The organism is Staphylococcus sp. GDB9P120P (assembly GCF_017893435.1).
GTDB lineage: Bacteria > Bacillota > Bacilli > Staphylococcales > Staphylococcaceae > Staphylococcus > Staphylococcus cohnii.
The window spans coordinates 57,672-107,651 of record NZ_JAESNB010000007.1 but is presented as its reverse complement, the minus strand read 5'-3'; the positions used below and the strand labels follow the sequence as shown (position 1 = coordinate 107,651).

At 34.8% G+C, this 49,980-nt stretch carries 37 protein-coding genes, 1 tRNA gene, 1 other RNA gene and 2 pseudogenes (1 of these 41 cut by a window edge); 11 read left to right on the top strand and 30 right to left on the bottom strand.

The genetic code is table 11. The features are described from left to right. Positions 1-368 precede the first annotated feature (368 nt). From recR to gltB, 11 genes are all read right to left on the bottom strand, one after another. A complete protein-coding gene (gene recR, locus KA856_RS05125) occupies positions 369-965 on the bottom strand; it encodes a recombination mediator RecR (protein ID WP_046206986.1) in 597 nt (198 codons plus the stop codon). Positions 966-969: 4 nt separating this feature from the next. Beyond that, the gene (locus KA856_RS05120) at positions 970-1,287 is read right to left on the bottom strand and encodes a YbaB/EbfC family nucleoid-associated protein (RefSeq protein WP_026034724.1); all 318 of its coding nucleotides are present in this window, start codon (positions 1,285-1,287) and stop codon (positions 970-972) included. 89 nt (positions 1,288-1,376) lie between these two features. After that, positions 1,377-3,086, bottom strand: coding sequence for a DNA polymerase III subunit gamma/tau (gene dnaX, locus KA856_RS05115; RefSeq protein ID WP_107385691.1), 1,710 nt, complete (start codon positions 3,084-3,086; stop codon positions 1,377-1,379). A gap of 59 nt (positions 3,087-3,145) precedes the next feature. Continuing rightward, positions 3,146-3,676, bottom strand: coding sequence for a GNAT family N-acetyltransferase (locus KA856_RS05110; RefSeq protein WP_181187397.1), 531 nt, complete (start codon positions 3,674-3,676; stop codon positions 3,146-3,148). A gap of 182 nt (positions 3,677-3,858) precedes the next feature. Continuing rightward, an RNA gene (gene ffs, locus KA856_RS05105) (signal recognition particle sRNA large type) lies at positions 3,859-4,127 on the bottom strand. Positions 4,128-4,198: 71 nt separating this feature from the next. Then, positions 4,199-4,924 carry a trehalose operon repressor gene (treR, locus tag KA856_RS05100; protein WP_107383739.1) on the bottom strand — a complete coding sequence of 242 codons (726 nt, stop codon included), beginning with the start codon at positions 4,922-4,924 and terminating at the stop codon, positions 4,199-4,201. Between the two features lie 30 nt (positions 4,925-4,954). Then, a complete protein-coding gene (treC, locus tag KA856_RS05095; protein WP_107385688.1) occupies positions 4,955-6,589 on the bottom strand; it encodes an alpha,alpha-phosphotrehalase in 1,635 nt (544 codons plus the stop codon). A gap of 88 nt (positions 6,590-6,677) precedes the next feature. Then, a complete protein-coding gene (gene treP, locus KA856_RS05090; RefSeq protein WP_107383741.1) occupies positions 6,678-8,105 on the bottom strand; it encodes a PTS system trehalose-specific EIIBC component in 1,428 nt (475 codons plus the stop codon). Between the two features lie 340 nt (positions 8,106-8,445). Then, a tRNA-Ser gene (locus KA856_RS05085) sits at positions 8,446-8,538 on the bottom strand. Positions 8,539-8,598: 60 nt separating this feature from the next. Then, on the bottom strand, positions 8,599-10,062 hold the full coding sequence (locus KA856_RS05080) for a glutamate synthase subunit beta (protein ID WP_107385687.1): 1,464 nt from the start codon (positions 10,060-10,062) through the stop codon (positions 8,599-8,601). Positions 10,063-10,080: 18 nt separating this feature from the next. Further along, positions 10,081-14,580 carry a glutamate synthase large subunit gene (gltB, locus tag KA856_RS05075; protein ID WP_107517848.1) on the bottom strand — a complete coding sequence of 1,500 codons (4,500 nt, stop codon included), beginning with the start codon at positions 14,578-14,580 and terminating at the stop codon, positions 10,081-10,083. Between the two features lie 141 nt (positions 14,581-14,721). On the opposite strand from gltB, the gene gltC reads away from it, so the two are divergent. From gltC to KA856_RS05060, 3 genes are all read left to right on the top strand, one after another. Beyond that, positions 14,722-15,609 (top strand): glutamate biosynthesis transcriptional regulator GltC, encoded by an 888-nt coding sequence (gene gltC, locus KA856_RS05070; protein ID WP_107385686.1) that lies wholly within the window; start codon positions 14,722-14,724, stop codon positions 15,607-15,609. A gap of 81 nt (positions 15,610-15,690) precedes the next feature. Further along, positions 15,691-16,803 carry a YibE/F family protein gene (locus KA856_RS05065; protein WP_107383744.1) on the top strand — a complete coding sequence of 371 codons (1,113 nt, stop codon included), beginning with the start codon at positions 15,691-15,693 and terminating at the stop codon, positions 16,801-16,803. Between the two features lie 38 nt (positions 16,804-16,841). Further along, the gene (locus tag KA856_RS05060; RefSeq protein ID WP_154409622.1) at positions 16,842-17,588 is read left to right on the top strand and encodes a YibE/F family protein; all 747 of its coding nucleotides are present in this window, start codon (positions 16,842-16,844) and stop codon (positions 17,586-17,588) included. A 290-nt stretch (positions 17,589-17,878) separates the two neighbouring features. Here the strand turns inward: KA856_RS05060 and KA856_RS05055 are convergent, their stop codons facing one another. After that, a complete protein-coding gene (locus tag KA856_RS05055) occupies positions 17,879-18,382 on the bottom strand; it encodes a hypothetical protein (RefSeq protein WP_233432393.1) in 504 nt (167 codons plus the stop codon). An 858-nt stretch (positions 18,383-19,240) separates the two neighbouring features. Further along, complete coding sequence (locus tag KA856_RS05050; protein ID WP_107505264.1) at positions 19,241-20,110, bottom strand: GNAT family N-acetyltransferase; 870 nt, start codon at positions 20,108-20,110, stop codon at positions 19,241-19,243. 167 nt (positions 20,111-20,277) lie between these two features. Between KA856_RS05050 and KA856_RS05045 the strand changes: the two genes are divergently transcribed. Beyond that, positions 20,278-20,547 carry a hypothetical protein gene (locus tag KA856_RS05045; RefSeq protein WP_107385683.1) on the top strand — a complete coding sequence of 90 codons (270 nt, stop codon included), beginning with the start codon at positions 20,278-20,280 and terminating at the stop codon, positions 20,545-20,547. A 123-nt stretch (positions 20,548-20,670) separates the two neighbouring features. On the opposite strand, the gene KA856_RS05040 is transcribed toward KA856_RS05045, so the two are convergent. Both KA856_RS05040 and KA856_RS05035 read right to left on the bottom strand, forming a co-directional pair. Beyond that, positions 20,671-21,636: a LysM peptidoglycan-binding domain-containing protein gene (locus KA856_RS05040; protein WP_107385682.1), complete on the bottom strand. Its 966-nt coding sequence runs from the start codon at positions 21,634-21,636 to the stop codon at positions 20,671-20,673. Positions 21,637-21,797: 161 nt separating this feature from the next. Beyond that, positions 21,798-22,577, bottom strand: coding sequence for an arylamine N-acetyltransferase family protein (locus KA856_RS05035; RefSeq protein ID WP_107383749.1), 780 nt, complete (start codon positions 22,575-22,577; stop codon positions 21,798-21,800). Between the two features lie 416 nt (positions 22,578-22,993). Between KA856_RS05035 and ilvD the strand changes: the two genes are divergently transcribed. Continuing rightward, positions 22,994-24,694 (top strand): dihydroxy-acid dehydratase, encoded by a 1,701-nt coding sequence (ilvD, locus tag KA856_RS05030; protein ID WP_107385681.1) that lies wholly within the window; start codon positions 22,994-22,996, stop codon positions 24,692-24,694. A 961-nt stretch (positions 24,695-25,655) separates the two neighbouring features. On the opposite strand, the pseudogene lip reads toward ilvD, so the two are convergent. Both lip and KA856_RS05020 read right to left on the bottom strand, forming a co-directional pair. Continuing rightward, positions 25,656-27,905, bottom strand: a pseudogene (lip, locus tag KA856_RS14005) (YSIRK-targeted triacylglycerol lipase). 377 nt (positions 27,906-28,282) lie between these two features. After that, the gene (locus tag KA856_RS05020) at positions 28,283-29,611 is read right to left on the bottom strand and encodes a sodium-dependent transporter (protein ID WP_210138539.1); all 1,329 of its coding nucleotides are present in this window, start codon (positions 29,609-29,611) and stop codon (positions 28,283-28,285) included. A gap of 279 nt (positions 29,612-29,890) precedes the next feature. Here KA856_RS05020 and brnQ point away from each other — a divergent pair, with 279 nt between their 5' ends. Together brnQ and KA856_RS05010 are read left to right on the top strand one after the other, a co-directional pair. Next, positions 29,891-31,195, top strand: coding sequence for a branched-chain amino acid transport system II carrier protein (brnQ, locus tag KA856_RS05015; protein WP_107385679.1), 1,305 nt, complete (start codon positions 29,891-29,893; stop codon positions 31,193-31,195). A gap of 263 nt (positions 31,196-31,458) precedes the next feature. Continuing rightward, complete coding sequence (locus KA856_RS05010) at positions 31,459-31,830, top strand: iron chaperone (protein ID WP_107385678.1); 372 nt, start codon at positions 31,459-31,461, stop codon at positions 31,828-31,830. 77 nt (positions 31,831-31,907) lie between these two features. On the opposite strand, the gene KA856_RS05005 is transcribed toward KA856_RS05010, so the two are convergent. Continuing rightward, positions 31,908-32,648 carry an alpha/beta hydrolase gene (locus KA856_RS05005; RefSeq protein WP_107383755.1) on the bottom strand — a complete coding sequence of 247 codons (741 nt, stop codon included), beginning with the start codon at positions 32,646-32,648 and terminating at the stop codon, positions 31,908-31,910. A 454-nt stretch (positions 32,649-33,102) separates the two neighbouring features. Between KA856_RS05005 and KA856_RS05000 the strand changes: the two genes are divergently transcribed. Then, on the top strand, positions 33,103-34,332 hold the full coding sequence (locus KA856_RS05000; RefSeq protein ID WP_107383756.1) for a pyridoxal-phosphate-dependent aminotransferase family protein: 1,230 nt from the start codon (positions 33,103-33,105) through the stop codon (positions 34,330-34,332). A 110-nt stretch (positions 34,333-34,442) separates the two neighbouring features. Here the strand turns inward: KA856_RS05000 and KA856_RS04995 are convergent, their stop codons facing one another. From KA856_RS04995 to allC, 9 genes are all read right to left on the bottom strand, one after another. Beyond that, the gene (locus tag KA856_RS04995; protein ID WP_107385677.1) at positions 34,443-35,651 is read right to left on the bottom strand and encodes a CynX/NimT family MFS transporter; all 1,209 of its coding nucleotides are present in this window, start codon (positions 35,649-35,651) and stop codon (positions 34,443-34,445) included. A 104-nt stretch (positions 35,652-35,755) separates the two neighbouring features. After that, positions 35,756-36,706, bottom strand: a complete 951-nt coding sequence (gene arcC, locus KA856_RS04990; protein ID WP_210138538.1) for a carbamate kinase — start codon at positions 36,704-36,706, stop codon at positions 35,756-35,758. 13 nt (positions 36,707-36,719) lie between these two features. Further along, the gene (locus KA856_RS14045; protein WP_107383759.1) at positions 36,720-37,490 is read right to left on the bottom strand and encodes an oxamate carbamoyltransferase subunit AllH family protein; all 771 of its coding nucleotides are present in this window, start codon (positions 37,488-37,490) and stop codon (positions 36,720-36,722) included. Further along, on the bottom strand, positions 37,487-38,752 hold the full coding sequence (locus tag KA856_RS04980) for a YlbE family protein (protein WP_107385675.1): 1,266 nt from the start codon (positions 38,750-38,752) through the stop codon (positions 37,487-37,489). Before KA856_RS04980 ends, KA856_RS14045 begins: the two co-directional genes overlap by 4 nt. A gap of 1 nt (position 38,753) precedes the next feature. Then, positions 38,754-40,514 (bottom strand): acyl-CoA synthetase FdrA, encoded by a 1,761-nt coding sequence (locus KA856_RS04975; RefSeq protein WP_107385674.1) that lies wholly within the window; start codon positions 40,512-40,514, stop codon positions 38,754-38,756. Between the two features lie 15 nt (positions 40,515-40,529). Next, complete coding sequence (gene allD, locus KA856_RS04970) at positions 40,530-41,579, bottom strand: ureidoglycolate dehydrogenase (RefSeq protein ID WP_107385673.1); 1,050 nt, start codon at positions 41,577-41,579, stop codon at positions 40,530-40,532. Positions 41,580-41,735: 156 nt separating this feature from the next. Next, the gene (allD, locus tag KA856_RS04965; RefSeq protein WP_107385672.1) at positions 41,736-42,767 is read right to left on the bottom strand and encodes an ureidoglycolate dehydrogenase; all 1,032 of its coding nucleotides are present in this window, start codon (positions 42,765-42,767) and stop codon (positions 41,736-41,738) included. 15 nt (positions 42,768-42,782) lie between these two features. Further along, a complete protein-coding gene (gene allE / locus KA856_RS04960) occupies positions 42,783-43,571 on the bottom strand; it encodes a (S)-ureidoglycine aminohydrolase (RefSeq protein WP_107383764.1) in 789 nt (262 codons plus the stop codon). A gap of 125 nt (positions 43,572-43,696) precedes the next feature. Next, entirely contained in the window at positions 43,697-44,929 is a 1,233-nt protein-coding gene (gene allC, locus KA856_RS04955; protein WP_210138537.1) for an allantoate deiminase, read from the bottom strand. Between the two features lie 174 nt (positions 44,930-45,103). Here allC and KA856_RS04950 point away from each other — a divergent pair, with 174 nt between their 5' ends. From KA856_RS04950 to KA856_RS04940, 3 genes are all read left to right on the top strand, one after another. Further along, positions 45,104-45,946, top strand: a complete 843-nt coding sequence (locus KA856_RS04950; RefSeq protein WP_107385669.1) for an alpha/beta hydrolase — start codon at positions 45,104-45,106, stop codon at positions 45,944-45,946. Next, the gene (locus KA856_RS04945; RefSeq protein ID WP_107385668.1) at positions 45,946-47,196 is read left to right on the top strand and encodes a M20 family metallo-hydrolase; all 1,251 of its coding nucleotides are present in this window, start codon (positions 45,946-45,948) and stop codon (positions 47,194-47,196) included. Before KA856_RS04950 ends, KA856_RS04945 begins: the two co-directional genes overlap by 1 nt. A 272-nt stretch (positions 47,197-47,468) precedes the next feature. Continuing rightward, positions 47,469-48,056, top strand: coding sequence for a histidine phosphatase family protein (locus KA856_RS04940; protein ID WP_107383768.1), 588 nt, complete (start codon positions 47,469-47,471; stop codon positions 48,054-48,056). 125 nt (positions 48,057-48,181) lie between these two features. On the opposite strand, the gene KA856_RS04935 is transcribed toward KA856_RS04940, so the two are convergent. The 3 genes and pseudogenes from KA856_RS04935 to KA856_RS13865 form a co-directional block, all read right to left on the bottom strand. Continuing rightward, positions 48,182-49,528 (bottom strand): alanine/glycine:cation symporter family protein, encoded by a 1,347-nt coding sequence (locus tag KA856_RS04935; RefSeq protein ID WP_107383769.1) that lies wholly within the window; start codon positions 49,526-49,528, stop codon positions 48,182-48,184. Between the two features lie 254 nt (positions 49,529-49,782). Further along, a pseudogene (locus KA856_RS13870) lies at positions 49,783-49,899 on the bottom strand (transposase); the annotation flags it as partial. An 18-nt stretch (positions 49,900-49,917) separates the two neighbouring features. Then, on the bottom strand, positions 49,918-49,980 hold the 3' portion of the coding sequence (locus tag KA856_RS13865) for a hypothetical protein (protein WP_226952041.1). It continues 81 nt past the right edge of the window; the window shows 63 of its 144 coding nt (coding positions 82-144); the start codon falls outside the window, past its right edge — the gene reads right to left on this strand; its stop codon occupies positions 49,918-49,920.

Here is a 49,980-nt window from a genome sequence, read left to right as displayed (position 1 = left end):
GGTTTTAACTTTGAAAGTCAAGAACTTTTTAAAATTAATTTGAAAGCTTGTTTTGAAATATCATTATGTGTGTCGTTTTGTTTCGTCCGACAAGTAAATACTATACACGCTTAAAACGCTTTGAACAACAGTAAAATTTACACTTTTCTTCATGATCAAATGTGATCTTTCTTCATTTTACATACTTTTTATTTCCAATGGTTCGTATCGTTCGTTTTTATCTTCATCTCGTGATTTTTGACATTGATAAATAGTTTGAATAACTCTATAAAACAAACTTTACTGTTTATTAAATTTCTTTTCAAAAATTTAAAGCTACCTTAAAAAAAAGGTAGCTTGGTTTCATTTTATTTATAATTGAACACTTATTACATCTCTGTTCTGCCCATAATCGCTTTTGATAATGTCACTTCATCCGCGTATTCTAAATCTCCACCAACAGAAAGTCCTTGCGCTAATCGAGTTACTGTTAAACCTATTGGTTTAACTAGTCTCGATATATACATCGCCGTTGACTCGCCTTCCAAATTAGGGTTCATTGCTAAGATGAGCTCTTTTACTTCATCATTTTTCAAGCGATTGATTAAACTTGGAATATTAATATCTTCTGGTCCTATGCCATCCATCGGAGATATAGAACCATGTAATACATGGTACAAGCCTTTATATTCACGCATTTTTTCCATAGCGATAACATCTTTATCGTCCTCAACCACACAAATAATTGAACGATCTCTCTGTTTATCTTGGCAAATATAGCATGGATCTTGCTCAGTAATATGCCCACACTCACTACAATAGGTAAGTTCTCGTTTTACATCTACTAAAGCTTTAGCAAATTGAACGACATCGTCTTCTTTCATATCTAATACATGAAACGCCAGACGTTGAGCTGTCTTCGGCCCAATGCCTGGCAGTTTCATGAAACTGTCGATAAGTTTGGATATTGGTTCTGGATAGTGCATACAATCACATTCCAGGGATATTTAAGCCTTGTGTATGCTTACCTAAACGTTCTTGAGTAAGTTCATCAGCTTTATTCATCGCTTCGTTAGTAGCAGCAATAACTAAGTCTTGTAACATTTCAATGTCATCTGGATCAACTGCTTCTTCTTTGATTTCTACATCGAGAACTTCTTTATGACCTGATACTGTGACAGTTACCATGCCACCACCAGCTGTACCTTGTACTTTTTCTTCTTTTAATTTTTCTTGTTCTTCATTCATTTTCTTTTGCATTTTCTGCATTTGTTTCATCATTTGTTGCATATTTCCGCCACCGCGCATATATTTATCCTCCTTAAAAACTTCAATCTCATCTGATTGTAATTCATCTTTTGTCTCATTATACATGCCTTTTAATTCATTGTCATGTATCACTCTTCATCAATTACATTTACTGTGTTTTCTCCAAATAGGTCTTTAGCCTTTTGAACGACGTCGACTTCTTCAGGAGACGCTGTTGTCGCTGTTCTGTTTTCTTCCGCACTCGTACTTTGTTTGCGGTTTTGAAGATATTCTGTTCTTACTCTCATCCACTGATCTGCTGGCACGCCCACTACTTTAACTGTTTTATCTATAATATTACATACTACGTTCTCAATATTCTCTCTTTTTTCATCATCTTTATTTACAATCTCACAGTGTATTTCTTCTTCGAATTTAATCAGTACATGTGTTTCACTAGCTGCCACTGGTTCTGAATTTTGAAGTAAGCTTACTAATGATTTCATATCATTACTTTTAGCGTGATCTATAACCTCTTGCCAGTGGTCTTTAAGCTGTTTAATATCTTCTTTGTTAGCTTTATCTAATACTTTGGCAATTTGTTGCATTGAAAACGCATTTTTCGATTGCGTGCCTTTACTAGCTGTTTTTTTAGCTTGCGGTTTTGCATTATTAGTTACGACACCTTGTGATTTTAATGTTTTCAGTTCATTTTCTAACTGTTCCATTCGCTGTAACAATACTTCATTATTAGGTTCACTGGCTACGCTCGTTGTAGCAACAGTTTGCACATTTTCTGATTCGCCTTTAATCATTTCTGCTATTTTAACTAATAATACTTCAAAATGCACACTTTGATTGACACTAAATCTGATTGAAACAAGCGTATCATTAATCACATCAATCATTTTATACAAAGTTTCTAAGTCAAAATGCATCAGTGCATCATATTCAGATTCTATATTAGATGTCTTATTCATAATGGTATCTCTCACAAAATAAATCATATCATTAATCAGACGATTTACTTCTTTACCTTGTGCAATAAATTGGTGATAAGTTGAAAATGCAGTTTTTACATCTCCTTCAACTATCTCTTTTAGTAAATCATTCAATGCTTGAGCATCTACGCTACCAGTTACATTCAACGCGTCTTGCAATGTAAGATGATCATCACCAAAAGCAATTGCTTGGTCCATGATACTTAACGCGTCTCGCATACCACCTTCAGATGCTTTGGCAATAAAATCTAAGGCAGCATTATCATATTCTATATCTTGAGCGTCTGCTACGAATTGCAAACGTTCTACAATTTCATCGTGACTAATTGCTTTGAAATCAAATCTTTGCGCTCTTGAAATAATTGTCGGAGGTATTTTATGTGGTTCTGTAGTCGCCAATATAAAAATTGCATGTGCTGGTGGTTCTTCTAAAGTTTTCAACAATGCATTGAAAGCACCTGTTGTTAACATATGAACTTCATCTATAATGTATACTTTGAATTTTGATTCACTTGGTGCGTATTTAACTTTATCTCTGATATTTCTAATTTCATCCACACCATTATTACTAGCAGCATCTATTTCAATCACATCTGAATTCGTTCCTCGCGTAATCCCTGTACAAATAGCACATTCATTACAAGGTTCTCCATTGGAACGTTCGAGACAATTAATAGCTTTCGCGAATACTTTTGCGATACTTGTTTTGCCTGTCCCTCTCGGCCCGCTAAAAATATACGCATGTGATTGTTTGCCTTTTGAAATTGCATTGCGCAATGTTTTAGTTACATGTTCCTGGCCTACTACATCTTCAAAACTCTGTGGCCGGAACATTCTATATAAAGCTTGATAATTCACCTTCACACCTCCAATTACATTCAACAACTATTATATCACTGTGCTTTATATTTTGAATATTAATTAAATGCCTCTGGATAAACTACATTACCATTTGGTTGCTCTGCAAGTTGTTCCCACAAGAATTTAACCATAAAATATTTCGATGGTACATCAAACGGGCTATAAATTTGATAGTGGCTTGCCTCTTCATAACCTAACATACCATAATATTCAGGATCTCCAAGTACAATAATAGTCGTATAATCTTGCGCTTTTGCGCGTTCTTCCACAGCTTGAACAAGCGCTTTACCTATACCTTTACTTCTATATTCTGGCAATACAGATAAAGGTGCTAACGCTAACGCCATATAGCGTGTTTCATCGTTAATAATCTCTATTTCTGAAAGCATTGCATGGCCAATGACATCACCTTCATCTGTCTTCGCAACAACTTCCAATTCGGAATTATATTCTGTAGATGCTCTAATTTTCAAAACTAAATCTTGTTCATCATGGTTGGACTCTGCGACGTTTTCAAAAGCAGTTTTTATTTCGTCTAAACTTGCGTCATAGTCATTTTCAGTTAATGTACTTAAATAAATTTGCATATGTCGTTCCTCCAAATTCACTAAATTCAATTTTGGGCAGTTACAATCAGAATGCTATCGTTACAGTTCAATCAATTAAATTAATGTATCGCTATTATTTTAATATAAAAAAAGAGTGACTGCTATCAAAAGATAAGTCACTCATAATATATGGTTAATTGTATTTATTTTAAAAATTAAAACCGTGCACCTTCGCTTCGAATACGTATCATAAACGTAACCAAAGTCGACAGCTAAATCTCGGCAATCCTACGGCACATACGATGATCCACTTAATGCTGCTTCCGTCAGGACCTGACATGGTTCATGGGTTCATATTGCATAGGACCGAAATCTTCAAACACTACGTGCTTTGGGCAGACTTCACAAAAACGTAGCCTTAGCGAAGGAATTAAGTCTCGCATAAGCGGATTTCGAGTACAGGGAACCGCTACCTCCCCACCTAGCACGGCAAGATATATCATACTATAAGGTAATGACTGATTGCAAGTCATACAATTCATTATTTTATAACTTATTTCATTAAATTTTGTGACGTCTCGAAAAATCATTAAACTTAAACTCCGTGGCTAAATGTTTGGAAATGTTATATTGAAATTTTGTCGTATCCTTTAAATGGACGATACCTCGAACCGTTGCAGTGTATGGTGGTGTTACATCTCCAAATATTTCACATTCTAAATTACCAAATGCTTCAAAGGTGATAGATTTATTAGAGTAGCTAATTTCTAACTTCAGCGTTTGTTCTATATAATGATACAGCGAATCTTTAGCAATGTTCATTGTTATATCAGGAACAATTTTTTCTACTAAATAATCTTCATCAATAATTTTTACGCGACGATCAATTTTTCGCGTTCGGATAATGTGCCACAATGTTTCACTCTGGCGCAAGCCCAAAGCGTTTTTTACTTCCGGTACTTCGCTGGCAGGTATGCGTTCTAATAATCTAACTTCAGTCTCATGACTCAGACCTAATCCTTGTTGAACTTCCCTGAAACTCGTTAAATTCGCAAATGGGAATTCTGTAACACCTTGATAGATTACAACTGATCCTTTACCTTTAATTTTCTGAATCATACCGTCTCTAACAAGTAGATTAAGCGCTTTGCGCACGGTTTCACGAGAGGCATTGTAGTCGAATACCAATTCGTTTTCTGATGGCAATTGAGCACCATATGGTAGCTTTGATTCGATGATATCTGTGCGTAAATTTTCATAAATCGCAATAAATTTTTTCTGTTTCATGTGATTTCACTCACTGCCTTTTAATTTAAATTATTGTCTAACTACGATAGCACCAAATCCGTCTATTAAACCATTTACAATCGAGCCATTTTGTAACATTACTTCTCCTTCAACTTTTAAGTCTTGTGGTATTTCAACTTTTTCTTTTGAAAAGTTAGCAATCACTAACCATGTTTCATCCTTATAATGACGCTTATAAACAAATAATTCATCGTGGTCCATGTAAAGTGGCTCAATATTCCCATAAGTTATAATATCATGTTCGTGACGTAGCTTTATCAATTTTCTATATGTTTGCAAAATGGATTGATCGTCTTCTATGGCTGCTTCAACATTGATTTCCTTATAGTTGTTAGGAATATCAATCCAAGGTGTGCCTGAAGTAAAACCTGCATTTTCACCGCTTGTCCACTGTACAGGTGTACGAGAGTTATCACGAGATTTTTGTCCTAATATCGTTAAAATCTCTGTTTCTGGATAACCTTCAGCTTTTAACTTTTTATATGCATTTAGAGATTCTATATCTCTATACTGGTCGATATCATTGAAGTGAGGGTCTGTCATACCAATTTCTTCACCTTGGTAAATATATGGTGTGCCTTGAAGCATGTGCAAAGCGATGGCTAGCATTTTAGCACTACTTTGACGTAAAACCTCCGTCGAATCATCACCGAATCGTGTTACTACACGTGGTTGATCATGATTACACCAAAAAATAGCATTCCATCCGCCACCGTTATAAATACCTATTTGCCATTCCATTAATATTTCTTTTAATTTATGAAAGTCTAACTTTGCGTTTGTCCACTTTTCTCCATTAATATAATCTACTTTTAAATGATGAAAATTAAACACACTACTTAGTTCTTGACGTTCGGGATCCGTATATTGAATACAATTTTCAATCGTTGTCGAAGACATTTCGCCCACTGTCATCATATCTTTAACTCCAAATGTCTGTTGATTCATTTCGTGTAAGTATTCATGCACACGTGGTCCATCAGTGTAAAATTCTTTTCCTATCTTTTCTGAATTTTTAAATTCACCTTTTGATATTAAATTAATTACATCGAATCTAAAACCGTCTACACCAAAATCAATCCAATAATTAATCACTTTATAGAGTTCACGACGCACTTCAGGGTTATCCCAATTCAAATCTGCCTGTGTTACGTCAAATAAGTGAAGATAATATTCATCTGTTTTGTCATCGTATTTCCAAGCATTACCACCAAACTTTGATTCCCAATTTGTCGGTGGTTGATTATCTGCTGACCTCCTAAAGAAATAGTAGTCTCTATATGGGTTGCTTTTATCTGAATATGCTTGTTTAAACCATTCATGTTCTGTAGATGTATGATTAATGACGATATCCATCATTATTTTTAAATCACGTTGATGTGCTTCAGCAATCAATGTTTTTAAATCTTCAATCGTGCCAAATTGTTCATTCACTTTATAATAATCGCTAATGTCATAACCATTATCATTCATAGGTGATTCATAAATAGGTGTTAACCAAATATAATCCACACCTAGATATTGTAGATAGTCTAACTTTTCAATTATGCCATTTAAATCACCTTCACCATTACCCGTCGTATCATTGAATGACTTAGGATAAATTTGATAAACTACCGATTTTCTCCAATCATTGACTACCATATTATTACCACCTTATCTTTGTATTTTAAATTAAGAAACTCGCTAATCAAACTTAGCGAGTTTAGTTGTACTTATCTATTCGAATTAACTATTCTTCTACTATTTCTTTTGCTTCTTCTTTACTGAACTTCGAGAAGATAACAGTTAATATCGCTGGTACTACCATTGCTAGAACGGTACCTATTCCGTAAATTAACCAAAAATCTTTTTTAATAGAAATGATGGCTGGCACACCGCCAACGCCAACATTACCTAAGACACCAATTGCACCTATGATAGCGCCTATAACACCCGAAGTTAAAATCGCTGCAACAAAAGGATATTTCAACGGTAAGTTTACACCAAACAATGCTGGTTCAGTAACCCCTAAGAATCCTGATACACCAGAAGTCATTGCCAAGCCTTGTTCTTTGGCCATTTTGCGTCGTTTATAGACGAACCATGCACCAAATGCAGCTGAACCTTGACAGATATTTGAAATTGCTAAGATTGGCCACAAGTACGTCCCTTCAAGACTGCTTCCCATCAGTTGGAAATCAACCGCTAAGAACATATGGTGTAAGCCTGTAATAACTAGAGGTGCGTAAAAGAAACCATAAATTGCGCCACCTAACCAGCCGATATGTTCAAAGACAAATGTCACACCATTTGTAATCCCTGTTCCTAACCATAAGGCAATTGGACCTATAACGATAAACGCTAAGAAACCAGTGATTAATAAGGCAACTGGACCAACGACTAACATTTTGATTGAATCATGCACATATTTACTTAAGAACTTTTCAATTTGTGCTAATACATATGATGCTAATAAGATTGGTAATACTTGACCTTGATAGTTCAGTTGTTTAATTTCTAAACCAAAGATATGCCATGCTGGAATATTACCTTTCCCAATATCATATTGTGAAGCGAGTTGTGGGTTCATTAAAATTAGACCTAATACCAAACCGAGTATTTGACTCCCACCAAACACACGCATACTACTCCAACCAATTAAAGCTGGCAAGAAAATAAAGGCAGTGTTTGCAATAACATTAATAATATCTGCAAAGTCCCCTAATTGTGGATATTGTGCCACCAATGCTTGCTTCCCAAACAAGTCTTCCATTGTTAATACATTATAAATCCCTAATAGTAAACCAGCAGTTACGATAGCCGGTAAAATTGGTATAAAGATATCTCCCAATAACTTAACCAATCTTTGTATAGGATTCCCTTTTTTAGCTGCCGCTGCTTTCGCATCATCTTTAGAGGCACTTTCAGCCCCGGTTTCCTCAATAAATTGTTTATAAACTTCATCTACAGTACCTGGTCCAATAACAATTTGATATTGATTATCAGCTTTGAATTGTCCCTTAACTAAATCATTGTTACTCAGTCGATCTTTATCGACCTTATCATCATCTTTCAAAACAAGTCGCAAACGCGTCACACAGTGTGTTGCTGTGTCCAAGTTTTCTCTGCCCCCAATAGCTTCGACTATATCTTGAACATCTTTCTTTTTAACAGCCATGATGATTCACTCCCTTAAACTTTAATATTATCCAGATTATAACTTGTATAGACAAGTTTTGTAAAGGCTTTCACTCAGTTTCTTAAAAAAGGTCATCAAGTAGACATTAATTTCCTATCTCTACTTGATGACCTTCTTCAATAAAAATATATATTATTTTGTGTTTGGCGTAATCACAGCAATAAGTTTAATGATAAATGCCACAAACAATAACAAAAACTATGTAAAGCACTCGTCTTTTTTCTATCATTGATCGTAAACAACAAAAAAAGACAAACACTTTATATTAAATAAACGTTTGCCTACTATATTATTTATTAGTCTTGGTATTTAATGATAATGGCGGAGGAAGAGGGATTCGAACCCCCGCGGGCCGTTAAGCCCCTGTCGGTTTTCAAGACCGATCCCTTCAGCCGGACTTGGGTATTCCTCCAAATGAACACAATAATTATAATATTATAGCCCATTAAAAAAGTCAATTATAATTAAAATGTTACACCAATGTTTTTTCAGTTAGGTATTCGTCAACAGCATTAGCGACTGCTCTACCTTCTTGAATTGCCCAAACAACAAGACTTTGACCTCTTCTTGCGTCGCCTGCCGCAAAAATATTTGATTGATTCGTTTTGAAATTTTTGTTATCTGCGACAATTTTATTTCTCTCAGTTTGTATATTAAACGCATGTGGCACAGTGGTTTCAGTACCAATAAATCCTATTGATAACAATACCAAGTCAGCTGGCCAATGACGTTCTGTACCATCGACAACAACCATACCATCCTCTGTTTCTTCAAGTATTTGTGTATAAACACCTGTTACATTACCAATACGATCAACTTCGTAACGCATTGTTTGAACACCATATGCACGTGGTTCAAAACCAAAACGCGCCTCATATTCATTATGAGCATAATCCATTTTGAATACAGGCATGGCTAATGGCCAATACGTATTTTCGTCAAATTCGATAGCTTCAGGTTGTTTTGTGTATTTGTTAAATTGAACGATAGATTTACATTTTTCTCTCAGTGCAGTCGCTACACAGTCTGCACCTGTGTCACCAGCACCAATGACAATTACGTTTTTCCCTTCTGCAGATATTGACGGCTTTTCAATTTCACCATTTAAATACTCGCCCTGTTCTGTTAAGTAATCCATAGCAAAGTGAATACCCATGCCCATTCGACCTTCTAATGGTAAATCACGTGCGTTTTGCGAACCTGTACAAATAATAATGGCATCGAATTGTTCCTCTAAACTTTCTTTACTGACATCTATCCCTATTTCCGTATCAGTGATAAAGGTGATACCAGATTGTTCCATTAGTTTGATTCTACGTCGCACTACGTCTTTATCTAATTTCATATTAGGTATACCATACATTAATAATCCACCTGCTTCATGTGCACGTTCATATACAGTTATGCGATAACCTAATTTGTTTAATTCATCTGCAGCCGTTAAACCAGCTGGGCCGCTTCCTACTATAGCTACTGATGCTGCTTTACGCTCATTGGGAATCGTTGGTTTAACCCAGCCATTTTCAAAAGCTTCATCAATAATAGTACGTTCAATACCTTTAATCGCAACAGATTCTCTATTTATCTTCATCACACACGATTGTTCACACGGAGCCGGACATACACGTCCAGTAAATTCCGGGAAGTTATTCGTTTCATTCAAGCGTTTATATGCCGTTTCGAAGTCTTTTTGGTACACTAAATCATTCCATTCTGGAATATAGTTCCCAATGGGACAACCAATTGTTTCTCTACCATATGGTTCACCTGTTTGACAAAAAGGTGTGCCACAATCCATGCATCTCGCACCTTGTTCCGAGGCTTCTTCTTTTGTAAACCTTTGCTGAAAGGGTGCGTGTCCTTTCAAACGTTCTACTAAAGACAATTCATGCAAAGGTTGTTTATCATAATTCATAAATCCTTTGAATTCTCCCATACTTAGTCCCCCTTCAAATTAATACACAGCCGTTAATTGTTGCGCTGGTTCTAGATGTGTTCTCTTGTCATTAAAAGCATTCAGTAACGCTTCATCTTGCTGGTTAGATTCACGCTTTTGTAATTCAATTTTTTGCATCATCAATTTATAATCTTTCGGAATGACTTTCACTACTTTATTAGCCATTTCTTCAAAATTATCTAATATATTTTTTGCTTTAGTACTATTTGTATAAAGTAAATGGGCTTCTAGCATCTCTCTCACAACATTTTTTTCTGCTGCAACAGTGATTTCGTCGAAGTCTAAACTGTCTAATTGATGTTCTTCTTTAAATTTTTCAATATCAGATGGGAAGATATAAGCAACACCACCACTCATGCCTTGACCAAAGTTCTTTCCGACATCTCCAAGCACAATGACGCGACCGCCTGTCATATACTCAAGACCATGATCACCAATACCTTCAACAACAACTTGTACACCACTATTTCTAATACAGAATCTTTCACCAGCTTTACCATTAATAAAAGCTTTACCATAAGACGCACCATAGAAACAGACATTACCAACTATGATTTCTGATTCTCGCTGTTGCGTCGGTGCCTTCACAATTACTTTACCGCCAGAAAGCCCTTTACCTACATAATCGTTAGCATCACCTGTGTGATGTACTGTTAATCCTTGAGGTATATAAGCAGCTAAACTTTGACCAGCATGACCTACTGTATTGACATTGATACTATCTTCAGGCAAACCTTCAGCACCGTAGATATCAGTAATCATACTACCAGTAATGACGCCCACATCTCGTTGCTCATTTTTCACTACATAATTGCCAGTAAATGACTTCTGTTGTTCAATTGCTACTTGAGCATCAGGTAATAGTTGTGTTAAATCGAATCCTTCATCAAGATGGTGATTTTGCGCTATTTTTTTATATCTTTCACCTTCGTGCTGATATAATAATGCTTCAACATTCATAGATGCAGCTTTAGGTCTTCGTTGAGATAAATTATCTTTTCGTTTTAATAAGTCTGTACGCCCCACCAAATCATCTACAGTGCGCAAACCAAGTTCGGCTAGTATCTCTCTTAATTCCTCAGCAACAAAATGCATAAAATTGACCACATGATCAGCTCTACCATTAAATAGTGCGCGTAAATCTTGATTTTGTGTAGCAATACCTACAGGGCATGTATCTTTATGGCAAACCCGCATCATTACACATCCAAGGACGACTAATGGCGCTGTTGCAAAACCAAATTCTTCCGCTCCTAATGCACATGCATATGCCACATCTTTACCTGTGAGTAATTTGCCGTCTGTTTCTACAATCACTCTCGATCTTAAATTATTCATCATAAGTGTTTGATGTGTCTCCGCTAATCCAATTTCCCAAGGTACACCTGCGTGTTGGATACTTGTTTTGGGAGAAGCACCCGTACCGCCATCATATCCACTAATCACAATTTTATCAGCATAAGCTTTAGCTACACCTGCTGCGATTGTACCGACGCCAGTTTTAGATACAAGCTTCACTGTGATATTTGCGTTTTTATTAGCATTTTTCAAATCATGAATTAATTGTGCTAGGTCTTCAATTGAATAAATATCATGATGTGGTGGTGGAGAAATCAAACCAATACCTGGTGTAGAGCCTCTGACTTCAGCAATCCATGGATAAACTTTAGAACCAGGAAGCTGACCGCCTTCCCCAGGTTTAGCACCCTGTGCTACCTTAATTTGTATTTCTTTAGCATGTTGTAAGTAATGACTCGTCACTCCAAATCTTCCAGAAGCAACTTGTTTGATTGCACTAGAACGATTACGACCTTCGTCATCCACTACAAATCGTTCAGGATTTTCTCCACCTTCACCACTATTACTTTTACCACCCATTTGATTCATTGCTTCAGCAAGTGTTTGATGGGCTTCTTCAGAAATAGAACCATAACTCATTGCACCTGTATTAAAACGTTTTACGATTTCACTCGTTGGTTCTACTTCATTGATATCAATTGAATCTTGGTTTTTAAATTCCATTAAGTGACGAATATGATCTGTACGTTGGTGATTGACTTCATTTGAAAACGTTTTGAACTGTTCATAATCATTTAAACGACACGCATGTTGTAGTAAGTGAATTGACGTCGGGTTAAATGCGTGATGTTGGCCTTGTTTACGCCATTGAAACGTACTACCAGATTCAAGGTACTCGCTCTCAGATGACTGTCTCGCTTTATTTTCTTTATCTATCAAGTTTATATCGATACCAGATAGTTTTGTTTGTGTCCCTGTAAAATACCGGTCAACAACTTCTTGTGACAAACCTACCGCTTCAAAAATTTGAGCCCCTTGGTAGCTTTGAACGGTAGAAATCCCCATTTTAGCCATAACTTTTATGACACCTTCTGATAATGTATCCGTATATGTTTGAACGTTTTCGGCAATATTTCCGTTTAAGCGTCCTTTCTCCACTAAGTTTTCTATTGTATGCTGCGCTAAATATGGTACGACTGCATTAGCACCATACCCTAATAAACACGCTACATGGTGCACCTCTCTCGTTTCACCAGAAAGTGCGATGATACTTGTACGCATGCGCAAACCTTCTCTAATTAATAATTGATGTACATGACTTACCGCAAGCAATATTGGCAATGCATAGCCTTGCGCTTCAACTAGTACTCGATCATCTAATACAATAATTTCATAGCCATCTTTTACGGATTGAATTGCTTGTTCCCCTAAATTGTCTAACGCCGTTTCTAAGTTTTCGTGATATAGCGTTGATAAATGCTTAACTTTGAACCTACTATCGTCAATCGCTTTTAATTGTGCCTCAGTTAACACCGGTCTTTTCAATTGAATTCTATTCAATACATCTTCGTTAGGTTTTAATAAATTACCTTCTGAACCTAAATAAGACAATTCACTTGTCACTATTTTTTCTCTATATGCATCAATCGGTGGATTAGTGACTTGTGCAAAAAGTTGTTTAAAATAATTGAATAACGATTCATCTTTTTCATTTAAAACAGCAATCGGAACATCATACCCCATAGCGCCAATTGGGTCTTTCTTACTTTCAATTAATTCTGTCATATATTTGTCGATTTCTTCATTCGTATAAACAAATTGCTTTTGTAATCTAGCTAAAGTTGCTTCATCCCAATTGGATGGGACCACTTTTACATTGTCTAAATCTAAGTCTACTTTAAATTGATTTAGCCAATTCTCATATGGTAATTCATCAGCGATACGTGATTTTAATTCATTATTATCAACTACTTTTTGCTGTTGAAAATCAACTAATAGTAATTTCCCTGGATTTAGTTGACCTTTAAAAGCAACTTGTTCCTCAGGTACATCTACAACACCCACTTCTGATGAAAAAACAATGTAATTATCTTTAGTGATTGTATAACGTCCTGGTCGCAAGCCATTTCTATCAGTTAGCGCGCCAATTTTTTCTCCATTACAAAATGAAATCATTGTTGGACCATCCCACGGTTCCATCAAGTAACTATAGTATTCATAAAAAGCACGAACGTTACTGTCATTCGCCGTATTATAAAGCCAAGGTTCTGGTATCATTAACATTGCTGCTCTCTCTGGTTCCATAGCTAAAGATAAAAATTCTAAAGCGTTGTCTACAATAGCTGAGTCACTACCGTCTTCATCAATAATTTCCTCTACTTTATGTTTGTCTTCACCAAAAATAGTTTCAATCAAATCATTTTGTCTTGCACGCATCCAATTAACGTTACCCTTAATAGTATTAATCTCTCCATTATGCATTAATAATCTATTAGGGTGTGCGCGCTTCCAGCTCGGAAATGTATTTGTACTAAAACGAGAATGCACGAGTCCTAGCTTTGATATATAGCGTTCATCATTTAAATCTTGAAAGAGCTTCTTAATTTGATCAGAACGCAACCATCCTTTATAGACGATTGTTTTATGAGATAAACTTGTGAAATATAAATCTACTTGCTGCTTTTTAGCATATAATTCAATTTGTTTACGTGCTAAAAATAACGCTTTTTCTATGTGAACATCATCATTTAATGCGATGAATACTTGTTGTATATATGGCATCGTTTGGGCTACATGTTCGGCAATGGCATTGACATCTACTGGCACATCTCTATAACCAATAACATTTAATCCTTCGCTTTCAAAATAACGATTGAACGTTGCTTCATGCTCTGAATTTTTTATCTTCACGTTCGAAAAAAACATACCTACTGCATAATGACCCTCTTTCGGTAATTCAAAATCTGTTTGTTTAGAAAAATAATCAAAAGGAATTTCTGTCATAATACCGGCACCATCACCTGTCATGCCATCTGCACCAATTCCTCCACGGTGATCTAACCTACGTAGCATTTCCAGTGATTTTTCAACGATATCGTGTGATCTCCCATTATTCATATTGGCATAAAATCCAATACCACATGCATCATGCTCTTCACGACTATCATATAATCCTAATTGCTTACCATATTCGAACATAACCCTCACCTCTTTTTCGAAAATTCTGAATATTAAATAAGTATAGTAAACTATATAGTAATACATTAATCTATTCAATATATAAAATAGATGATATTATTCTAATAATTCGAATAATATTAATATGTTGGGAATGATCATATGGAAATTAAACAATTGAAATATTTTATAGAAGTTGCAAAAAGAGAACATTTATCAGACGCTGCTCTAGAACTTAACATTGCTCAATCTGCTATAAGTAGGCAAATCACACTATTGGAAAAGGAATTACAAGTGACGTTGTTTAACAGAGAAGGGCGCAACATACACATTACTGAAGAAGGGCAACAATTATTTTCTGAAGCAACAAAGATTATCGAACAGCTTGATAACACAGTACGTTTATTTCATAACCAATCTGAAACAGAGCATTATATTATACGTGTTGGTTATGTTGAAAGTTATATAACACAGGCACTTACATTATTAATGCAATCCTTTGAAAACGAAAGCACATCCATCATTCAACCCATTTTAATGGAAGAAGAAGACATTTTTTCAGCTTTGCTCACAGATAAAATTGATATTGCTTTCACTGCTATGTCAGATGAACTCAAACAGCACCGTTCTTTAAAGGTAAGCCCTTTATTTGAAGAAACATTCCATGTCTATGCACCTAAAGATGATCCGATCACAATGGCTACGAATCCACCTTTAGTACAATTTTCGAATAAATCTATTTACGAATTATATCCATTACCAACCAAGATTAGACAAACATTAGTAAAAACAACCAAAACACCTATACAAACGATTACACATCCTCAACTGGCTGAATATATCTTAAGCAAAGGGCGTGGCTACATCGTCACACCTTCTTATCATTTGCTTTCAAAAAATCCGCAAAAATGGCGAGAAGTATCATTAGAACATACAGCATTGAAAAGAACCATTTGCCAAGTTGTTCGGCTAGACAATCGAAAACATGATTTACAATTTTTATTAGAAATTATCGATAAATTATTAAGTAGAAGCACGACTTATCATTAATCACATGCATAAAACTTTTGAATTCAAATCGCTAGGAGCGTATAATCGCATTGTCTATATAGGGAGGACTGAAACAAAACAATGCCTTTTAAAACGTTATTTAAACGCCCTTTTGATTGGGTCATCTTGATATTTATCATCTTATTTGTGGCTGTATTTATTTTCACATTTTTCAATGCCAGATTTTACGATACACCAATCGGCCAAATTACAAAGATCGAAAATAAATCTACATCACACATTACAGATGATAACCATAATAAAGATACTAAATACAATCAAACCCTAACACTTAAAATTTTGAACGGAAAATTCGAGGGACAAACGACGAAGATTCCTCATCATTACATAGCATCACAAGCTGATAGTGAAGCATTCTCAAAACATAACAAAGTTTTGTTACACATCGGCAAACATCTAGATGATGCTTATATCATAGAAAAGAAGCGAGATAGCCTCGTCGTTATGATAACTGGAATATTTTTATTAACTGTTTTACTAGTAGGACGTAAAATCGGTTTACAATCGATTCTTTCTTTAGTTTTCAATACAATCGTTGTGCTTTTAGCTATCTATTTACATAATAAATTTCCTGATTTAAATTTATTTGCACTTATGAGTATCGGCGTCATTTTTACTACGGTATTTACTTTGCTCTTAGTTACCGGTTGGCGATGGCGAACGTCAATTACGATAGCAAGCACACTATTAGGCACTTTTATTTGTGTTGGCGCCACCCAATTAGTGATTACGTTAACAGACGGTGCGGGCTTAAAATTTGAAACAATGAGTTTCTTAACTTTGCCTCCTAAGGATGTTTTCCTTGCTTCTGTTATGATTGGAACACTTGGTGCTGTCATGGATGTAGCTATCACAATAGCAAGTGGTATGGCAGAAATATTGCGCAGAACACCTAATATAAGTATGACTCGATGGGCGCTCGCAGGGCGTCATATTGGTCAAGATATTATGGGGACAATGACGAACATCTTATTATTTTCATATTTATCTGGTAGTCTTCCGATGTTTCTTATTTACCTTAAAAATGCAAATACAGTAACCTATACCATTTCCATGAATTGGTCATTAGAAATTTCCCGGGCAATTACTGGTGGTATTGGTATTGTTTTAACGATTCCAATCACTATTTTATTAATGCAATTATGGTTTAAAATGCGAGGTGTTAATCAGTGAGCGTCATAACAATCTTAGGTCTTCTACTTTTCCTATTAATGGCCATTTTTGGAGGAAAAAAAGGTATCATCTCATATTTAACACTGTTTTTGAATTTTGTCATATTATTAATCACTGTCATTATAATTATGCTCGGCGCACCTATTTATCTCGTAACACTTATATTTTGTATCGTTATTGCAGCATGTAATTTATTTGTTTTAAATAGTTACAATACAAAAACAAAAGCAGCATTCTGTGCAACGGTCATTACTACTTTGTGCTTGATTATTGGTATTTATTTATCAGTATCCATCGGACATTTACAAGGTTTCACAACCGAACAACAAGATGAAACGTATATTTTTTCTATGAATATCGGCATTGATATGGTGAAATTCATGGTGTTTACAGTAGTACTTGCAGTCATAGCTGCGGTTATTGATTTAGCAATCACAATCAGTTCACCAATGTATGAGTTATACGAAACCAATTCGAACTTAACAAGCAAAGCATTATTTCAATCTGGCATGCGTGTAGGACGTGAAATTTTAGCTACTTCGGCAAACACAATTTATCTAGCCTATTTCGGAGGACAATTGACATTATTCTTTTGGTTTTTTAGGTTGAATTATTCTTTTGGACATATCATCAATTCTAAAATCTTTGCACAAGAATTTATATCTATCCTGCTAGGAGGCATCGCTGTTGCCATTAGCATCCCGATTACTGCATGGATAACAGCACTATTAATTAAACATCAAAAAGAGCGTCACTCAAAACACACGCATCAATCTTCACATTAAAAAATCAAAGTCCCACATCTCAATTTATTGAGATAGTGGGACTTATGCATGAGCTACTGCTCAGGTAACCATTTTACATTTTTACAATCTTTGTCAGGACGGGACGACGAAATCTTGTTAATAAAATTAGATTTCTGTCCTACTCTCTTTGTGAATCTGTATGATTATATGATGCATACATACCTAATTTTTAATCAAAATTTTTAACATCTCACAATAACAGAAATATGATTCGCTATTTTAAGAGAGTGTTCAAAATTTCCAAACGTTTTTCAACTAAGCTAAATCATTTAAAGTTCTTTCAGTTTTTCATTTAATAATTGCATTTTACGTTCTCGTAACTTTGTATAATATGCGATATCCTCTGCTCGCGTTTCTAGTGGAAATATATAGTAAACATCTTGATAAAAATCAATATTAGCTTTCGTGCGCCTACCCTCCAACACGATTCTCGAACTACTAGGTTGTGCTAAGGATAATTTGTATTTAGGCATCACACTATGATACACATTTACGATTTCCCCATCTTTAATTAAATCTGAGGTATTTATAAATTTAATCTCTATATGGTTTTCATTCGCTAAACTTCTCGTTAATAGCGCTAACATTATGTCACAAAACATAATCGTCATAATACCTTTATTTTCGAAAGGAGGTGCAACTTCTAATCTTTCAATACACACCTTTTCAGTTTCACCAAAATGATCAAATCTAGATTTAAATGTATGGTGATCTTCATTTTCATATCTAGTAATAACACTTGTTGAAACATAGTCTAATGATGTACCTCTCAAATAATAATAACATTCCCAAAATCTACTAATCTTTGATATGTAAAAGGTTTTATTTCCTCATAAAAACTTTTACAAATAATATTAAACGGACTCATACTGTTACGCTTTGTAAGCATGGAATAACCTCCTATTAAATTGTTATTCATCATAATATTTAGCTATCGCAATTGTTGCTTCCGACACACATAGAAAAACACCCCACATCAAATGTGAAGTGCCAAAGCTGATATTTATTTTTCAACTTAAGATTAATGATTATTAAAAATGAAATAATTCTACTATTTATGGCATGCTAAAGTTTCAAAAATTAAACTTTTACAAAGTATCATCCAAACTCATTACAGCAGATAACATTAATAAAATACTTTCAACCATAATATCTATTAAGCTCTACGTACAATCTCATATGCGAAGTACCTGCAAAAGCCATTCTTAACGATTCAAAAATTATTTTCATAAACCAAACTGCACATCAATGGTTCAAATAAAAATTTTCTATCCTCATTGCCTATTCAATCCAATCAATGCATCAACAACTCAGTTTAATAACTTATACATTCAAAATAATCATATCCTTAATTTTTTTATTATTTATATATTTAACATTTAATATCCAACCATAACAGATTTTCATATTTAAACAAACATAATTGATTCATTTGAATTTAAATAATTCTAATATATTTTTGATTTTCTTTTAAAATCATAGACTTTCATTATATTTATTTTATTTATGCTTATATGTATTTTCAGCTGATACTTCTATTGCACAACCACTTTCATCAAGTTCACTTCACGCAAAAAAAGCGCCATTAAAGCTAACAAACTTTGTTAGCTTTAACGACGCAATCATTGATTTCAACAACTTTGCTTCATTATGTATACAGGTTTATTTTCTAATAACGTTTCGCCTACAATTTCATAATCACTTTGACTATAAAGTTTCATTGCCAAATGGTTGTCTGTATTTACCGCTAAATAAATTTCATTGATTGTGGGATAATACTGTTTGACATATTGAGGTAAAATACACATCACTTTTTTACCATAACCGAAGCCTCTATAGTGACTATCTACACTAAAGGATCTGAAAAATATTGCGTTTGCATTTGCAGAATAAGGTTTGACTCCTTCACCTTCATGTAACGTAAAAAAGCCAACACACTGCCCCTTGCCATCATACACTAATGTAGGGTGACGTTCTTGATCTCGATTGGCCAAATCAATATTTTCTAAAGGGGTTTTGGTGAATTTCCGGTCTTCTGTCGACAGCGTAAAATTCACTAAATCAGCATATAACGATGCGTGATACGGGCTTAATTTCACTGGTTTAGATGACTCACTTTGTTGTTTAGCATATTTAATCCATGTAAGCACAGCGGGCGCAATTTTTTCCGTTTCATTTTTTGTGATCCATTTTATATCAGTAATTTCTTGTGCTGGTTTAACCGATGACCAATCAATATCTAAAGATGTTGAAAAACAATTCAACTCCGTCTTAGTATTTTTTTGAGGATAAGCATCTCCAACAACAGTACCTAAATATTTAAAAGTTTGTTCCGAAATATCCAACTGTAATTCTTCTTGTAATTCTCTTCGCAAAGCTTGTTTTAGAGACTCTCCTTGATCTATTTTTCCACCAGGAAAATAGTATTTTTTTCTGTTTCTAGCCTGCACCAATAATAATTTGTCGTCTAATTCAACTACCAAGCATACACATCTAATCATAACTATCATCTCCACTCCCCAAAGCAAACTATTTTTATACTTTCAACGCTTATGTTATCATAATCCATCCCTTGAACACATTTTGTTTTTTTCTCTCTCACAATAGAGTTTAATCTAATTAATGTTATAATAATAAAGCGGATTTTATAAAATGGAGGATTTCATTCATGGCTAAAAAAACAAAAATTAATCGCATTTCAAATACAATTAACTTCATAGGCATTGCCATAGAAGGTTTTAATTGGTATGCATATCAATCAAAAAATAAAAAATTACTTTACACAAGTATGGCTATTACAAGTGTAGGTGCAGTCTTAGATTTCTATACTGCCTTAAAATCACCAAAAAAGTTTGCTAAAATATTTTCAACATTCACTTTGGCAAGTACGTTATTCTCAACTGCCAAGCGTATAAAATCATTACGTCAGGAACCATAAACATGAAACGTCTAGCAACGAGCTATAAAATTTCATAAAAGCAAAATAAACGTCAATTTCTATATGATTTAATAGAAATTGACGTTTATGCGTTAGTCAAAGATATTTTTGCCTTAGGCACGCTTAATGGATATATTTATATGAACTCACTTGCGATGCTGGAATCGTTCTATATGTCGCGATTCCAGGCGAAGCACTGTAGTTCATTTCAGAAACAGTAATGCTACCATTTGAATTGACAGACTCCACAAATGCTACGTGTCCATAATATCCAAGATCACTTTGTAAGATTGACCCTACAGTAGCTCTATGATCTACTGTGTATCCATCTCCTGGTGCGGCATTGTCCCAATTATTAGCATTCCACCAATAAGTACTAATACCTTTCCCAATTTGAGCACGCTTATTAAAGACATGCCATGTACACTGACCCCAGTCATACAAATTTGAATGGTTAAATACTGGCGTTTTATAACCAGTTGAACCTGTTGAACCTGTTGAGCCACCTGATGATGCTGAACCAGATACTTTTAATTTTTGCCCTGGATAAATATTGAAATTTTTAAGACCATTCAAGCTCATGATTTTTTGATATGTCGTCCCATATTTAGCAGCAATCGCAGATAATGAATCGCCTGATTTCACTGTATATGTTGTCGTTTTACCAGATGTAGTTGAACCACCTGTTGAAGTTGAGCCAGATACTTTTAATTTCTGTCCTGGATAAATTGTAAAATTAGAGAGTCCATTTAAACTCATAATTTTTTGGTATGTCGTCCCATGCTTAGCTGCAATTGATGACAATGAATCACCCGATTTCACTGTATACGTTGTCGCACTTGAGCTGCTTGTTGAAGTTCTTGAACTTGTAGTCCCTGATACTTTCAATGTTTGATTTGGAAAAATCACATTCGATGTTAAATTGTTTAATGATTTCAATTTTGCTATTGAAATATTATATTTATTCGCTATTGACCAAAGAGAATCGCCACTTTTGACTTTGTAAGTTGTAGCTGCATCTGCATTTGCAGAATTAATAGCTGCTAGCGCACTTGTCCCAATTACAGTTGCTATTATTTTTTTATGCACTTATGTAAACCTCCCAATATAAATCCGATACATTTCGTTTCCATCACGTTTACTATTATACAATTTAATTTAATACTTTTGTATATAATTTATATGACATTATTATTACAAAGTAAACCTTTTGTTATTTCAATGAAACATAACGTTGAATACTGTATATTTCAGTCAAAAGTTTTTATATTTATATCTTTAATACCAAAATAGCGATGCAAAAAATATTTATAGTTTTCAGATGTTATATTTTTCTTTTCTTTTTGACCATGATCAGTAATTGTTAAATGATTGTTCGACATCGTTACTCTACCGAAAGTCGTTGCTTTACTAATTAAAAGTTGTTGAACAAAAATGGATGCTTCATTATTTTGATTAAACGCTATGCCTTGTTCAAAATCTGACAACACCTTAGGTTCATCCCTATATTGATATTGCGTCTGCCATTTATGATCAACTTTCTTCTTCATTTCAAATGTATTGTCACTTATTTTACTTACTTTAAACTCACCGTTTACATCATAAACAATTTCCTCATCATGTGTGATTGGCATGGCTGCTTTAGGTATATCCGCATAACCGACATCAACTAAGTATTTTTTCTGATTTAATGTAACGATTAATGCCATATGCGACCCTTCCATGGCCCAACCTGAGCCATTATAAATTGTCGCAGATACCATATACACGTTATACCCTTTACTTGTTAAATATGCGCAAAACAATCTGTTTTGTTCATAACAATAGCCCCCTCTATGTTCGTTTACAATTTTATCTATCATTGATGGATTATCTAAAGCAATAGGTTGTCCATTCTGCACATTAATATTTTCAAATGGAACGTTCAATACATACTTTTCAATATAATAGTTCAATGTTTCTAAATGATTGTCATGATATGTATGTGTATCTATCGCTAAATAATTTTCTAATATTTCAAAATCAGTCATATAACTCCTCCATTTCTCTATAGCTGTAAAATAAGTCCTATACGCATCACGATGCATTAGCGCAATTGTCAGTGACAACTTATAACTGATCAACCTCGTTCATTCACTTTAAACAATAAAAATATAACTATTTTAAGTTATGCAAGAATTTCTTAAACATGTTCTGTTAATTTATATGATAAAGGGTAATAATGATTATAGACAATCTTTTGATATTGACATCAATTAAATAAATAGATATTGTGTATACCTATACATTTGTATAGCTAATTTACTATATTTCAAAAGTATCGAAGTCACTTTACGATTCAGTGAAATGTACGAACACTTAGGTGTCATGACATCAGGTACTTATTATTTTAAAATTTTCAGATTATTCTTAATATAATGTGATTTTTTATTTTGGAGGGGATTATTTGAGCAAGGAACAGTCGCAAAATCAAAAACCAAACGATTTACGAATCCGCAGCAAAGTGATTAGTGAAGGTGTAAGCCGTACACCTAACCGATCTTATTTACGTGCACTTGGTTTTGAAGACGAAGATTTTGAAAAACCTATGATTGGCGTTGCTAGTACATGGAGTGAAGTTACACCATGTAATATGCACATCGACGGTCTCGCTCGTGCATCTAAACGCGGTATAAGCGAAGCTGGAGGTTCACCATTGATTTTTAATACGATTACAGTTTCAGATGGTATTTCCATGGGCACTGACGGTATGCGCTTCTCACTACCAAGCCGTGAAATCATTGCTGATTCAATTGAGTCCGTAGTCAGTGCTGAAAATTTAGATGGTGTTGTAGCAATCGGTGGCTGTGACAAAAACATGCCAGGTTGTATGATTGGTATCGCTCGTCTTAATTTACCAGCTGTCTTTGTATATGGCGGGACTATATTACCTGGGAAATTGAATGGCAAAGATTTGGATGCTGTATCTGCTTTTGAAGGTGTTGGACAATACAACAATGGAGAAATAGATAAAGAAGCATTACATAAAGTAGAGTGCTCTGCTTGCCCCGGTGCCGGAGCTTGTGGTGGGATGTTTACTGCTAATACAATGTCCTCTGCTATTGAAGCTATGGGAATGAGTTTGCCTGGAAGCGCTTCCCACCCAGCTGTATCAACAAACAAATCAAAAGATAGTCGCGCAGCGGGCAAAGCTGTTTATCATTTATTAGAGCAAGGTATATATCCTAAAGATATCATGACCAAAGAAGCATTTGAAAATGCGATTACTGTTGTCATGGCGTTAGGCGGCTCTACAAATGCAATCTTACATTTACTAGCTATTGCGCATACAATTGATGTAGATTTAACACTTGATGATTTTGAAAAAATACGTAAACGCGTACCGCATATTGCAGATTTAAGACCTAGCGGCAAATACGTAATGGCACATCTTGATGAAGTCGGTGGCGTGCCAGGCGTAATGAAACTATTACATGAAAAAGGATTAATCCATGGTGACTGTTTAACAGTTACTGGTAAAACCGTTGCAGAAAACTTAGCTCAACAACCAAGTCTTTCTGATGATAAAACAATCATTAATTTTGATCAGCCTAAACATCCTACAGGTCCACTTGTTATTTTAAAAGGTAATCTAGCACCTGAGGGCGCAGTAGCAAAAATTTCAGGCTTAAGTGTTACTTATATTAAAGGACCTGCGAAAGTTTTTGATTCAGAACCTGCAGCGACAAAAGCAATACTCAATGACGATATTCAACCTGGAGATGTCGTGGTGATTCGCTATGCTGGACCAAAAGGAGCGCCTGGTATGCCAGAAATGCTATCAGCTTCTTCTATTTTGGTAGGAAAAGGATTAGGTGAATCTGTTGCATTGTTAACAGATGGACGTTTTTCAGGTGGTTCACATGGTCTAGTAGTAGGTCATGCCGCTCCAGAATCTCAAGCAGGTGGACCAATGGCATTACTTCAAGAAGACGACATCATTACTATTGATGCTGAAAATTTAGAAATTAGTTTTGATATTTCTGATGAAGAGTTAGAACGTCGTCGTAATGCATGGCAAGCCCCGCCATTAAAAGAAACACGTGGTACATTAGCAAAATATGCCAAACTCGTATCATCTGCTTCAAAAGGCGCAATCACTGACTAATGAGTAACATTCGTTTAAGTTGTTTAATATAAAATCTATTTGAATTCATTCACTTTGCCACTTTTATACAACTATTTAGATTTTTAAAATTTACCAGTCTCAAACAAATTTTATGGAGTAATACTTTAAAATATGTGTATCTATAACAACAATAGCTTTAATTAATGAATAAACGTCAGTTTCTATAGAATTTTATAGAAATTGACGTTTGCTTTGTTTCTACGGAAATTTTGTATTAATGAAACTGTTACTTTTCTTTGAAAGCAAAATTCTATAATTTAAATGATTATGTAACCACTTTTCATACACTTTTGAATGCGCTATTGTTATATTTTTTTATTAATTTCCATTTTGGAATAATTTATTACTATTTAGGGAATTTTAAACAAAATTTAGCACAATTCTTTTATAGTGAAGTTAACAAATTAAAGCGAGGTGAAGGACATGGACTTTATCATTGATATCATCAAAAAAATCGTTGGTTTATTCACAGGCAAATAATTTCTAACCTCTTTAAAGAGACTGATACAACATGTATCAGTCTCTTTTTGACATACAACATAATCAATAGCTGCACATTACGATTCATTGATATTATTCCCATCCAAATTTAGCATCTTGTTTCACTTTCTTCGCCTTTTCAATCATATCATTCACATTTCATCCTTCTTCGTTAGACAAATATTGTTTTCAAGAAAATAGAACACACTGCATTTTACTCAACTAAAAATGAGCGAAGATAAAATCAAAGTGTAACTTTTGATTAATTATCCTCGCTCTGAATTGGCTTAAACCATACTCAGTATATATTAATAGTTAAACGTTATTGTCTTGTTTATCAATTTCTGATTACTTACGAAAATAAAGTTTTCAATATATTGAATAATGAACCTACTAAATCAAAAAAGTCTCCACTCATCATTTTCCCTCACCTTCATAAAATATAATCGTAGCGTTTTAACTATGCTTCAGCACTTTCAGTTCTTACTAAATCCGAGGCAATGCCTTCATAAAATTGGCTTAACTCTGCTTGTGAACGCTTCGTATCATTACTATCTTGGCCAACAAAATCTGCATGATCCCAATCGTGCATAATTGGTGTTACTTGCCAAACACCTTTTTGAACCTGATTCGATGCTGCTACATATGCTTGATTAAATGGATGTAATGCTGAAATTGTTGAAACAAGTCCATCATTGACACGCCACTCTTTTTCCGGAGCTTTTCCAATCACATTACCTGTTATTCCCATAGGTAAATACATGTTAATATCTGATTTTTGTCTACCAAATAAACCATCTCTTGTAGATTCTCCAGTATATGTTTTATAAACTATATTTGGATTTAACGATGTTTTTTTATTTAATTCAGTTGCGCCTGCTCTTGTTAAATCGTAAAATCCATTATCATCTGTCGTCCATAATTTACTATCTTTCAATCGTTCAACATATTGATTATATGTTTCATCGTCTTTTTGTTTTAAACCCCATTGCTCCAAGCCAAAGCTAACTTTAGAATTTTTATTACCTTTTAGTTTCGCATAATCAAATGCAACTTGTCTGATAAGCGTTTCATTACCTAGTTGATCAGCTGCATGTGTACCATTATGAGGTGTTGCTAAGGTAGTAATTGAACTAATCATATTATCGTTATTACCTTGAAATACTGGAGATATATCGCCACCATGTTGTTTTTGATATTCTATTTCTTCTGGATCACCATTACGTAAATATTCTTCTAGTTGTCTAATGGTTTGTCCACCCATGCTATGACCAACTAAATGAACTTTTTGACCTGGTTGCCAATCTTTATATACACCTTCATATGTCTTACCATAACGGTCATGTCCATATTTTTCAGCATGTGCAGCACCGTAATCTACTGTGCCGCCTTTAATGTAATAATATAATTCAACTGCTCTATCATGATTACTACTTAATGCACCAATACTTGCTTCATATGCATTGTAACCCTTTTGTTCTAAGTCTTGTTGAATATTTAATTTGTCTCCACCCCAATAATGAGGTAAAACAGATGGTTTAATATCATCTGTAAAACCATTAAAACCATGCACTAAGATAATGGGATCTTGGTTTTTATATTGACTTTGTTTCGCTTTTTTTGTAGGTTGTGTTTGAGTTTTCTCAACGTTCTGTTGATTCACTTTATTATTTGTTGTAGCAACAGCATTTTTCTTAAGTAAAGCTAAACTTTTATCTTGATCGTTGTTCTTTTGATTGCTTTGACGATCTTCATTAACTAAATCATCATTTTTCAATTGTCCAAATTCAACATCATTTTGAACTTCTGATTGCGATGAATCTGCATTTACTTTCATCTCTTTTGCTTTATCTTGCTCATTGTATTCCGGATCTACTTCTTCTGATGTCTCATTTTTCGCTTTGTCTTGCTCGTTGTATTCTGGATCTACTTCTTTTGATGTCTCATTTTTCGCTTTATCTTGTTCATTGTATTCCGGATCTACTTCTTCTGATGTCTCATTTTTCGCTTTGTCTTGCTCGTTGTATTCTGGATCTACTTCTTTTGATGTCTCATTTTTCGCTTTATCTTGTTCATTGTATTCTGGATCTACTTCTTCTGATGTTTCATCCTTTGTTTTGTCTTGCTCATTGTATTCTGGGTCTACTTCTTCTGATGTCTCATTTTTCGCTTTGTCTTGCTCGTTGTATTCTGGATTTACTTCTTCTGATGTCTCATTTTTCGCTTTGTCTTGCTCGTTGTATTCTGGATCTACTTCTTCTGATGTCTCATTTTTCGCTTTGTCTTGCTCGTTGTATTCTGGATCTACTTCTTTTGATGTTTCATCTTTTGTTTTGTCTTGCTCGTTGTATTCTGGATCTACTTCTTCTGATCCCTCGTTTTTTGTTTGGTTATTATTATTTTCTACGTCTAATTTTTAATTATTTTCGTTTTCTGCTTCAGTCGTAAATCTATCATTATGTAAGCTTTGATTATCTGAAGTTTGTTTATCATTCTTATTAACCGGTACACCACTATCCCCAGTAGCGTTATCACTATTTGTTTCCCCAACTTTTTCCCCAATGTCTTGATAGTTCATTTCACTTGTTTGTTTTTCTGTTTCTGCAGCTTGCGCACTGTCTACACCTATAAATAGTAAAGAGCCAATCAATATAGATGATGCGCCAAAAGTGAATTTACGAATACTATATTTGTTTTTTTTCTGTTCCATACTAGACACCTCTTGGTTAATAGAATTTAATAAATAACAAACTTTCTTTTGCTAAATGAATAAATTTAAAATAAAACGTGGCACTAATTCGAAAAATTTACCAAAAATCTCTTTCATAAACTACCACTCCTTTCAGAAAACGTTTTCAAATAATTATAAAAATTAAATTATCTATTTAAAACAATTGATACAACACAACAATTTTTTTAAATAAATAATTTAATTTGACTTTACTAAACAAATAAAAAATAGTCAACAATATAAATAAAAATATAATAACTTAATTTATACTTTACAAATTATTTAAAAAACCCCTTATCAACAACCAATTTTTACATTGATATGATAAGGGGTGAATGATTAATGTTATTTAATTTCTATAAAAATTGGACGACAAATATTAATATAATAACGATTGGCAAGATAAATTTGATGAGATAATACCAAGGTATAAACAATCTTAATTTATCTTTTCCAAAATGTTCTTTTAATGCTTGTTTATCGAGCAATTGTCCTACAACAAGTGTTGTTCCTAACGCACCTAACGGCATTAAAATATTAGAAACTAAAAAATCCATATTATCAAAAATAGTTCCTGCTGCAAATTTTATATGACTTAAGCTTCCAAAAGACAGTGTTGCGGGAATACTTATGATAAAAACAAGGATACTTATATAAAACGATACAGATTTACGTTTCGAATTATCATTTTTAGTAAAGTTGGACACATTGAGTTCAAGTAACGAAATTGAAGAAGTAAGTGCTGCAAATAAAAATAATATTAAGAAAATAAAATAGAAACCTGGACCATATGCCATTTGATCAAATACTTTTGGTAACACTTTAAATAGTAAACCTGGACCTTCAGTCGGACTATAGCCAAAAGCTGAAATCGCAGGGAATATTGCTAAACCTGCCAACACAGATACTAGAATATTCATCGCTACAATCGAAACAGCCGAAGTTTTAATCGTCATTTCTTTAGGTGCATAACTAGCATATGTAATCATACCTGTTGTTCCTAATGAAAGTGTGAAAAATGATTGGCCTAGGGCAAATAAAATACCCTCTATTGAAATATCTTCTATTCGTGGTTGTAATATATATTTCAAACCTTCAAATGATCCATCTAAAGATAACGATTTAAAAACAATAATAATAAGGAAGATAAATAGTAACGGCATCATAAATTTAGATGCTTTTTCTAATCCTTTTTCAACCCCCATCATTACGATGAACATCGTTAACAAGATGAATATTCCTTGACCTGTAATGGTCAACCATGGATTACTAATAATTGATTCAAATACTATGTGGCCTAATTTATCACCATTAAGCGAGAATATTTGAAGTAATACATTGAATATATATATGATAATCCAACCACCGATAACACTATAAAATCCAAATAAGATAAATACAGCTAAATTACCATTCCAACCTATAATATTTAACCATTTTTTATTTGTTAATTTTTCATATATTTTAGTAGTATACGTTTTGCCCATTTTACCTACTGTAAATTCCATCATTAATAATGGCAATCCTACAAGCAGTGTGAATATTAAAAACATTAATAAGAAAGCACCACCACCATATATACCTGCCATATATGGGAATTTCCACATTGCGCCTAGTCCTATTGCGGATCCAGCACTTGCCAATATGAAACCGAGCGAGGACTTCCATTGTGATTCATTGTGCATCGTTCATACATCCTTTACACCCTATTATTCTTCATTACGTTAAAGCGTTCATGTAACATAGAAAACTACTATAACATTTTTTTGAATTGAGCTCAATAGTTAATTGTTTAAAACACTTGATATTACAGTTTTCTTTACTATTATGACATTAATAAATCAATTTAATTAAACATCTTACATGGTTTAATTTTCTGAAATTTCATTGAATTCATATAACTTTTGTGTTATATTAATGTATGTTTTGCAACAAATAACTTTAAAAATAATAGAGGTATTAAAATGAATAGACTCATACTGATTTCCGGTCTTATGTTATTCTCATTTTTCTTTGGAGCCGGAAATCTAATATTTCCACCTATGTTAGGATATACAGCTCAAGAAAATATGTGGGTTTCAATGATAGGATTTTCAATCACCGGTATTTTATTGCCATATTTAACAGTCATCGTAGTAGCTTATATGAATGGTGGCGTTGAAAGTATTGGTAACAAAGTCCATCCAGTATTCGGTACGATTTTTGCAATCTGTATTTACGCGTCTATTGGCGCATTATACGGGATTCCACGTGCTGCAAATGTCGCTTATGAAATTGGTACAAAAAATGTTTTACCTGTACATAATCAATTAACTTTAATTATATTTTCAGCAGTCTTTTTCTTAGTTGTTTACTTGATTGCACTTTATCCAAATCGAATCATAGATAATTTAGGTAAATACCTAACACCTATTTTAATATGCATTATCGCTATTTTATGTATTTTAGTGATTATCAATCCTGAAGGTTCAATTGGTAAAGCTGGTGGCGACTTTGCGCAAACTCCACTTGTGTCAGGTATCTTAGAAGGTTATTTCACAATGGATCTCGTTGCTGCACTCGCTTTTTCAGTAGTAATTGTACAAAGTTTTAAATTACATGGTGTTAATGATCCAAAATTATTAGTTAAAAATGTTGTGAAAGCTGGTTTTATTTCGGCTGTACTGTTATTTATCATTTATTTTGCTTTAGCCTATGTTGGCGCAACAACCGATCAGACAGGCTTTAAAGATGGCACAGATATTTTAACTTTTAACTCATTACGTGTGTTTGGTGCTTTAGGAAACTTAATTTTTGGGATAATTGTGATATTAGCTTGTTTAACAACATGTATTGGACTTGTGAATGCTTGCTCAGCATTTGCAATGAAAAAATTACCAAAAATTTCTTATAAATTATTTGTACTTATCTTTTCAATATTAGGTTTTATTGTTTCTACATTAGGATTAGAGCTTATTTTGGAAATTGCTGTACCATTACTTACATTTATTTATCCAACATCTATCGTATTAGTGCTTATTTCGTTATTGAGTATATTTATCTCATTTGAAATGAAATATAGCTTTATCATACCAACGATTGCAACATTGATTATTTCTTTATTACAAATATTAAATGATTTTAATTTAATTAAAGTACTTAATGTTGTATATGCGCATTTCCCATTAGCGAATATCCAACTAGCATGGTTGATACCATTTATGGTATGTCTGCTAATCGGTATCATTATCGATTTCTTTTACGCTAAATCGCAAACTGAAATGACTTAAGTTAGTGCGTACTGTTAATCAAACGATATGCCAACACATATCTATTCTCATCAATACATCCCTTCAAATATGGGGTGTATTTTTTATATGTAAAATAGCAAAATGCCAAAAGGGATTTCTGAAATTATCATAAACTGTTTATACACTCAAATTGGAAATTTAGATTAAATTCACTCGCCTATAAAGTGATATATTTGCATGTAATTGATATAATACGCTTACGCTATATAATAAAATTCACACTTTAAGGATGGAGATATTGTATGACTGAATTTAATGACTTTTTACAGTCACTGGAAAATGACAAACAAACAGCCACGATGGAAGCTATCTTTAATTGGATTTCTGAAACTTTTCCTGAACTCGAAACAACTGTAAAATGGAATCAACCGATGTACACGCATCACGGTACGTTTATAATCGCCTTTAGTAAGTCCAAACAGCATTTCTCAGTAGCACCCGAAGCTAAAGGAATGGCTGAATTTACGGAACAAATTGAAGCAGCTGGATATTCGCAAACCAATAATTTATTTCGTATTAAATGGACTCAAGACGTTAACTATGCATTATTGAAGTCCATTATTCAATTCAATATCGAAGACAAAGCGGATTGTACAACATTTTGGAGAACTTAATTTTAAATATATTGAAACAAAAAAGGATGACTTCTACTCCATTTAGTAGAAACCATCCTTTTTAATATTTTCATGGCTTATGTATAATCTTCAAAAAACGCGATAATATCTTGTTCTACTTCTAAATGACCTTCACCATACGTCATTAAATGTTTACAGGTAGCATAACCTTGAATTTCTTTATCCTCATGTGCAATTTGATCATAAATATAATTTGCACTAACTTCATAAGCTTTTTCATCCTGTTCGCCAAATTTTATAGCGATAGGAGCAGAAATCCGGTTTAAATTCGCCATCACATTATCAACAAGTTGTTTGAATTTATCAAACCCAGTGGTATAGGTTTCAATTTGGTCAATTTGTTGTTGAATTGTTTCTTGAGACAAACCTACTAAATTACCCATGCGTCCGCCATAAAATTCCAGCCTGCTCGCAAGTCCTGCATCATCTTTACTAAATGGTGTCGACATGACTGCAACAGAACTAACTTGTTTTTCTTCTGCCAATTTTAAAGACAAAATACCACCTAAAGATATGCCACATACACTTATATTCGAATAGCCCTTATCTTCTAAAAATTGATACCCTTCTAACGCATCTTGCCACCAATCCTCTGCGTCATAAGCCATCAATGATTCGAGTAATAAACCATGTCCTTTATAAGCAGGAACATAACAGGTAAAACCCGCTTTATTTAATTTTGTTGCTAATAATTTCACATCTCTGATCGTCCCTGTAAACGAATGTAATAACAATACAGCACGTTCAGAAGATTCATTTTCCAAAAATATTGGATTAGGTTCTTTTACATTTATCATCCATTGTCACTCCAACTTTTAACATCCATAAACATTGTAATAGAAAATCGTTACGATACAAAGAGATATGATTAATAAAAAACCAAGACCGTTCAAGTGATTATCGTAAAAAAATACAAGCCACTTCCTTAAAGGAAGTAGCTTGCTTCTATGAGGAAGTCTGGAAACATGCCTAAGCGCATGCTCACAGCGACCCATAGTGTGTGCATGCCCTTGGCATGCTTATATAGTGTACAATTTTATGTATCTTCTTTCAAACATTTATAAATAATGAAGTTATGGAAATTCATTTTATCTACATGCAAGTATATAAGATAATTTCTATTAAATTTCTTTATTTTTGTAATATTCAGATAAATTATCGTTAAATAATTATCGATTTTGACGAATATATATCAGCTTTAATAAAGTATAATATATAATGAAGGAATTTAAAGAAAACGAGGTAATAAATATGGATGATTTAAAAATCAACAAAAGATTAATTATGACACCCGGCCCTGTTAGCGTAGACCCCCGCGTTTCACAAGCAATGTCAAACTCTATCTTAGGTCAATTTGACTATGAATTTGTAGACATTATGAATCAAACGATGGAGCTAATTCGCAAATCATTTTTAACAAAAAACCAGTGGTCATTTCCTATTGATGGCACAAGTCGTGCTGGCTTAGAAGCTGTAATATCTAGTATTGTTAAGCCTGGTGATGATGTTTTAGTTCCAGTCATTGGACGTTTTGGCTATTTATTCGCTGAACTGGTTACGCGTGCTGGTGGTATCGTCCACAGCATTTATAAGCCAATGGGAGAGGTGTTTGAACAGTCAGAAATCATTGAAGCCCTAGATCAATATCAACCGAAAGTACTTGCTATTGTCCACGGTGAAACGTCGACTGGTAGATTGCAACCAATTGATCAACTTGGTCGTGCATGTAAAGAAAGAGGGATATATTCTGTTGTAGATGCTGTTGCCACATACCAAGGGATGGTTATCCCAGTAGATGAATGGGAATTAGACGCAGTCATTGGTGGCGCTCAAAAATGTTTATCTATTCCTTCAGGTATTACCCCAATCACTTTCAATGATAGATTTAGTGATGCCATCAATGCGCGCAAACGTGTAGAACTTGGTATTCGTTCTACTGAAACAACGGAACAAAATCATTTTATCAGAAGCAATTATTTAGATTTAACACAGTTACAAGACTATTGGAGTCCAAAACGTTTAAATCATCACACTGAAGCAACAACTTCAATATATGCGCTTCATACTGGTCTAAGGTTAGCACTATCTGAAGGTCTAAAAGCACGTGCTCAACGTCATACATTCCATCAAGAAGGTTTAAAATCAGCCTTGAAAGCACTAGGGCTAGAAATTTATGGCGATGAATCAAACGAAATGAAAATGGTGATATGCGTTAATATCCCTGATGGTATAGATGATATAGCATTCAGAGATGGTTTATTAAAAAATTATGGCATAGAAATTGCAGGTTCCTTTGGAGAGTTAAAAGGTAAAATATGGAGAATCGGAATCATGGGTTATGCTGTCCAAAAACAAAACATCTTAACGTTTTTAGCTGCATTTGCAACTCACCTTATTTCCCAAGGTCACATAAAAAACCTTGATCTAGAAACTGCGATTAAAACACTTGTGGATCACTATGATAACAATGAAATATCATAAACTTTTTAACACATCTTTTAATTAGATAAATCAAAAAGGTACAACTCCAAACCTAAACCGTTGGTGTCGTACCTTTTTTAATTTTACTTTTTAAATTTAAGTCTTTTCTACTATTCATCTTCTACAACTCTATTTTTAGCTGCTGGGTAACCAAAAATAAAGAATAGTAATGACATTAACAATAATGCAATAATACCTGATATCCAATTTCCCGTGTAATCATGTAAGTATCCAATTAAAAATGGTCCAATTGCTGCGATTAAATAGCCTACTGATTGGCCAAACCCTGATAACGAAATACTACCATCACTTGTCCGTGCGCGAATGGAAAAGAATGTCATACATAAACTAAAACATGCGCCCATTGCTAAACCAGCAATGACCATACCGATAACAAGTAATACTAATGACTGTGTAAAGAACAAGCCAAAACCAGTCAAGAATAAGATTGTGATAATAACGACCAATATTCGTTGGTCTTTCAATTTAGATGCTATTATTGGAAATGAAAATGTCATAGGTACTTGAGAAAATTGATTGAGCATTAATAAATAGCCTGCTGTAGATGGATCCACACCTCTATCCACTAATATCGATGGTACCCATGCTACAACGGTATAGAACACCATGGATTGGAAGCCCATCGTCAAAGCCACCATCCAAGCTAATTTAGATTTGACAATATTAACTTTCTTGTGATGTTTGACTTGTGTTTCATCAATTGTTTGTTTTTCTAATTTTGCACCTTTACGTGCTTTCGGTATCCATAAAATAATTGCGATAATCCCTAGAATAATCCAAAATGACAATGACAACCTAAAACCAAGCGGCGTTTGAGATAATGGGAAACTCAACCCACCACCTAAGCCTGCTGTAAAGTTCATAGTCCCGCTATAAATACCAGTAGCTATACCAATTTGCATCGGGAAATACCATTTCACATAACTTGGTAATACAACGTTACCAAATGCAATTGCTATCCCTAATACTAATGTACCTATAATGAATAAACTAAAATCTCCAGCTACACGCAAGTACAATCCAATAATCAGTAATATTGTGGAGTACAAAATTGTACGAGACATTGTTATACGTGATGTTACTCTCGATACTAATGGAGAAACAATCGCAAAAATAATGAGCGGTATAGTAGTTAAGATGCCAGCAACACTGTTATTAATTTCCATTACATGCTTAATCTCATCAACTACAGGCCCTACTGATGTGAGTGGTGCACGTAAGGTAGAAGCAATAAACACAATTGCCAAAATTACGCCCCAATTTTCTTTGATTCTATGTATGCGATAGGGTTCAGTCATCTTATACCACCTTTCTTCCAAGTCTTTTAATATAATAATACAACGAATCGAACAAATGAAAGCCATTTGAACGATTCGCAAATAATTGATTCTAAGGAACTCATCTATGATTGATCAACATTTAATAAAATACGTGTACCTGCTTTACCCTCTAATGCTTCGACTGCATCATCTAATGAACAGATAATCGCTTCTTTACCCATTTCAGCAAATTGAATCGCAGCTTCAATCTTAGGTAACATACTTCCTGCAGGGAATTGTCCTTCTGCAACATAAGCTTTTGCTTGGTCAACTGAAATCGTTGCTAATTTCTCTTCGTTCGGTTTACCAAAGTTCACACAAACATTTGAGACGTCTGTTAACATCATGAATGTATCTGCTTCAACTTGTTGAGCAAGTTTCAAACCAGAGCGGTCTTTATCAATAACCGCTTCAACACCTTGAATACTTCCATTTTCATCACGGTAAACTCGTATACCACCGCCACCAGACGAAATAACGATTGCTTGGTCAATCAATGCTTTGATTTGATTTACGCCGTGAATCACGAGTGGTTCTGGTGAAGGAACAACACGACGGTAACCTCTACCTGCATCTTCTACCATCACAAAACCATGCGTTTCTTCTAGGCGTTTTGCTTCAATTTCGTCAAAAAATACGCCAATCGGTTTTGTTGGATTATCAAATGCTTTATCATCTTTATCCACTTCTACCATTGTTAATAATGTTACCACATCACTTTGGATGTCTAACGCATGCAAATGGTTTTTCAAAGATTCTTCCATCATATAACCGATGAAACCTTGCGATTCAGCATTACAAGCGTTAATTGGAAGTGGATCAACAACGTCTTTTGCTGCTTCATTTTGTGCAATAATATTTCCGACTTGTGGTCCATTACCATGTGTAATGACAACGTTATGTCCAATTTTTTTCAACTCTGCCATTTTACGTGTAGCAGCAAACACATTTTTATATTGATTGTCGTATGACGCTTCTTGTTTAGGTTGTAAAATAGCGTTACCACCTAAAGCAAGTACAACACGCTTACTCATACGTTTCACTCCTTCAAGTTAATGCTACAAACATGCCATATACTGTGTCTCTTCCTGATGACGAACCTACTTTAAGCAGTCGATCAATGTTTGCCAGTGACGGTTCATGTTGTAACTCTGATATTTTCGAACTAAACAACCCTTGTTGTGCGCATTTTAAAAAGGTTTCTCCTACTAGTGTTGTTAATGGTTCATTAAGTAGGTATTTTAATTTTTCTAAATTTGGTTTTCTAATATATGGATCAGTAAAATGAATAAACAACATACCAGTTAGAATGTCATCACCAGAAGGCGTAAGCCCTTGTCCTCTACCAATTAGGTAGCGGTAATATTGTTCTACGGTTTCAACATCTTCATATTTAAGTGCATGTATAATTCGGCTCATTGTTTGGCGGTCAAAGTCACCTTCATCGTACATCGTAAAGTCATATGTCGATATATTTTGCTTTAGTTCATTATTATTTACCTTTTCAGCGAAGTCTTTAAATGGCAATGATGCAACATGCCACACAAGTTGGCATGTTTTACTCATATAAATAGTGTTAGGACCTATAGTGATTTGTTGGTTTAAGGAAATCTCATTTAACAAACTACGTTTCGTCTGTTGGTCTATTAATATACCAAATGGAAACATGCCATTTTCATCGGTACCTATAAATATAAGTTCTTGCGCATCGTTAACAATATTGAATCCTTTATTAAATATGCTATGCACATAAAAAGTTTGATGATTTGCTAATATTTCCTTGGCAATATTGCCTATAGCTGTTGCGTGGAAAATCACGCTTTAAAGCCTAATTTCTCTGCATATGCAGTAATTGCTTTTTCGAAACATTCAATCGGTGGGTGAACTGTACCTGCACCAATTTGACCATAACCAGCAATTTTATGTGCAATACCTGTATTAATAACTGGAGTAATACCTGTTTCAACGACTTTACGTGCATCAATGCCTAAGCAAGCACCTTTGAAGTTCCACGTAGGAATAGCAAAGTTTGGATTCTCACCGATACAAATTTCAGTCATTTCATTACTGATATCTAATGCATCATCAAAGCCACCAGTACCAACGAATCTAGTTACTGCTGGCGCAGCGATCATTGCCATACCACCAACACCGATTGTTTCAGTGATGGCAGAGTCACCGATATCAGTATTAGCATCTTCAGCAGAATAGCCTGTGAAGAATAAGCCATGAGGCGTATTGACTGGTGCAGTAAACCATTCATCACCCATACCAGCGATGCGAATACCGAAGTTTTCACCGTTACGACACATAGCTGTTACAACTGTACCGTGTTCGATTGTACGTGCGGCATCCATCATCGCTTTACCTGTAGCCATCGCTACGTTTAAGAAGAATTGATCTGTATCAGCTAAGAATTGTAACACCTCAGTACGTTTTTCTGCTTCAACATCGTCTAATGAGGAGATGATAGGCGTAACTTCTTTTAAGAAAGCTAATGAAGCTGCAATATTACGTTGGTGGAATTCATCACCCATTGCAATTGCTTTAGCGATTAATACATTAACATTTAAGCCATCGTTCATTTTGTGTAATGCTTTGCTTAATACTGGTCCTAAAACATCTTTCATCCAGTGTAAACGATTAACTACTGTATCATTATAAGCACCGAAACGTAATACTGCGCCGATACCTTCGTTCATTTGGCAATATGCTTCGTTACCTGTCTCTCTGTTTTCCACAACAAGTACAGGCATGTTAGCTGAAGTAATACCACCCATTGGACCAACTGCATTAACATGGTGACAAGGGATGAAAGTAATTTGACCTTCTTCTAACAATTTACGTGCATCTTGTTCATTATCTGCCCATCCTTCAAAAAGGATCGCACCGACACAAGATCCTTGCATAGGATCTGTCATATTTTCATATTTAATTGGTGGACCAGCATGTAATAATACATTTTCTTTGAGTTCAGGAATTTTAGATTTGGCTGGCACTACATCTACTAAAAATGGTGCTGCTGCAATCATCTTATCAATGACTGCTTGGTTAGCTTCATCTATTGTTTTATAAGCCATTTTATACCGTCTCTCCTTCATAATTGTTTAAGAATTGCAGTACTTTCATTAATTTTTCATCTCCACCTGCAATTGGGCGCCAGTTGAATTGAACGACTGGTGCATCACTTGCTTGAATTGCTTCAGTAAAGCTCTTCAATCCAATGTTAATCACACTTGGCTTCATATTTATTAAATTCATTACTTTTTCATCGACAGTTAAATCAACCGGTTCTGAATCAAATGATTTCGTTGCTAATTTTGGTTGAGCTACATTGCTACCAACTAAGTTAAGTGCAGTACGCACCATTTGATCGTTTGTTTCACAAACAATTGCGCCAGCTTCTGTTAACGTTTTAACTTGGCTATCATATCCCTGGTGGTCATGTTGCGTACCAACAACTGTAGCAAGAACCGCTAATGAACGACCGTTAGCTTTAACTTTTTCTAAAATCGTTTTGATTGTTGGTGCAAGTTCGCTAGCCATATCATCATGACTACCATAACCTATGACATTATCTAACATAATTACAGCAGTTGACGGATCATCAGAAGAAGTTTCTAACATTTCAATACGTTTGGATGGATCAATCATTGGATGCGGTCTACCTTGTGTATAAATGTCATCGCCCAAGTCGATGATTTCATGGTTTCCACCTTTATATGAGAAACCTTCTGGTGTTACTTCGCCTGAAGCGTCACCTAAAGTATCTTTAACTAACATAGCTGCTTCTGAAGCTAAAGTACCACCTGAATAATATCCTTTGATGCCATCTTGATTGTCAGCAAATTCAATACCAAGATTTTCTTTAAATGTTGGTTTTAATTGTGGCGTTTCATCATTAGACAATTGAACAGATACGCGTGCCGCTTCTTCTAATGTATATGCATGGTAAATATTTTCTTCAGTGTAAGTTGGTTTAGAACCTAAGAATAAGGTAACCACAGGTTTTTCAATATTACGTAGAAGATTTAATACTGTTTCTTCGACTTCTTTAGCTGGTGGTTTAGAAATAACAGTAATGACTTTAACCTTAGGATCTGCATTTAACGCTTTAATACTATCTAACATCGTGATTGCACCAACTTCAGTTGATAGGTCACGTCCACCAGTACCGATTGCGTTAGTCACGCCTTTGCCTTCACGGTCAATGATTGTTGTCACTTCTTGAATACCTGTACCAGAAGCACCAATAACACCAATGTCACCTTCGTTCACTGTGTTAGTGAAAGCAAGTGGTAAGCTATGGATAATACCTGTACCACAGTCAGGTCCCATCACTAATAATCCTTTTTCATGCGCCATTTGTTTTAAACGCACTTCGTCTGATTTAGCAACGTTATCACTAAACATAAATACGTTTAAATTATTTTTTAAAGCAGTTTCAGCTTCCATTGCCGCATATTGACCAGGGATTGAAATTAATGCCAAGTTTGGATTGTTTGCTAACTCTAAAGCACGATTCCAGTTTGAAGCTTCGTCTTGTTTTTTAGACTTGTCATCCTCTTCACCTTTACCTTTAAGTTCTGCATCTACTTGTTCATTAACTTCATCAACTTTTGATTCATCATCTGTATCTATGATGACTACAATATCGTTAGGTTTAGCGTTGTCTAATTCTGCAGTATCAAATCCTGATGATTTGAAAATATCTTTATTGGCAGGCGTCCCCATCATAATAGATACTTGGTTCACACCATCAATAGCAGATAATTTATTCGATAATAACATTAAGACAATCGAATCTTGGTACGTGTTTTCTTTAATTATTGTGTATAACATACTATTCCTCCGTTATTATTCTGCAAATCTATTTTTTCCGTGATAACGATCAAAGTGTACGTCTTCTGACACTAAGTAATCGTAAATTTCATCAACAATTTCAATGCCTTTTTCATCGTATTTTTCACTACGTAAGCGTCCACGTTCACCTGGATAGAATATCTCTCCATATCCTTCAGCAGCTGGTTGAGCTTTCAATTCATCCAACATCGTTGAAATACGTGATTTAAATTGATCTAAGTCTGTAAAGAATGCAGGGTTAATGACAATGTGTAATTGTCCAAGATCACGGCCTTTGGTTAAATCTTTGTACATAGATGAAACATGCACACCATGTGGCACACCTAGCAGACTTCCTGACAAGATATCTACCATCATCATCAAACCGTAACCTTTCGGCCCCGCCACTGGAACAAGTGCATGAACATCTCTAGCATTTGTTGTTGGCTCACCATTTGCATCTACTGCCCATGTATCTGGAATAGATTGATGTTTAGCTCTAGCATCAAGTACTTTCCCCCACGCTTGTACTGTTGTAGCCATATCAAATGTAATGATACGCTCATCATTTGACGGTGCACTAAATGCAATTGGGTTTGTACCGAAATAAGGCTCTGTACCACCAAAAGGTACAACCATTGGATCAGATTGACACATACTTAAACCAACCATATTTGCTTTAGATGCCATTTCCACGAAATAACCTAAGGCACCACTATGAGAAATATGTTTCACACCTACAACCGCCACGCCATTTTTTTTGGCCATTTCAATAGCTTTTTCCATTGCTTGTTTTGCAGCTTGATGTCCAGGGCCATTATCCCCTTCAAAAACACCTGTCGAAGGACCCGTTTGCTCAAATTGATACTCAGGGTTAGCAGTAATACCTCCCTTAGCAATACGTTCCGCATAATATTCTACTCTGACTGCACCATGAGAATGAATACCGCGATGGTCTGCAAAAGTCAAAACATCAGCGACATCCTTTGCAGCATCTTCATTTAATCCAGCTTTAACAAGTTTATTTTTCATTAAATCAAACAAATCATTTTTAGAAACGCGCATATTACAACCTCCTTATTACTATTATTGTGTTTTATTTCACTAAAAAATGTGTTTTCAAGCAGTAAAAAAAGAAGTTACTAAAGACGCACCATGCTAAATGTCGTAAGTCACCATTTATTACATTAAATTATCTCGTTCACTTCTTTTTATTACTTCCTAATATATGTCATTAGATATTAAATAATCATAAATTTCTTGAGCAACTGGAATACCATGCTCTGCATATTGTTTTTTAACTTCTTCTTGAATCTCACCTGGGTAATACACTTGATCAAAACCTTTGGTTGGTTTAACACCGTGTAACTCATCTACCATGTCAGAAACTTGTGTTAAAAACTGTGTTTCATCACCAAAATATGCTGGATTAATCACGATATGAAATTGTCCTAATCTACGATATTGACTTAAATCTTCATACATCGAAGTGACATGCTTACCAAATGGCAAACCTAATAAGCTGCCTGCTAATATATCTACCATCATCATCAAGCCGTAACCTTTTGGTCCGGCTACAGGTAATAAAGCAGCTACTTCAAAAGGATTTGTAGTAGGTTCACCCTGTTTGTCCACTGCCCATGTATTAGATATCGATTTGTGTTTTGAGCGTGCATCTAATATTTTCCCCCACGCTTGTACCGTTGTTGCCATATCAAACAATATGGGCTCACCATTTTTTTGTGGTGATGCAAAGGCGATTGGATTCGTACCAAAATAAGGCTCTGTACCACCAAATGGTACGACCATTGGGTCAGATTGGCATACTGTTAATGCAACCATGCCTTGTTTTGCAGCTTGTTCTGCAAAATAACCAATGGCACCACTATGACCCATCTCTTGAATACCTACCATGCCGATACCACTGGATTTTGCTAAATTAATCGCTTCTTCCATCGCTTGATATGCAACATAATGGCCAACAGCATTATCGCCGAAATATGTGCCTGCTGAAGGACCAGTCTTCGTAAATTTCAAATCTGGTTCCAAATTAAAGCCTTTTTTAGCAATTCGTTCTGCATAATACTGCATTCGAACTGAGCCATGTGAATGAATGCCTCGCTCGTCAGCAAATGTCATGAGATCTGCTGTTTTTTCAGCTTGCGCGTCAGGTAAACCTGCATGTGTTAATTTCTCTTTAAATAATTGGCGTAGTTTACCTCGTTCGACGTATATTAATGCTCCCTCTTCCATGACTAACAACCTTCCTTAAATTTCTATATCTCTATTTGCATCCTTGGAATAGATGTAAGCGAATGGTTCGTCTAAACCAACAGCATAAGTTGCTTGTGGTGCATAAGCACCCATAAAGATGTAATCACCTTTATCAACTGGTTGCCATTCGTTGTCTAAGTTGTACATGCCACGTCCACTTAATACATAAGCCCCATGTTCTTGAACGTGTGTTTCAATATAACCGTGTGAAGCACCTGGTTTAAATGACAAGATGTGAATGTTCATATCATATGCTAATTCTTTTGGTAGCAAATCAAGAATTTTCACTTCTTCCATGCCTTCGTATGGTTCTTGTACCATATCATTAACATTTCCAGTTACAACTTCTGGCGTATAACCTTCTAAAGGTTGGTAACGTTTTTTATATAAGAACACGCGACTGTCATTATTTTGGTTGTTATTTTCAAATGTCATTACTTGATGAGATGGTACATATAAATAACCACCTGCGCTCAATTCATATTTTTTATCATCTGCATACGCATTGATGTTTCCGTATTCAACATAGATGAATGTCTGAACACCATCTCCACCAAATCCTTGTCTATTACCACCTTGATTTTTCAATGTTACAAGGTAGTCTACAAAGCGTGCACCAAGTCTCGGTGAACCTAGAATCGTTACGTCACAATCTTCAAAACCAGGTACAACGTTATTTACTAAACCGTCTGGTGTGATGACTGCGTAATTATCTTTTTTAATTACTGAACGTGTTTCTAATAAACCTTCTCTATATCCTTGATTATGATTAATATAACCCATAAATAAAATGCTCCTTTTCTTTATCTGTATTTAAAATCTTTTATGCTTTTCTCTATAAAAAGTTTGTTGAACCATGTTTATTTATATGGCTCAATGATGTTGTTCTAGTTGTCTATGTCCAAGTATTATTCTTTATAAGCAAGTTTATATAATACTTGTTTTAACACTTCTATACCTTTAACTAAATCTTCTACATTTGTCTCTTCTTCAACGTTGTGACTCACACCGTTAATGGATGGTACAAACAACATTGATGTTGGTACATATTTAGCAAAAATTTGAGAATCGTGACCTGCACCAGAAGGCATTAATTTCCACTCTGATTCACCCACTACAGTTTCAGCAGCATTCTGGACTTCTTTAACCAAGCGTTCATCCATCAATGTTGGTGCTTCATCCATCCATAGATCGATGTCACATTGAACGCCTTCTTCTTCAGATACACGTTTAATACATGCATCAATTTCTTCTGCGAATTGATTTAACTCTTCTTGATTAATATGACGACAATCAATAGAGAACGTAACTTCTCCTGGAACCACATTAACTGTATTTGGCACTGGATCTACGCGGCCAAATGTAATGACTAATGGATCCCCTATTTCTCGCGCACGATCTGTTAATTGGTTAGCAATTTTGCTGAAAGCTACAACTGCATCATTTCTCAAGCCCATCGGTGTTGTACCTGCATGGTTTGCTTCACCTTTTAAGTTGATTGTATAACGCTTTTGACCCACGATACCGTTAACGACACCAATTGATTTGTTTTCAGTTTCTAATACTTTACCCTGTTCAATATGCACTTCGATAAATGATTTTATGTAGCTATAATCATTATCTGCTGTTCGATAATCAAAACCACATTCACGCATTGCTTCTTTAAAAGCAACACTCTCACCATCAGCTATTGAATCTACATCAGCTTTATCGGCTAAGTTGAAGAAGTTTTTGCTTCCCCAGAAAGCAAATGGGAAACGGCTACCTTCCTCTTCCGCTAAAGCTAAAATTTCTAATGAACGCAATGGTTGACCATATTCAGCCTTAAGTGACTGCATCGCAACGACAGCTGCTAACACACCAAATTGACCATCTAAATGACCACCTTCAACAACTGTGTCAATATGAGAACCGGACATAATTGTTTCTTCAGGGTATTTGCTACCTTCAATACGTCCTTTCAAGTTGCCGATGCTATCGAATTCTGTTTCAAATCCATCTTTTTCTAGTGTTTCTTTCAACGCTTGAACAGCATTTGACCATTCTTTAGAATAAAGTAGACGCGTAATGCCCCCACCTGCCAAACCGCCAAACGCAGTGAATTTTTTGTCTAGAGCCTCAAAAGAAGATCGGATGTCCATGTAATTCAACTCCTTTTTCATTTCACATACAATTATAAGCGTTTACATATTACTTATCATTCACAATTCTAACAATAATGCACTTTACTTTTATTCGATTTATACAAATACGCGGTATTTTTTATTTGAGATACTATATTTAGCAAAATATATCTAACAGGAGGCTAGATCATTTTGACTCAACAAAAAGCTACTTGTCTATCAAAGGATGGATTTCCATTACCTTATTCAATGATAAAAGCTAAAAATCAAAACCCCAAAGGCATCATTATATATTTTCATGGTGGTGGGCTAATTTTTGGTCAGCCAAACGATTTACCACAAGATTATATTGATATTTTATCGGAATCATATCATTTAATAATGGTTTCCTATCGACTTGCTCCAGAAAGTCATATTGATACGATTATTGAGGATGCACTTAGTAATTATGATCATTTAAAATCGCTTTATCCTTCGTTACCTTTGATTACTTTTGGACGCTCAGCCGGTTCATTTTTAGCGATGCTTGTCGCACGTCATCGTAAAGTTGATGGTATCATTGATTTCTATGGTTATTACCGTGTACATGTACCTTCATTTTTGAAACCAAATAAGCAATATCAAGCATTATCTACACAAATCACGCCGAAGATATTAAATCAACTTATTCAACCTAAACCACTAACATTTGGGCCATTGCAAACAAGATATCCTATTTACCTATATGCTCGTGGCCAAGCGCATTGGCTATCATATTTAGGCATTGAATCATCAACACAAAGTGCTTATAATATTTCGCCAAAAGAATTGAAATGTTTCCCTCCTATGTTCATTGTACACTGTACAGGAGACCCTGATGTACCTTATAGTGAAAGTGAATATATTGATAGATTAGTTGAAACGAGTCACTTTGAATGTCTAGACCAGAACAGCCATGATTTTGATCGTGAGGTTAGCCCCACTAGTAAAGCAATATATGAACAAGCTATTCAATTCTTGAATCAAATTACACTAAATATTGAAGGGGATAAATGATGAACTTACAAAATGTAATAGAAAATTTTCAAACGTTTAATAATTTTGCCCGAAATCCTAAGAATGGCGGTATTAACCGTATTGCTTTTAGTCATCCAGAACGTGTCGCGGCTTTAAAATTTTCAATGTTATGTCAAAAGGCAGGTCTAGATGTTTACTTTGATTTCTTTGGTAACGTTATCGCACGTAGAGAGGGAAAGCAGCCTTCTTTAAAGCCAATTGTGTTGGGGTCACATATCGATACAGTAAAAGATGGTGGACAATATGATGGTCTTTTAGGTGTCCTTGGTGCACTTGAAGTTGTCGAACATTTAAACGCACATCAAATAGAAACAGATCATCCAATTATTATTATTGCTTTTGCTTGTGAAGAATCTACACGTTTCAACGAAGCAACTTTAGGTAGTAAATATCTTACTGGCAAAATGACAAAAGACGATATGAAATTCATCAAAGATAATGATGGCAACGTACTTTATGATATCGTTGCACCTTTAGCTCAAGATATGAACGGTAAAACAGCATTATTTGAAAGAAACAAAATCAAAGCATTTTTAGAGTTACATATTGAACAGGGGCCTATTCTTGAAAATAATCAAAAGGATATTGGCATCGTCACAGACATTGCTGCACCACACCGCTTCAAGTTACAAATAGCTGGCGTTACAAGTCACTCAGGGTCAACACCTATGCCGATGCGCACAGATGCATTGACTACTGCTGCTGAAATCATTTTAAAAATCGAAGCCTTAGGCCAGGCTTACCATGATAAGGGGATAGTAACGACTGTGGGTTATGCCAACGTTTATCCTAATACAATGAATGCAATCCCTGGTGAGGTCACACTACTCATCGATATTCGAGGTAAAGATGAAGCTATTCGTGAAAAAGTAGTCGAAGAGATAAAAGCACACATCGAAACTATTACAACAAATCGTCAAGCAGATTATGAATTAGAAGATTTAGGTCAGGATCAACCACGTAAATTCAATCAAACAATTGCTGAGATTTCTGAACACAGTTGTAAGACACTAGCATACCAATATCGCTATATGTATAGTGGTGCTGGTCATGATGCTATGAATTTCGCACCCATTTGCCCTACGAGTATGATTTTTATCCCGTGTAAAAATGGCATTAGTCACTCCCCAAAAGAATCTGTAACTGAAAGCCAAATCGAAAAAGGTATTAATGTGATGATAGCAACGACGATTGAATTAGCAAAAGTTGACACAGTATTGGACACATAATGCACATTGGCTTTTGACCAATCAATTGCTATTATGAAGGTAAAACTTTTAGCATAGTCACATCCATTATTATCATTTCATAAGCACTTGCTTTCGGGACCAATGCTTAATGATATGCGTTTTATTATTTAACACCAACATGTGTGTAACTTTCATCTTTAGATAGATGCCAAGTCAAATTATGCAATACCATATGAATCGAAAATTGTTAGCGATATAATAGAGATGTTACTGAATACACATCACTACATCACTGTAAAGGTTGATATATAATGACAAAAATATGCTTTATTAGACATGGAGAAACAGACTGGAATATTGCTGGTAAATTACAAGGTAGAACAGACATCCCACTGAATGAATCTGGCATAAAACAAGCACAAGCCTGTGGTGTTTCCTTACTTCAAAATGAATGGGATCTTATTATTACAAGCCCTTTATTAAGAGCTAAAGAAACTGGAAAAATTATTCAACAAAAATTAAACATACCGCTTCATGAAATGACGTCGTTTATTGAAGTTGCATTTGGAGATGCAGAAGGTCTTACTTATTACGAACGAGATGTGCGTTTTCCTAATCGCGATTATCCAAACAAAGAAACTGAAGCAATGGTTACTGAACGTTTTTTAAAGGGGATTCGTACTGTACATCAGAATTACACAAATAAAAATATTTTGATTGTCTCTCATGGTGCTTTTATTAATGCTATATTTCACTATTTTTCTAATGGGACAGTCGGCACAGGTGTTACTAGACTTACTAATGGTAGTTTCAGCACTTTAGAAATTAACAACAACCACACGCATATCCTAGACTATAATACGACACATCACTTACCAGCCCAGAACCCGAAATCATAACTATTTACTAACAAATAAAAGTACCATAACACTCATCCATGATTCATCATACTAAAAGTTAAACTCAATATTTTCCTTTTAGTAATGACAAGTATGAGGTTTGGTACTTTTTATATTCACTAACTTTACTTATAATTTTTAAAGAAATCTGTAGTTAACGATTTCACTTTTGGCGATAACATTATCACTGCGATAACGTTTGGAATCAATACGGCAGCAAGTGCCAAATCAAGCAAGTCCCACAATTGTTGTGCAGCACCTAACGCACCCACTATCATTGAAAGCACATATATTGTTTTCATCACCCAACCTGCCGTAAGTCCAAATAAAAACTCTGCCATTCTCGATCCGTAGAAAATAACTACCACAACGGTCGAAAATACAAAAAACATCATTGAAATAGAGACCATCATACTTCCAAATTGACCAAAAGAATTTTCAAACGCTCTGGCTGTTAGTGCTGCAGACTGCGCTTTCGCATCACCCGCCTTCCAAACACCTGAAACTAAGACCACAAAACCAGTCGTGCTACAAATAATTAACGTATCTACTACGATTTCACTGATACCCCAGAATGCTTGGCGAACTGGATGATCCGTTTTTGCGGCTGCGTGCGCGATAGATGATGTACCGAGACCAGCTTCATTAGAATAAATCCCTCTAGCAAAGCCCCAACGAATTGTGGTAGCTAACGCTGCACCAAATGTACCTCCAACAGCTGCCGTAGGATTAAATGCCTGTTCTACCACTAACCAAATAACGTTAGGCACATGTCCAATATTCATCAAAATGATTAAAAAACCAAAAAAACAGTAAAGACCAACCATGATTGGCACAATTTTTTCAGCAAATGATGCGATACGTTTCACACCACCAAAAACGACGAGCGCAGCAAGAAATGCTAATATAATGCCAGAAACTGCCATAGGTACATTAAACGTATCTTTCATAGTGCTCGCTGCAGAATGACCTTGAACCATAATACTTGGAATAATTTCAATCATCAATGCAAAGGCAAATATCAAAGAAAAAATTGTACCTAACTTCTTATTTTTAAAACCTTTTTTCATGTAATAAGTCGGGCCGCCCACAAACTCACCTTTTTTATTTTTCTCACGATAGTGGACACCTAAGACATTCTCACTAAATTTTAAAGCCATGCCTAAAAAAGCAATAACCATCATCCAAAATACCGCGCCAGGTCCACCCATCATAATCGCTGTAGGCACCCCAACAATATTAGCTGCACCTACAGTTGAAGATAGTGCAGAAGTCAAAGCCTGACGAGGTGTAATCGTCCCTTCCCCTTTAGGTTTTTTATTAACACTTCCAAATGTTTGTTTGAGCATATAGAAAAAATGACGAAATTGAATAAAATTTAAATAGACTGTCAAAAATACACTTGCAAACAAAAGTAGAAGTACAAGTGGATACCCCCATAACCAATCCGAAAAAGAAATTAATTTTTCCAAATATTACAACCCCTTTGTTTTTAAAGCATCTAACCATCTGTTGTGATAAAAATCTTATGTCTTTAATCACAAAACGCTATAAAAATGAGCTATGTAGACACTAAATAAATGTAATATGTAATATTATTCCCTAGAGTTGCTCACTCAAACCGAGTTTAGAGTTTATGAAAACAAAAAAATTAATCCAGTTAATAAATGGATTAGTTTTTTTGTTTCTTCACAGTATTAACAAACCTTAAATCTTCAGCTATATTCTAAATATAATGGTATGCTACATTTGTTTCTATTTCTTTAATCGTTTGCCTCATTGATTTGATCACAAACAGTCTTTGAACAAGCAATATTTTCACTAAAACAACTGGATCTATTGATGGTCTACCGTTATCAAGTCAATATTTTCCTTCAACAAACTCATATACAAAATTTAAATCTAATACCGCAACAACTTTACG

Bases quoted from the DNA above. Each gene is read 5' to 3' on its own strand.
- gltC (WP_107385686.1), top strand. From the start codon at position 14,722: ATGGAAATTAAACAATTGAAATATTTTATAGAAGTTGCAAAAAGAGAA.
- KA856_RS05045 (WP_107385683.1), top strand. From the start codon at position 20,278: ATGGCTAAAAAAACAAAAATTAATCGCATTTCAAATACAATTAACTTC.
- KA856_RS04975 (WP_107385674.1), bottom strand. From the start codon at position 40,514: ATGTTATACACAATAATTAAAGAAAACACGTACCAAGATTCGATTGTC.
- KA856_RS05010 (WP_107385678.1), top strand. From the start codon at position 31,459: ATGACTGAATTTAATGACTTTTTACAGTCACTGGAAAATGACAAACAA.
- allD (WP_107385673.1), bottom strand. From the start codon at position 41,579: ATGCGCGTTTCTAAAAATGATTTGTTTGATTTAATGAAAAATAAACTT.
- KA856_RS05060 (WP_154409622.1), top strand. From the start codon at position 16,842: ATGGCCATTTTTGGAGGAAAAAAAGGTATCATCTCATATTTAACACTG.
- KA856_RS05065 (WP_107383744.1), top strand. From the start codon at position 15,691: ATGCCTTTTAAAACGTTATTTAAACGCCCTTTTGATTGGGTCATCTTG.
- KA856_RS04980 (WP_107385675.1), bottom strand. From the start codon at position 38,752: ATGGCTTATAAAACAATAGATGAAGCTAACCAAGCAGTCATTGATAAG.
- allC (WP_210138537.1), bottom strand. From the start codon at position 44,929: ATGGACATCCGATCTTCTTTTGAGGCTCTAGACAAAAAATTCACTGCG.
- arcC (WP_210138538.1), bottom strand. From the start codon at position 36,706: ATGAGTAAGCGTGTTGTACTTGCTTTAGGTGGTAACGCTATTTTACAA.
- KA856_RS05020 (WP_210138539.1), bottom strand. From the start codon at position 29,611: ATGCACAATGAATCACAATGGAAGTCCTCGCTCGGTTTCATATTGGCA.
- KA856_RS05110 (WP_181187397.1), bottom strand. From the start codon at position 3,676: ATGCAAATTTATTTAAGTACATTAACTGAAAATGACTATGACGCAAGT.
- KA856_RS05000 (WP_107383756.1), top strand. From the start codon at position 33,103: ATGGATGATTTAAAAATCAACAAAAGATTAATTATGACACCCGGCCCT.
- allE (WP_107383764.1), bottom strand. From the start codon at position 43,571: ATGGGTTATATTAATCATAATCAAGGATATAGAGAAGGTTTATTAGAA.
- recR (WP_046206986.1), bottom strand. From the start codon at position 965: ATGCACTATCCAGAACCAATATCCAAACTTATCGACAGTTTCATGAAA.
- KA856_RS05005 (WP_107383755.1), bottom strand. From the start codon at position 32,648: ATGATAAATGTAAAAGAACCTAATCCAATATTTTTGGAAAATGAATCT.
- KA856_RS04940 (WP_107383768.1), top strand. From the start codon at position 47,469: ATGACAAAAATATGCTTTATTAGACATGGAGAAACAGACTGGAATATT.
- treC (WP_107385688.1), bottom strand. From the start codon at position 6,589: ATGGTAGTCAATGATTGGAGAAAATCGGTAGTTTATCAAATTTATCCT.
- KA856_RS05035 (WP_107383749.1), bottom strand. From the start codon at position 22,577: ATGACTGATTTTGAAATATTAGAAAATTATTTAGCGATAGATACACAT.
- treR (WP_107383739.1), bottom strand. From the start codon at position 4,924: ATGAAACAGAAAAAATTTATTGCGATTTATGAAAATTTACGCACAGAT.
- KA856_RS04995 (WP_107385677.1), bottom strand. From the start codon at position 35,651: ATGACTGAACCCTATCGCATACATAGAATCAAAGAAAATTGGGGCGTA.
- KA856_RS05050 (WP_107505264.1), bottom strand. From the start codon at position 20,110: ATGATTAGATGTGTATGCTTGGTAGTTGAATTAGACGACAAATTATTA.
- gltB (WP_107517848.1), bottom strand. From the start codon at position 14,580: ATGTTCGAATATGGTAAGCAATTAGGATTATATGATAGTCGTGAAGAG.
- KA856_RS05080 (WP_107385687.1), bottom strand. From the start codon at position 10,062: ATGGGAGAATTCAAAGGATTTATGAATTATGATAAACAACCTTTGCAT.
- treP (WP_107383741.1), bottom strand. From the start codon at position 8,105: ATGGCTGTTAAAAAGAAAGATGTTCAAGATATAGTCGAAGCTATTGGG.
- brnQ (WP_107385679.1), top strand. From the start codon at position 29,891: ATGAATAGACTCATACTGATTTCCGGTCTTATGTTATTCTCATTTTTC.
- KA856_RS04945 (WP_107385668.1), top strand. From the start codon at position 45,946: ATGAACTTACAAAATGTAATAGAAAATTTTCAAACGTTTAATAATTTT.
- KA856_RS05120 (WP_026034724.1), bottom strand. From the start codon at position 1,287: ATGCGCGGTGGCGGAAATATGCAACAAATGATGAAACAAATGCAGAAA.
- allD (WP_107385672.1), bottom strand. From the start codon at position 42,767: ATGGAAGAGGGAGCATTAATATACGTCGAACGAGGTAAACTACGCCAA.